We start from the raw sequence: 54368 nt of genomic DNA, 5'->3' as shown, positions 1-54368 counted from the left end.
GGGAATATTGCTCGGTGAAAATCTCCTGTATTGAGCATATACACATTTTTAGTCGTTGCTATCAAAACAAGACAAAGAACGGACAGGAACCAAACGTCCACCCTGACATTCAATATTTTCTTCATTTAATATCCTTGCGACCCTTAATTATGAAACGCGGCCTTTGCTTAGTTTCCACGTAAATCCTTCCGATATATTCACCCAGCACTCCTATCCCAATGAGCTGCACGCCACCGAGGAACAGGATAGACACCAGGATAGATGGGTATCCCCTGACTGGATTGCCAAATACGAGCGTGTCGAAGATCATCCACGCACCGTAAAGGAACGAGGCTGCAGCGACGAACAAGCCGATATAAGTCCACATGCGCAGTGGAAAGGTAGAGAAGCTGGTAATGCCCTCCAGAGCCAGATTCCACAGCTTCCAGCCATTAAACTTTGATGTGCCGGCCACACGTTCCGCACGTGTGTACTCAACCACATCTACACGGCCGCCTACCCAGGACAGAACACCCTTCATGAACAGATTGCGTTCCGGGAGAAGCTTGATGTGCTCTACTGTTTCTTGGGACATGAGACGGAAGTCGCCAACATTCTCTTCAATCGTTGGTGAGCTGATTTTGTTATGCAGACGATAGAACCATTCAGCTGTTTTGCGTTTTAGGTGGCCATCAGTACTCCGATCTGCACGCTTCGCCAGGACAACATCAGCACCGGCTTGCCAGCGCTCAATCATCTGTGGAATTACATCGATTGGGTCCTGCAGGTCAACATCGATTGGGACCACTGCATCACCGATCGCGTGCTCAAGCCCTGCGAAAAGCGCTGGCTCTTTGCCAAAGTTGCGTGTGAAGGACAGCGCTTTAACCAATGGGTCTGACACTGACAGAGCATTGATTATCTCTTCAGTGGCATCCTTGCTACCGTCGTTGACGAATACAATTTCAACCTCGTACGCGGTAAGCTCCCGGCGTACTTCCTGATAGAAAATTGGTATCGCGTCCTCTTCATTGAAGACGGGTACCACGAGGGATATCTTCATTTTGCTTGCCTGAAAACGATGTACCGTGAATAGATAAAGCCACAGAAAAGGCTTATTGCGGAGAATGCTACAAGAGTAACCAGCGGTGCTAATCCGGATTTATCAGCCGCCCAGCCAACAGCTGAAGCCAGAGAACCCATAAAGGCCACATAAATCATGTAGCGAAGAGTGGTTGTCTCAGAGTTAAATGTCCAGCGTGCGTTTGCAAAGAATGAAAACGTCACTGCAACGCAAAATGCGCCGAAGTTTGCCAGTGACTGAGTTGCATCAGATGTGCACAGAATTAGGTAAAAAACAGCCCAGTGGATAGCAGTGTTCAGCATGCCAACACTGACGTATCGAGAAAATAGTTTGAGCATAGCGTTTAACTTAAGTTAAGAATTTCCCGATCTTATACATCGTGAAACAGACTGCAACCTTTTAAGAACAATCGCATAAAAAAGACCCGGCGATGGGGCAAAATCCTGTACCGCGCCGATCTGAGCAGGCTACGGTGTGGGAGCTTAAACAGTAACCATTCACGCTTTCCGCAGCAAATAAATACCCATACCAGCCAACAGGTTTGCAAAAGATACGCCTGGCGCATCTTGATCAGATCCACCGATTGATACTACTGTATCTATATACAGTTATTGTCAGAGGAGGATTTGACCATGCCACGCGAGTACCAGATCAAAGAAGCATTCATTAGTTCCATCAAGCGCGAGCCTTCAGGCCGCAGCACCGTTACCAATGCCGATTTTGTAGAGGAGCTGAAGCGCGTTAACTAGCACTTCACGCTCAAGGCAGCCAATGACTGGATACGGATCCACACGACCACCTTTCGCGACGCCTCTACGCAGGAGGGAGAGAACATGACGTGGTTCCGGTTCAACCCTAACGGTGGCCTCTGATAGGATTCCCTTCACCGGCACAGGATTACATACAGCCGCGACTCAGCCTTAACTCAGTATTCATCCCCAATCTGGCCACAACGTTCCGTGTCGATATCCCGGACGGCTTCCTGCTGGTTGACTCAGCTGCAAAGGTAAAACCCGGCAACAGGATTGCGTATCAGTGGAACGGCTATTCAGGACTGGGAAAGATGTACCGCAACAGCTTGGTGACAGAAGAGAGTGAAGTGATAGAGGGTGAGCCGCTGAATGATGTCATCGTGCTGGGGAAGGTGACGTGTGAGGTAAGGCTCGTTTACGAAGAGAAATGACATTTCCCATGGGACACCTATGGGACAAAAAATTGCCGCAATGCTCTGTTTGTGCGGAATCTCGGCCTGCACTTCCCACGCTCTGACTTTTCTACCATTGCATTATGAACATGCAGATTTAGCGGTTTAAGTGGCTGAATATAAATACAAATACTACATTGCAGCTTTAGCGGAGCACGTATGTAGCACAAGATCGTTCATTTTCGTGTTGATGAGGGATAGCTGATCCGAATTGTTCTCTGACATCCAGGTGCCATAAACCCGGTAGACTATCTGCGCATCTGAATGGCCCATTTGCGCGGCGACGTAGTTTGGGTTTGCGACTGCAGACAAAGCCCAGCATGCGAAGGTATGCCTGGACTTATATGCTTTGCGGTGGCGAAGGCCCGCACGCTTACCGGAGCACCTCAATACATTCTAATTGCAGCAGTGGCTGGCACCCATGCAGCCGGGCCTTTATCTGCTCGCAGGCTTCAATGGTTGGATAGATGCACTCAGACACTGGAGCGGGAAAGACAGAGACTATTACAATGACGAGGCCGATGAGCATGGCTATATCTCTGGTTTGCGATACAGCGGCACCTCAACAGCTTCATTAAACGGTCCAGCCCAAATATCGCCTATCTTCAGTTCGTTCTCAAAGTAAAGATGCGCATTAGTGGTATATGCAACAGGCTTTGCCGTCAGGGTTGCCAGCGCAATAGTCTTTTTCCCTATTCAATTCCAAAATGGCTGTTTTTTAGTTACGCTAACTGAATAAATCACCCCGTCAGGATCTGCTCCATATACAGGCGTCAACTGTTAGGGGTTGAGTTCGCTTAATAGTTCTGGATTTTTAGCAGGTTGTGCGTTTACCCGAATAATACAGTTGCCGTTGCAGAAGCAATCCGATATTTAGCTATAGGATTTTAAAATGATGGCTTTTTCTAATCTCCAAATTCCAATATGTTTTTTGATGGTAATATGGTTAATGTATGCAAATTAGCCGGTTCATGGCCCACGGGTGCAAAAAAATTTAAAGGATTCTTCCTTTACAGAGGATGTGGTAGATTTGGATGTAGCTATCGATTCAGAGGTGAAAGAACTGGCAGGATTGAAAAAGTACAGAGTGCCCCTCAACCGGATTAATAACAAGATACTACTGATGTTCAGTGACCAGAAGTGCCATTTTAACCATTTATTATATCAATGAATCAATTGCGCTTGTGGGCCGCAGGTTGCATAATCAGTGATTCAGGAATATAAAAATGGCTTATGTGTGAGGATAAATTGGCAAAAGGTAGATTGGACAGCATACAGGTGCTCAGGGGTATAGCCGCAATGCTTGTGGTTCTTTTCCATTTCAGGCATTACATTAACAATGTATACCCGTTAAAGGATCTTGGGGACAGGCTTTTTCTTTTCGGCGAAGCTGGCGTTGATATCTTTTTCGTGATTAGCGGTTTCATAATCGTTTACGCATCACGTAATAAAGAAAATAACACTTTTGCAGAGTTCGCCATAAAGAGATTCTTTCGTCTCTACCCTTTGTATTTTGTAGTTCTGACAATTTACCTTCTTTCTTACCGTGAAGAGTCTTTTACTGTTGTCAATATAATAAAAAGCTATCTTCTTATACCTATAGACTACAACGGCAAAGCTCCATGGTTTGGATTAAGTACCATATATTCCGCATGGACCCTGACCTATGAATCATATTTCTATGTGGTTTTTTCACTAGCAATACTTATAAGCCATAAATATAGAGCTGTGATATGTTCTGTGTTTATTCTCACAATTATGCTTTCTTTGCAGAAGCATATGAATGGTGTTTTCACCTTTGAAGCGCTATCCGGGGGAAACAGCTTTCATGGATTGCATTATAATTTCCTTTTCGTATCCAACCCTTTAATTATAGATTTTATGCTAGGCATGCTTGTAGCATATATCTATCTTTTCTATGTTGAAAAATTCAATGGCAGCATCCATTTCACATTTCTATCAATATTAGCCTTCACAATTTCTTTAATATTCATGCTGTCCAGAGTTACTGGCCTCGTCGGACCTTTATATTGGGGGTGGTGTTCAGCTGTCATAGTGCTATCTATACTTATTATTTCGAAAGAGTTAAAAGTTTTTTATCCGCGATTCCTCGTTTATATTGGTGAGATGTCTTACTCAATCTATATCAATCACGTTGTAGTAAAAAAAGTGGCATTTTCATATATTGGTCCGCTTGGTCTCTTTGGCGGCGGTGATGGCTTTGTTATTTTATTCTCATTAGTGATAGCAACGTTATGCATTTCATATGCAACGTATAACTACATTGAGAAGCCAACAATAAAAATGGGGCATAAACTATCTGATAGGATCAAGCGCAATAAATTGGTTAAAATGAAAGAAAAACAAACCACATAGTCATTAAAAAAGCCCCGATGACGGGGCAATCCTAGGCTGTTTTGATAAAAGTAGGCGGCGAAGCTGTACCGTAAATAACAAACACCTTCAACGACCTGATTAAATCAAATTTTATAGTCCTTCACTGATGCATTTGTAAAGGCATTGATTCAATGTATATTTTTTCAGTATATGCTTAAATAAAATTTAATCCGGCATTATATTTTTTATAGTTTACTGCCTGATTGTTATTTTTTCTATTAGAATGCATTGCACTTTCTTTGAGAATTTCACGCTAAAAGCGTCGACATATTTATGTGTTGGAATCGATACCAGGTAGCAAATTATTAGTGTTAACAATGATGCTAATGCTGCGGCCTGGCTGTAAGTTAGATCAATGTTTCTCATTATTGTATAAATGCTTGGGCAGGTAAAGTGCATGATAGGTTGATGCAGGGCATACACAGAAAAAGAAAGTGTACCCATATATACTAATGGCTTCAAAGACATAATCTTATTAAGAAAATTATTTTTAATGATAGATAAGACAACAAGGAAGCCACCCAGGTTGTTATATAACCCGTAATTATCGATTGTCCTTCCGTCTACCTTTAAGTTAGTTAAATCATTAAGCCATTGATAAAAAGAAGAGGTTGTATGAAAACCGCAAAGATAGATTCCTATTAAAAACATAGAAAAAGATATATGCCTGTTAATATCGGATTTTATGTTATAGATTAGCATGCCGGACATAAAAGAAGCGTAATATATATCATCTCCTTTCTTTATATTCATAAGGAAAGGAATGATCATGCAAATTAATATAATAATTTTCCTGTATCTTACTTGAGTTATAAAGCAGCAAAGAAAACATATTATGGCTGAGCCAAAAAATTCTATTTTCATAGTCCATAAGGACCAGTTATAAGGTGCAAAGCCGGAAAAAAATGGTGTAACTGAACCATAATAAATTGAATCTATAATAGACGGGTTTTTTATATCATAGCTTTTAGCCCATTGAGCAAGATCGGATGTATCAACCGATGTGTATTTAAATATTAAAAATGCAATGACAGAAGAAAATAGTGCAACTGGCATAAGGCGAAAATATCTTTTCAAAAACATTGCAGAAGAATTCTCGATGATATTTCCTTTTTTGGATATAGCATAGGAAAGTATAAACCCGCTGAGAACGAAGAAAATACCAACAGCTGCTGCTCCAGAATATATGAAAGCAAAAGGAGAGTTATGCAATAAAAGATCGATGCTTGTTTTTACCCCGCCAATGCTACCGGTATGCATCGAGGGAGCAAAAGTAGATGAAAGGTGAGACAGAAAAACCATAAGGCAGGCTATACCTCGAATGCCTTCTATGGCTTCAATCTTGGATTTGTTATTGGCTATCATTCAGTAATTCCGTATGAAGTTTATCTGGTTTGCAACATAATAGAACAGACTGTGAGCTATAAGAAAGGTATCTTAAAAAAGCTTCTGCGGAGAGACAACTACAACTTACACAAATGTGATTAAAGCATGGGGGATGTGTATGCTTTTTACTCGGTAACTTACTCAAAAAAGCTACCTACAGAAGGGCCTGTCGAGAAAATGTCTGTTAACTGCCCGTACTATCAGTGTGAATTGACAACGACGTGCAAAATTTACTATCAATGAATTTTTCATCCTTTCAACAACTTCATCCAGATTTGTAGCGATTTTGTCTGGAGGTTTTGATGGGAATGTGAATTATGTGATTATCCTTTTCATTAAGACTTTATGAAAATCGCGCTCACAATGTTACGGCTATAATTCCTACCTTCTTTTGCTATTATTACGTTCGCCGAGCCCGTAGTTAACAAGCAGAAAAAATGGAGCAGCAAATAGCTAAAAGAGCAATATCTGAACATTTCAGTGCTAAGCCAATAGTACTTGATAAAGGGTAAATATTTGGAGTTGACGGACATTGATTTTCTGATTGTGCGATAGAAAAAGATAACCACTTTGGCTTTCCCATCAGAGAGGCGGAAAACTACAGAAACAGCTTAAAAGAAGCAAGCTCATCATATCCGGAAACCTGAAAATTCCCGAGGAGCTAACATTTTATAACCATAAACACTGCGACGGCGATTTTCCCGATGATTGTGCAGCTTTATGTGATATTTTGCCTGCGTCAGAGTACAGAGATAAGAACACCGCCTGCGCGCCCAAAACCCGCCGGTAAGCGGGTTTTCAGGCTTCGCGATTATGCGGCCATCTGGCGGCACAGTTCTGCGCAGTGATGGCAGGCTTTCGCGCATGCCTGGCAGTGATCGTGCTGGTGCTGACCACACTCATCGCCACATTTCTGGCAAATCTCTGCACAAAGCTGGCAGAGCGCGGGCGCAAACTCACTCTTCAGCGTCATAAATTGTGCCGCGAGACGACAGATATTCGCGCACTCCATATCCATGCGGATGCACTCGCGCATCATCTCCAGGTGTTCCTCTTCAAGGCATGAAGCGGCACAGTTATCACAGGCGGCTGCACACAGGTAGCAGGCTTCGATGCACTGTTTGTATTGATCCGGCATATCTTCTCCTTAGTCATCAGGGTTACCTGTTAAGCTTGGAAAAAATATTCGATTATGCAAATTGTGAATACGTTAATAATTTTTTCAGCACTACGCTTATTTTATGATTCTGCTCGCGCGCCAGATAGCCAGCTGCGTGAACATTCATCGATTAACGCCTGTAATTCACTCAATTTGTCTTATCCGCTCAGGCTTTACAAAAACATCAGGCGTATTTGCTTGATCGTTTACGGGATCTGCTATTACTGTATTTATATACAGTAATCATTTTGAGACCATGGATATGGAGCTTTTACACCCGGCGGACATCCGCGCCATCCTTGAATTACCGCTTTACGTCAGCCGCGTTCCGTGCGGTTTTCCTTCACCGGCTCAGGATTACGTTGAGCAGCGAATCGACCTGAACCGGCTGCTGGTGCAGCATCCCAGCGCGACATATTTCATTAAGGTCAGCGGTGACTCAATGATTGAAGGGGGCATCAACGACGGCGATATGCTGGTAGTAGACAGCTCAATCAAAGCCGGACACGGTGATGTGGTAGTCGCTTCGGTCTGTGGTGAATTTACGGTTAAGCAGCTTATGCTGCGCCCGTTCCTGCATCTCAGGCCCATGAATGCGGCGCACGCGATCATTGTGATTGAGGACGCCGATCAGTTTGAGATTTTTGGTGTGGTCAGACACGCCATCAAGACGATAGGCCCGTAAATGTTTGCGCTGGTGGACGTTAACGCGTTCTATGCGTCGTGTGAAAAGATATTCCGGCCAGATTTGAAAGGCGAGCCGGTTGTGGTGCTGAGTAACAACGATGGTTGCGTGATCGCCCGGTCGGCTGAGGCCAGAAAGCTGGGCATCAAAATGGGCGCGCCCTATTTTAAAATGAAAGATGAACTGACGCGGCACAATGTGCGGGTGTTCAGCTCGAACTATGCGCTCTATGCCGATATGAGTGACCGGGTCATGACCACGCTTGAGGAGATGGCAACCGCTGTTGAAATCTACTCAATCGATGAAGCGTTCATGGACCTGACCGGTTTTGGACGTTATAAGTCGCTGGAAGCGTATGGCAGAGAGATCCAGCAGCGGATATACCGGGAAATGCATCTGCTGACCGGGGTGGGTATTGCCCAGACTAAAACGCTGGCAAAACTGGCTAACTATGCGGCCAAAAAGTGGACCAAAACCGGCGGGGTGGTGGATCTTTCAGATGCAGAGCGACAGCGCAAGCTTATGGCGCTGGTGCCGGTAGAGGAGGTGTGGGGCGTAGGCGGCCGGCTCAGTAAAAAGCTGAACGCCATGGGCGTGATGACGGCTAAAGATCTGGCTGACCAGAGTCCCTGGGTTATCCGCAGGCACTTCAGCGTGGTTCTGGAGCGCACGGTCAGGGAGCTGCGCGGTGAATCTTGTCTGGAGCTGGAAGCGTTAGCGCCTGGCAAACAGCAAATAGTGTGCTCGCGCTCTTTCGGCTCACGCATCACTGATTATCGCGATATGCGCGAGGCTGTCTGCAACTTTGCGGTGCGGGCCGCAGAGAAGCTGAGAACAGAGCGCCAGTACTGCCGGCAGATAGCGGTGTTTATCCGTACCAGTCCGCACGCCAGCGATGAGATATTTTACGGCAATCAGGCGCTCGGCAGGCTGGCGATCCCGACCAGCGACAGCCGGGATATTATCCGTGTCGCGACAGACGCCCTGGATCGTATCTGGCTGGATGGCCGGAGATATATGAAAGCGGGCGTGATGCTGGGCGATTTTTTCAGTCAGGGCGTGGCGCAGCTCAACCTGTTTGATGAGTTTCAGCCGCGTGCAAATAGCGCAGCCCTGATGCAGGTGATGGATAAGGTAAACCAGGAAGGCAGGGGGCAGCTGTGGTTTGCAGGGCAGGGGATCGCGAAACCCTGGGCGATGAAGCGGGAAATGCTGTCTCCGTTTTACACGACGCGCTATGGCGATCTGCCGGTCGCGAAATAACGTCCCTGTTCATCTATCCTGCGCTGGCTTTCAGTTGCCCATATCTTCGGGCGTACGCTGGATCACAATCTCCAGCGCGTTGCGGTAGATATCCTGCTTCACAATATCCTGTTCCGCCTCAAGCCGCATGATCAGTGCCAGAATGATATCTTTGTTAGTCACGCGGATTTTGCGCGTGGTCAGCTCAAGTCGGATTTCAGAGATGATGACGCGTTCACTCAGATACTGTTCACCGGTAGTTTTAAAATAGTCGCTGAGCTGAGACTCCGGGGTAGCAAGCTGTTTCATATTAAGCCTCACAAAAAAGGGGAAATCGCCTGTGTTATTGTCTGACAGTGGCAGCCATGCATGACCGCCGCGTTGCAATAAAGTTATACAAGATTTCTGTAGTTGTACAACTATCTCGCCGCTCTTTTGTGTGGTCGTACGTGTAGATGATATGCATCAAAACAGTTGCGCTATTTTTTAGAACGATCATTTCCTTTATAAGCAGCAGGTTAGCCGGGGGCGAAGCAAAACGCGCAGCCTTAAAGCGAGCCGGGCTGAAAGAAAAATTTTACGAGCTGGTCACCAGGCAGGAGCAGGCAACGATTATGCGCCCATTTTATTTTGCTAAACGCAGCGCGAAATCTGCAAGTCAGGCTACTTTTAATGCTCAGACCAATAATCAACAGAGGTGCGCATGCACTCACAACAGGTCAGTATCAACGTGTACGCTTTGGCAATCCGTAAACTTGCTGCCGCTCACCAGACAGGGGAAGATCTTAGCGACGTAAAACATCAGGTCGATGCAGTTATTCAGGCGATGAAAGAGGAGATGGCCGTTGATAAAATGGTGCAAATCGAAATGTGGGGTGAGCTGCTGACGATCCTCGATAGCTGCAGCCGCAATACGGCTCATCCTTCGTGGATCACGGTTATCAACCACGCGCGTTACCGGGTCAAGAGCAGAAAAAACACCGCAGTACAGTATTACCGGCAAATCAGCGCCTGATAAAACACTGCCGATCGCGACGATCGGCAGTTACTTTTCAGCCTGGTATCAGGGTTCATCAATGCGGGCGACTTTCAGGTGCGCGCTGTCGCCTTTGCCATAAACTTTACCGCTGACGCGGATTTTGTCCGTGGCGTCATAGGTTTTACCTTTGAAGGTTTCAGCAGGAGCATCGATACGTACGGTGCCTGAGCTGTCGCGGAACTGATAGCTGTGATCGCCCACTTTTTTGATAATGTAACCTTCAAGCGTTACATACCCGCCCTGACGGAAATCGCGGATCAGCGACACGCGCGTCTGACCGGTATCTTCCGATCCTTTATAGCCTGCATCTTCTTTATGCTGCGGCGGTGGCGTTTCACCCGCTTCAAATCCCCCTTTTTCAGCGTAAGCGCCAAAGCTCAGACACAGCATTACAGCAGCCCATGTAGTTTTGTTCATGTCACTCTCCTTGAAGTCAATCGACCCGTTAAGCCTGGCACAGGTTTCGCCAGGGAGCAGGGGCGCAGTGAAATTAATAGAGCAGCAGAACAAAAGGTATACAGCAGAGGGGGAAGCGTTATAGGGCTGCTTTTGCGCGGCCATAAAAAAGCCAGACCGGGTGCTGGCTTTTTTATGGCGCTGAGCAGCCGTCTGGTTATGCTCAGAGCGTTCAGGTCAGCGAGAGCCGGTTACTGATAACCCGATAACCTGAACTGGCAAATGCATCAGCATCGAGCGGCTCATTTTTGCCTGGCCCAAACCATTGCCGTTTATGCTCTCCCGCGTAATACCACACTTCCGGTTCCGTTGTGGCTGACTCCACCCAGTAATAGCCTTCCTGCATCGTCTTATCCTCCTGCGAGGAATATAGTCCAGCTGCGCTGCGCTTAACAGCATTGCGCGCCGTTCTGCACAGAAAAATGTGCCGTCAGCGCTCTTCAGGAGGCGTCAGTTTCTCGCTGAGAAGAACAAAGCCCGCGGATTTAAAGCGCGCCAGAGAGAGAGGTATCGGCTCCATCGGCCGGTAAAAGCCGCGCCCCGCATCCCAGAACCATACTTCTGGCTCAGTTGTTCTGCTACCCACCCAGTAAAAACCCGTTTCCATTAGTGCTCTCCAGAAATGAATGAAGGCACGCCTTCTTAAATTTCCGCAAAATGATGTATCAGGTAAAGTCGATAATCAATCTTGTTTACCGCTTCGCTTATTTTACAACTTACCTTTTGAGGCGCCGAATATCCTCTGCCTCTGCGCAACATACGTATCTGCATTAATCGAAACCGGGCTCCTGTTCATTATGAATCTGAATTTCATTTATCAGGCACGGCACAGCAGAAACCTGTCATCCGGCTTTTATGGCCACTTGCATAGGCTGCCCGATTAACGGCAACGCAGCACCAGAACAGCGCGAACGTTATCTGGCAGACCTGAATTTAACGGCCGAAATCGATTTCACACTTTACACAAAGTCAGGCTAAGTTGTACAGTTTTTCAAAGTTGTACAGGTTTGCACTGGCTGTATAGAAGCGTCTGGCATCCTGCTTCTCTCAGCAAAAATGTATTGCCTTTCGTCTTATTTTTATACAAAAGAGAATGCTCTGCGCAGAGTAAGCTCATGACGGGCAGAACAAATTCGGGCTTTTTGAAAACAGATGGGTTTAAAATAAAAATACAGGGTCTCATCCGACCACATAAAATGTCAAAATATAACTTATACAGATAGAAGATGACTGTATAAGTTAGAGGGTCAGGCGTGACGCTATCTCAGACGCCTTGTTATCGTGCGGGCTCAGCCTGAGCAGGGCGCTGAACCAGTAAATAAGCGATGAAGATAAATAATTAACAGCGTAATAATTTACGAAGAGCTGCAGGAATAAAACGTTGCAGAGTTGAAGGTAATTTATAACAGCCTATTACCGCAGCAGATTATCCTCTGCGCTTTAAAATTAAATCTATTTTGCAGATAGCTGGCAGGACGACGAGCAGAGTATCAATATATCCCGTCCGTAGTGACAGCTGCTACACTTAACGATGTCGCGAACGGCGGCAGTGAATGTCAGTTCTGCAACAGAGGCGAGCAGGCTTATGAAAGATGGATATTACTGGGTGAAAGATGGCGAGCGCTATCCGGAGGTATGGTTCTATCAGCGGCAGTTTGGCTGGTTTCGTCCCTGCAGCGCGGTGCCGATGACGCAGCGCACCTTTGAAATGATGAAATATGTCATTCTGAGCGAGCCGCTTGATGCGCCTGCAAAGCAGCTGCAGGCGCAGTGAATTGTTGCCAGAGATGCATTTCAGACTGAGGCTATCTGATTTCAGGCCACGCAATTGACGGGAATCCATTCAGCGCCGGTCGCGCAAACAGGTAGCCCTGGAACTGATTAATACCGGCTGCCTCAAGCCACATCCACTCTTCCGCTTTTTCCACGCCCTCGGCAACCACGGCAATTTCCAGTGAGGCGCAGCATTTAATAATCGCGTGGACGATTGCCTGTTTTGGTCCGCTTTTATGGACGTCGCAGATAATTTCACGATCGATTTTTATTTTATCAGGCTGAAACTTTGCCAGCAGGGAGAGGCCGGCAAAGCCGGCACCGAAATCATCCAGTGCCAGACTGATACCGGCAGCTTTTAACTTCCGCACTTCTGCCGTGAACGCATCAGCGCGCGAAATAATTTCATTCTCCGTGACTTCAACCACGATCTGTTCAGGAATAAGGCCGCTGGCGTGGATCTCTGCGAGCAGAAAATCTACGGCATCAGGCACGGTGACCAGCGACATCGGCAGCAGATTGATGGTGAGCGTATGCTGCCCCAGGCCGAGTTTGCTGGCGAGATTGAAGGCCAGGCTTTTTGACTGAATATCTGCCCGGTAAATAGCATCACCGCCGAAAGCAGCAAAATACTCTTCCGGCGCACCGCCGGTAGGCGTGCGGATCAGCGCTTCATAGGCAGCAATACGGCGTGAAAAGGGATCAACAATAGGCTGGAAAGCAAAGCGGCAATCCTGAATCGAGTGCTGAAAATCGTTCAGCTCACACAGCGTCGACTCATCCGCGACAAACTCCCACGTATTCGCCGGTGGAATTTCAAAATAGTTCTCTTTTTCACGCGCCTCAACAAAGGTGCGTAAAAACTGCAGCGCACGATCGTCGTAAGTCAGCTGGTGACGCGAGGTGCCTTTATCGAGTACGGCCTGCAGCACGCGGCTTCTCTCATGCTGACGCAGATCGAACAGCTCCATACCGGTATTACCAAAGCGGCGCGCCGGCGCGAAATCATGCATCAGCTCGACCAGATTATGATGACGGGCATCCTGGCGAATACGATCGTAGATATGCCTGACAGCGCGATCGGGTCCTTCCAGAAGCTGAAAGAAATGCCGGCCGTCGAATAACAGAATGCCGGTAATGTCCGACAGCGCATTTTTGGTGTTTGCGCGGGCCACGATATCTTCAAGAACTCTGACGGGAACGTGTTCATCGAGATGGCTGCGGTAAAGAATAGTGGTCAGCATGCAATTGTCCTGCCGGAACGTTATTTAAGCTCTTACATTAACCGTCGAACGGGCCGGGATGTCCAGCGCACAGAGGCTAAATCAGCATAATATTTACCGATTTATCTGATAAGCGTAGCGGCAAAACAGGGGGTCAATTCAATTTATCAATCGGTCGAAATGAATCTGCATCAACGATAAATTTTTTCGATTGAATGGATTAACAAAAAGCGTATCTTAAGCCGCTTTAGCCGGAGGAATAAAATGTTACGTGATTACCTGAAACTGGAAGCAGAAGATCGTCTTATTGAGCAGGATGAACAGGCATCCCGGGGCGATCGGGAAGCCATTACCCGCTGGCAGATCACAGACAGCCAGGGCAGGGCAAAAGGGAGCGTCGTGCTGAGCGACAAATTCAACACCCGCCGCTCATGGAACATGAACTACCGTATTACCCAGATGGATGCATCCGGCCGCATCGTTATCGATCGCCTGACCGATACGCTATAGCGGGCCGGTGCGGGGTTTTACTGGCCGCCAGCGTGATAGTGCCGGCGCATTTCAGCCAGTACACCGATAATCTGTACCTCATGTTTGTCCGTACTGAGTACGGGATAATCTTCATTCACCGGGCGCAATAAAAAATGCTCTTCATTCTGTGAAGGGGAACGCACGCGCAGCGTTCTGACCAGCGCCTGCCCGGCATACAGCGCCAGCACCACCTCACCGGGCGCTGCAGAGCGTTGTGGTTCGAATATCAGCAGATCGCCGGGCAGAAAAGCTGGCTGCATGGAACGATCGTCCAGCTGAACGGCGACGGCGCTGTCGCTTACCGCACTGTCACAGTAGAGAAAGCGATCGGCTTCCCGCTGCAGCTGCAGGCGGGTTTCATCCAGCCAGCCGGTAACCTGCTGCAGTGTCAGCAGCGGCACAGCCCGCACGCTGCTGTGGCTGCTGACAACCGCAAAGGGTTCCCCCTCACCATCAAACAGCCATGCCGCCGGGCACTGCAGCAGCTCTGCCAGCCGGAGCAGATGCTCGCCACGCGGCAGCGTCTCATTTTTTTCCCATTGTGAAATAGCCACGTGCGAGACGCCGACGTCTGCCGCCAGCTGCTGCTGGGTCAGTTTCAGCATTTTACGGCGTTCACGAATGCGCTGGCCTGGCGTTTCCTGATTTTTCATCTTGACAACTCCTGAAAGGTTTACTTAAGTATACTTAAATTAAATGATTAAAGTAAACTTAAAATACACTGATCGTATGACTGGCAAGGGGAGGTCAGTGTATTCCGGGCGGAGCCCTTGCCAGTACTGAGAGGTAAGGCATGGAGAGTAGTCTCATCACCAGCGTTGGCGCACTGCTTCTCGGCGGTGGTGCAGCAGCGGTGTTCTGGAAACCATTACTGGCCGGGATTGCAACCATCGTAACCAGCAATCGTGCAGGCGGGGAGATTATCACCAGTTACAAAGAGCAGGTGATGTTACTGAAAGAGAGTCATGCGCTAATGCGGCAGGAGAATGATGAGTTGCGCATTCGTCACGATCGCAATTTGCGCCGCATCTCTTCGCTGGAGACCGATCTGCGCCTGATAAAAAATGCGCTGGGCATTTTGCTGGCAACGACTGAGACCGATCACAGCGATAAATTTCGCAGTCAGATCAATCAACTGATTACCACGCTTGAGGAGAACCGTGATGGTGCAGATAAACAGTGAATTCACGATCAGAAATCACCGGCGTCAGCTGCTGCTGGGGGGAATGATGCTGCTGTTATCGCTGATATGCATTGCCATGACCGCGATGTTTATCTACGTCAGCAATGAAGCCAACCAGCGCGTCGAAAATATCCGGGAAGAGTACCGGCAAATCTCTGACCGCCGCGAAGCGCGGGTGGCCGAACTGACAGAACAGCTGGCAGACCTGCAGCTAAAAATTGACGGAATAGTGGTGCGTGAAAAGGCCAGACCGGCTAAACGCAGCAGCTAGCAGCAGGGAGGCAGTGATGAGTATTACCCGTCAGATCGCGGTATGGCTACGGCAGCGGCGATCGTTAACCCGAAAGAAGGAGAGTACCATGAGCGAACAACAGAGCGTTAACCCGGCAGCAGCAGCGGATCCACACGATGTTTCTCCGCTGGAGAACTTTGCTAACGAGACGGCACCGGCCAGCCCGGCGGTAACGGAAGATGTGGCGACGAGCGCAGAGGCGGCCGCGACACCAGAGGAGAGCGTACCGGCTGATGCAACACCACAGCCTGTGGCAGACGATCCCCTGACAACGGCATCCGCCAGCGCTGATGCTGCACCGGCAGAGGTGGCAGCACCTGCTCAGACAGCGGGTGCGTCACCGGCCGCGGCGGCGCTGGATGCCGGGGTGAAAGATTTTGTCCAGGCGTTTACGTTTGTTGAACACGGCGTGAGCCAGCTGGGGGAGGCAGCCAAAGCGGAACTGATGACGCTGGCGCGCAAATACCTCTGATGCGCAGCCATCTGTATTGACAGGGATGTCAGCCCCGGCCTGAAACCCACTTCCGACTATTCTTAATGCGGCTTCGCTATTATCGACTATCTTTAATCACTCAGACGTTATTTTAACGGGCAAAACAAGCAAAAAGGAAAATAGCATGAGCGATTCAGAAGCGATTAAAACCAAACCTGAGTACCTGCGCGATGTTACCTCACAGCTTAAAGAGATGCGTCACTACGCGCAGACCAACACTGAAACGCTCTCTGCACACTGGCTGGCGTTTGATGCCGGCGAGTACAAAGATAAAGAGTATGCAGGGCGATTTGAGCAGCTGATCAATGAGCAGAGTAAACTGCTGGAGAATATTGACCAGACTATTCAGGATTTAGAGATTGCGGTTAACCATATTGAGCAGGAGAGCTAACCGCACACGGCAGGGTGGCCTAGTCGGCCACCAGCCACATATCCGCCTCATCAAACATCTCTTCGACAATGCGCGCAACGGTCGCTTTATCGTTTTTGCTTAAATCGGTATCGATTCCGTTGCGCTCCATCGGTTTTACCCGCACTTCAGCCTCCGGAAACACGCGCTGTACCCGCTTTTCGAGCTCAGCCTGAATCATCTCGCGCGCGCCGGGCAGGCCAGCGACGTTGCGCTTGTCATAAATCAGCTCTACAAACATCAGAACCATCCATCAAATAAGGTCAGGGCATCATATTACTGTAAATAAAAACAGTAGCAAGGGGCGCAGGCGGTACAGAAGGGAAAAAAGTGTACGCACCGGTGAATCAGGAAGAGGTGCCGGAAAAAGCAGGGGAAAAAATGAACCTCTGGAAGTGGAAAACCAGCACCACTTCCAGAGGTGGCGCACACGCACCATTCGTTAAGGGACAATCCTTGACGGTTGTCATGCTGCGTAACTTATACAAAAAAAATCCTTTGTACAACTATTTTCTGTATGTTGTACAACTTTGCGCGCTGCCGTGCAGCGCTATAGCTCATTCTTTATACAAAACTCTTCCCACGTCATACCCAGCGCCTCAGCGTGCGTCTTCAGATAGGCTTCAATCGCCTCTGCGGCAACCGCTTTATCCGGCTCGGCGAGCTGAATAGAGAACAGAATACCATCCAGTTTTTTCTGCCGGATAAAGGCCGCGTAAATCCGTTCGGCATGCCAGTCGCGCAGTTCACGCAGTGACATATTCGCCGCGCGGGCGTCGCTTTCGCTCAGCTCATCCAGCGCGGCCTGAAAGGTGGGGTGGGCGGTGAAAAACAGGCTGCGTGCCAGGCTATAGTACTCTTCAGGGGTTTTCATGCTCTATTCCGGGTCATTAACTCGGCGCATAGTGTAACGGTAACCTGGCGCGTTGTCAGGCGCGCCGGGTTTTGCTGCAGATTGCTTGCCTTACGCCTGAGAAAAATTATACCGTAGCCGCCATTAACGCGAGGACAGGGAATCAAAATGAAAAAGTGGATCGTGCTGGCCGCCGTCGCACTCAGCGGATGTGCGCAGATTAACAGCTACAGTGATGCGGTAAAAACCCCGGCGCCGGCCGCGCTGCAGGGCAACTGGCAGACCGCCGGGCCGCAGAGCAAGCTGATCAGCGGCCAGGCGCTGGGCAGTCTGATTATCACCGCCGACGGCGATACGCTCGATTGCCGCCAGTGGCAGCGCGTCATTGCCAAACCGGGCAAGCTGACCCGCCTGAGCGACAACTGGGTCAACGTCAATCGCCAGTCGCGCGTGATGCCGCTGGTGCTGGAAAACGGTGAATTGCAGTATGATGGCCTGCGCCTGCGCAAAGTGGAACAGCCTACCGTGGAGTGCCAGCAGGCGCTGGAAGAGGTAGCGAAGCGGCCCGATGAGGCGGTGATTCAGGATATTGAGCCAGAGCTGATGAAACCGGTTGCGGCACATACCGCGCAGTAATGCAGTAAGAGACCCTCTCCCGGCGGGAGAGGGCAGGTATTCAGGCCTGCGGCAGCCAGACGTCACCCTGCTGACCGTAAGCGCGCATCACCGACTTCTGTACTGAGGACTGGCTGACCAGCCGCGTCAGCTCATCCATCCGCGCCTGCAGCAGGCGTTTAACTTCGCTCTCATTATCCAGAATATGACGCAGGACCGGACGCAGCTGCTCCTGCAGCTGGCCTGACGGCGGCGTGGTTTCCGTACTCTGCGCCAGACGCTCCACCGCACTGACGTAATCCATTTCGTGAGTAATTAAATCGTCCCACTCGCCGCGGCTGGCGTGGCGCAGCATGCCGTGGCTGAGGGTGAGGATCTGCTGATAAGCCAGCATCAGGTGCGGTGCAGTATTCATAACATAGCGTCCTAAGAATTAAGATTAAGCGACTTCTTTCCAGGCATCAGCGATATTGCGCAGCAGCGTTTCAACCTCTTCCAGCGCTGGCACGTCGTTGCGAATGTTTGCCTCAACCAGACGGCGGACCATATAAGAATAGAGGCCGATAAGGTTCAGCGTCAGCTCATCGCCTGAAGCTTCATCCAGACCCTGTTTCAGGCCCGCTTCGATAATATTGATCGCTTTCGAGATGGCGCTGCCTTTGCCCGCAATGTTGCCCTCCTGCATAAACAGACGCGCGCGCACCACGGCGCTGATGGCGCCATCAAACAGCAGCGTCAGCAGCTGCGGCTGAGTGGCGCTCATTACGGCGCTCTCAACGCCAATTTTTGCATAGGCCTGCGTGCCATTTGCCCCGTACATGGTCACTCCTTATTTGTTCGAACTGCTGGTCATGCTCTCAAACTGCTGCGTCAGATAGTCGCTGGTGCTGTTGAGCTTGCTGACGGCGAGATCCAGCTGGGTAAACTGGGTTTTATAACGCGCAATCTGATCATTGATGCGCGTATTCATGTCGTTATATTTCTGCGTCAGCTCATTCAGCGTTTTGCTGACGCCATCTTTGGCGGTCTGGATCGGACCTTTCGTGGCGAGCCAGCTGGTAAGATTTTCAGCGAGGCGCGTGGTGATGCCGGTTTTTTTGCCGTCACCAATAATCATCTCTTTAATGCCGTCCGGATCTTTCGCCAGCTCGGTTTTCAGCTTGCTGTCATCCAGCGTGAGCTTGCCGGAGGTGGGATCGGAGGTAATACCAATCTGCGCCAGCGTTTTATAGGCGGAGCTGCTGGCGGAGTTGGTCAGCAGCCCCTTAATCTGCGTCTGAATGCTGCGCAGGGTGCTGTCGCCGACCAGCGCGCCGTTGCTGGCGTCCTGCGCGTCAGCGCCTTTTTCCACCGCGGTATATTTGGTCAGCGTACTGAACTGATCGAGCAGCGTGTTATAAGCGTTAACAAAGTTGGTTACCGCAGTGGTGGCTTTTGATGTGTCCTGCGCCACGGTAAGCGTCTGGTTGCCGCTGGTGGTCGCGGTCAGATTCAGGGTGATCCCTTCCAGCGCGTCGCTGATGCTGTTGCTGCTATTGGTAATCGGAATATTGTTCACGGTGAGCTGCGCATTCTGCGCCGCGACGCTGACGCTGAGCTTGTTGTTCGCTGCGATATCATTTTCATCAAAGCCGACCACTGCCTGCAGCGTGTCGTCGCCGCTGACGCTGACCGCCGAGACGGCGTTCGCCTCACCGGTTTTGGTCGCGGTCAGCGACAGGCGGTACTCGCCTTCGTTGCTCTTAATAATGCTGGCAGAGACGCCGGCGTTCGCTTTATTGATCGCATCGCGCATGCCGGTAAGCGAGGTCTGGTCGCTGGTGAGCGCAATATCTTTGCTGCTGCCGTCGGCAAGCTTAATGGTCAGGGTGCGGCTGGCGGCGCTGTCGCCGAGCGCGCTGCTGTTGCTGCTCTGCGCCGCGGAGGTCAGCGTCTGCGCCTGCGCCAGCTGCGTCACGTTAATACTGTATTTACCTGCCACCACGCTGCCCGACGTCGTGGCGCTGAACGCCGTGCTGCTGCTGGTTGCGGTGGTGGCGCTGAAGACATCGGCGCTGTTAAGCGCGCTGTTGGCGGTCTGGAACGCGGTCAGCGCGCTCGAGAGCGTGCCGTAGGCGCTGAGCTTTGCGGTATAGGCGCTCTGCTGGGTGGTAATCGGCTTTAAGCTCGCTTTTTCTGCACTAGTTAAGCTATCGAGAATATCGCCAAGCTGCAGGCCTGAGCCGACGCCGAGGGAAGAGATGCTGGCCATATAGTTTCCTTTTCCTGTCGCTGCAAAGAGTGAATAGCGCAATTATCGGCGTCAACGCGGCAAAGTTTAGAATTAATGACCGGTGAGTGATAAACGGAATAGAGGGGCGTAACGGAGGTAATTCGGGCGCTAAAAAAAAGGTAAGCGGGGCTAAAGAAGCGCAAACGGCTGGCGATAACCAGAAGCATGGCAGGTGAAGCGAAAAAAATTCACCCGGTCCTAAAAAAAATCTAAAGGTTGTTCAGGGGCAGACGATAACAACTTTGACGGCGATGAAGCCGACGGGTTGAAGCCCACACCTTAACCGAAAGACTTGATTAAACAGGAAACTTTATCATGGCCCAGGTCATTAACACTAACAGCCTCTCGCTGATCACTCAGAACAACATCAACAAAAACCAGTCTGCTCTCTCTACTTCAATGGAGCGTCTGTCATCTGGTCTGCGTATCAACAGCGCGAAAGATGACGCAGCAGGCCAGGCTATCGCTAACCGTTTCACGTCTAACATCAAAGGCCTGACTCAGGCAGCCCGTAACGCCAACGACGGTATCTCAGCCGCGCAGACCACTGAAGGCGCGCTGTCTGAAATCAACAACAACTTACAGCGTATCCGTGAGCTGACCGTGCAGGCGCAGAACGGCACCAACTCCGATTCTGATAAATCATCTATCCAGGACGAAATCAAATCGCGTCTGGACGAAATTGACCGTGTATCTGGCCAGACCCAGTTCAACGGCGTAAACGTGCTGGCAAAAGATGGCAGCATGAAAATCCAGGTTGGCGCGAACGATGGCGAAACTATCTCTATCGACCTGAAAAAAATTGACTCTTCAACTTTAGGTCTGAAAGGCTTTTCAGTAGATGGTAACTCGCTGAAAGTTGGTGAAGCATTAACTACCGTACCTTCTGATACTGCTGGTAACGCGCCTTCTACTGTTAACTATGATGCAACTGTAAAAACTGCTCTGGGTGTAACTGATACTTCCAGTCTGAGCCTGCATAACGTGAAAAATGCAGATGGTACTGCTAGTGGCGATTATGTTGTCCAGTCTGGTGACAACTTCTACGCCGCATCAGTTAACTCTGCAGATGGCAAAGTAACCATTAACACCACTGATGTCACTTATACAACTGCTGACGGTGCAACAGCGACTAAGAGTGGTGTTGCTGTCCAGGTAGCAAACGACGCTGCTGGTAAAGCAACAGGTTTTGTGACTGTTGACGGTAAAAACTATGCAGCAGGTGCAACCTCTACAGACAACGGCGGCGCTACAGCTAACACCGGTAACACAACAACAGTAACTGTAGGCACTACTCCAGAATTTGCTGGCGCATCTTCAGCAGATCCGCTGGCGCTGCTGGACAAAGCTATCGCCTCTGTCGATACCTTCCGTTCAAGCCTGGGTGCGGTGCAGAACCGTCTGAACTCTGCTATCACCAACCTGAACAACACTACTACTAACCTGACCTCAGCTCAGTCTCGTATCCAGGATGCGGACTACGCAACTGAAGTGTCAAACATGTCTAAAGCGCAGATCGTTCAGCAGGCGGGTAACTCCGTGCTGGGCAAAGCGAACCAGGTTCCACAGCAGGTTCTCTCTCTGCTGCAGGGCTAATCGCTCACCGCGTAAGCATCAAAACCCCGCTCTGGCGGGGTTTTTTTTTGCGTATAAAAGCGGCATCACCCGCTACAGCCTGCCGCCGCGCAGCCGATAATCTGTTACAGAACCATTCCGCTATAGGTCACGTTTTCCACTCAGGGAGGGGCGATGCGCTTCAACTACGATCTGTTACCGGGTGAGCTGCTCTCGTTTGATGAGATTGCGCTGCGCTATGCGCAGCAGCATCCTGGCGAAAAAGCGCTTACCGCACGCGGCCTGCTGAGCCCCTCGGCGAGCTATCGCCATCTGGTGATCCGCGCGCTGTTTGCGCAGCAGGCGCTGAACAGCCCGCTTGAGGAGCTGCTGTTTATCAGCGATGACAACGAGCACAAAAACTATCTGCGCCGCTTTGAGCACTACCTGAAAACGCAGCAGGCGTTTCTCTATTTTCGCCGCAGCGATGACGTGAGCCAGGCGGGACGCTGGAAAGTGATGGGCGAGAGCCGGGTCTATGCGATGCTCGATCCGCACTCGGCGGCGGCGCAGAACCTGCTCACCAGCCGGGGCTACCGGCTGGTGCTGATACGTCAGCAGGAGGAGGAGGCGTACTGGCAGCTGTTTGACGCGCAGGCGCACCCCTGTTTTCCGCTGTCGCGCGCGGTGCAGTTTATCGTGGTGCTGAGCACGCAGCAGCAGCCGGCACCCGCCGCGGTGATGCCCGGCACCGAAGTCGGGCGGCGGGTAAAAACTCGCGTGCTGCAGCACGCCAGCCAGGCGGCGTTTCTGGCGGCGGTGAAAGCGCGCTACGGCGCCTGCGTCATCACCGGCACGCCGCTCACTGAACCACACGGCTGGCCGTGGGTGGAGGCGTGCCATATCAACACCGACGAGAGCGAGGCGGGGCTGCTGGCGGATAACAGCGTCGATAACGGCCTGTTTTTACGCAGCGATCTGCAGCGCCTGTTCCGCAATAAACTGATTAGCATTGATGGTGAAACCGGGCAGGTGATGCTCAGCGCGGCGCTGGAGAGTGAAGCGGCGGACGGTTTCGCTTATCAGCCGCTGGCGGGCAAAATCTGCGCGCTGTGGCCCGCGGTGCCGCCTGCCACAAGGCAGCGGTTGCAGCAGCGCAACAGATAACGTTCTCAACGGCGGTGTCCGCCACCGCCATCCATCACTAATTTGAAATAACCTCGCTTTTGCCCGCCTATTCTGCCAATCGAAACCGCTACAGAATTGGATAATCATGCCGATAACTTAATTAACGCAGGGTAGTCAACGTGAACGATCTCTATACCGCCGGCGGCGTGATGGATAAACATTCGCTCTGGCAGCGCTACGTTCCCCTCGTGCGGCATGAAGCGCTGCGTCTGCAGGTGCGCCTGCCGGCCAGCGTGGAGCTTGACGATCTGCTGCAGGCTGGGGGCATCGGACTGCTGAATGCCGTGGAGCGCTACGACGCGCTGCAGGGCACCGCCTTTACCACCTACGCCGTGCAGCGTATTCGCGGCGCCATGCTGGACGAACTGCGCAGCCGCGACTGGGCACCGCGCAGCGTGCGGCGCAACGCGCGCGAAGTAGCCGGTGCCATGCACCAGGTGGAGCAGGCGCTCGGCCGCTCAGCCTCGGAGCAGGAGGTGGCGCAGCAGCTGAACGTGTCGCTGGAGGAGTACCGGCAGATCCTGCTGGATACCAACAATAGCCAGCTCTTCTCCTATGACGAGTATCGGGAAGAGCACGGTGACAGCGCAGAGCTGGTGACAGAGGGCCATGAAGAGGCGAATCCGCTGCATCAGCTGATGGAAGGGAATCTGCGTGAACGCGTGATTGACGCAATCGAGGCGCTGCCCGAACGCGAAAAGCTCGTGCTCACACTGTACTACCAGGAAGAACTGAACCTGAAAGAGATTGGCGCGGTGCTGGAGGTGGGAGAATCCCGCGTCAGTCAGCTGCACAGTCAGGCGATTAAACGCCTGCGTGCCCGGTTAGCGGGAGCGCGCTGACAGACTCAGTCCTGGGGAAACAAAAATAAAAAAACCGGGGACTCAGCGATGGGAGCCAAAATTAAAGTCAGGCCATTAAGTCGTTATCTTAAAGACTATAAACATAGCCAAAGCAACTGTTCACACTGTGGCAAAGTATTAGATCGTATGGCGCTGGTGTTTCGTGGCCAGATCATCAATAAAGAGGCGATAGCCCGCATGGACCAGATGATTGACGATCAGGTCTGGACGAAGCTGCAGCCCGAACTGACAGCGCTATGCCGTTTCTGCAGCGATATTTTTTGTAATACCCATCCGAACTACTTCGACATCATGGCGTTTAAACAGTATCTGTTTGAACAGACCGAGATGAACCACAGTACGATTCGGGAGTATGTGGTGCGCCTGCGTCGACTTGATGACATGCTGAAAGCGAGAAATTTCCCGGCAGAAAATCTATCCGGCAACAGCTGGCATGAGTGTCTGCAGCACGATCTGCCCGATGCCGGTAATAACAACTACCGTATTGCGCTGCGTAAATACGATCAGTTCCTCGGCTGGCAGCGCGGCTGATCAATGATTAATGTCCGCTGCGGCGATCTGTGCCGCAGCGGGCTGCTGCTACCCCGCAATTCCGGATGCGCCTCAGCGCATCTTCTGCAACACTACAGGGATATCTTCACACTGCCCTGGAGGCCTGCATTGTCCCTACATCTTCTGCACCAGTTTCCGCGTCTTGAGCTGCTTGGCGCACCTACGCCGCTGGAGCATCTGCCGCGTCTGTCCGATTACCTTGGCCGCGATATTTTTATTAAACGCGATGACGTTACGCCGGTCGCGCTGGGCGGCAACAAGCTGCGCAAGCTGGAGTTTCTGGCCGCGGACGCGCTCCGCCAGGGCGCGGATATGCTGCTGACCGCCGGTGCGATCCAGTCCAATCATGTACGCCAGACGGCCGCAGTGGCGGCGCGACTCGGCCTGAAGTGCGTGGCGCTGCTGGAAAACCCGATTGGCACCACGGCAGAAAATTATCTCTCCAACGGCAACCGCCTGCTGCTTGATCTGATGGACGTGGAGACGGAGATGGTGGCGGCGCTGGATAATCCGCCGCAGCAGCTCAGCGACTATGCAGAGCGTCTCGAAGCGCAGGGGTATCGCCCCTATATCGTGCCGGTCGGCGGCTCGAATGCGCTGGGCGCGCTGGGATACGTAGAGTGCGCCCAGGAGATCGCCCATCAGAGCGAGGGCGTAGTGGATTTCGCGGCGGTGGTGGTGGCATCCGGCAGCGCCGGTACCCATGCCGGTCTGGCGGTAGGGCTGGAGCAGCTGCTGCCGGAAAGCGAGCTGGTTGGCGTGACAGTGTCACGTAGCGTGGCCGCGCAGCTGCCGGTGGTAGAGCGGCTGCGCAGCGCGCTGGCAGAGCAGCTTGAGCTGAAGCCGCAGGCGGCGATCACGCTCTGGGATGAGTACTACGCGCCGCGCTATGGCGAACCCAGCGAAGAGGGCATGGAGGCAGTGCGCCTGCTGGCACGGCTGGAAGGTATCATGCTGGATCCGGTCTATACCGGCAAAGCGATGGCCGGTCTGATTGACGGTATCAGCCAGAAGCGCTTCCGGCGCGAAGGGCCGCTGCTGTTTGTACATACCGGCGGCGCACCGGCGTTATTTGCTTATCATCCTTCGGTATGAGACAGGCTGACGAAACGCTCTATAATCGCTGCCACAGACAGGCGTAACGTCACCACGGAGATGCAATTTCTGTGGCGTTCATAATAAGACTACGCTATCTGTTACAGGGTGCGTCACGCGACGCACCTGCACTGACACACACAACAGATAATAACGGGGTAAACATGGCTTTCTCTATGATTCGTCGCCCGCTGGCGATGGGAATGATGGCGGTGGCGCTGCTCGCAGGCATCAACGCAAAAACCTTTGCCGCTGAAGATTTGCTGGCACAGATTAAAAATAAAGGCGAGCTGCGCGTGGGCCTTGAAGGCACCTATCCGCCGTTCAGTTTCCAGGATGAGCGCGGCAAACTGACCGGCTTTGAGGTGGAGTTTGCGCAGGAGCTGGCACAGCATCTCGGCGTAAAAGCGGCGCTGAAGCCGACCAAATGGGACGGTATGCTGGCGTCTCTGGATTCAAAACGTATCGACGTGGTGATAAATCAGGTCACTATCTCCGATGAGCGTAAAAAGAAGTATGACTTCTCCACGCCGTACACCATCTCGGGCGTGCAGGCGCTGACGCTGAAGAAAAACGCCGGCACCATCACCAAACCTGAGGACCTGGCAGGGAAAAAAGTGGGCGTGGGCCTCGGCTCCAACTATGAGCAGTGGCTGCGTGATAACGTCAAAGGCGTCGATATCCGCACCTATGATGATGACCCGACAAAATATCAGGATCTGCGCTCCGGCCGCCTGAACGCCATTCTGGTCGATCGCCTGGCCGCGCTCGATCTGGTGAAGAAAACCGGTGACACCATGGCCGTAGCGGGCCCGGCGTTCTCGCGCCTGGAGGCTGGCGTGGCGGTGCGTAAGGGTAACGACGATCTGCTGAAAGCGATCGATCAGGCGATGGCAGAGATGCAGAAAGATGGCTCGCTGAAAAAACTCTCTGATAAATGGTTTGGCACGGACGTGACGAAATAATGCTGGAGAGCGTACATCTGGTGCTGGATTCAGCACCTTTTTTACTTAAAGGGGCACTGTTTACGCTGCAGCTCAGCATCGGCGGGATGTTCTTTGGCCTGCTGCTGGGCTTTATTCTTGCCCTGATGCGCCTGTCGCGCTTCTGGCCGGTGAACTGGCTGGCGCGCATCTATGTCTCAGTGTTCCGCGGCACGCCGCTGATCGCCCAGCTGTTTATGATCTACTACGGCCTGCCGCAGTTTGGCATTGAACTCGATCCCATTCCCTCCGCGATGATTGGCCTGTCGCTGAACACGGCGGCCTATGCGTCAGAGTCGCTGCGCGGTGCTATCGCCTCTATCGAGCGCGGGCAGTGGGAAGCGGCGGCCAGCATTGGTATGACCCCGTGGCAGACGCTGCGCCGGGTGATCCTGCCGCAGGCGGCGCGGACTGCGCTGCCGCCGCTCGGTAACAGCTTTATCAGCCTGGTCAAGGATACCTCGCTGGCGGCCACTATCCAGGTGCCGGAGCTGTTTCGTCAGGCGCAGTTAATCACCTCACGCACGCTTGAGGTGTTTACCATGTATCTGGCCGCCTCGCTGATCTACTGGATCATGGCGACCGTGCTCTCCGCGCTGCAGAACCGTCTTGAAGCGCACGTTAATCGTCAGGATCGGGAGGATAAATGAGTGCAATTGAAGTCCGCCAGCTGGTGAAAAAATTTCACGGGCAGACGGTGCTGCACGGCATCGATCTCGACGTGGCTGCCGGAGAGGTAGTGGCGATTATCGGCCCCAGCGGCTCGGGAAAAACCACGCTGCTGCGCAGTATCAATCTGCTGGAGGTGCCGGATCAGGGTAGCGTGACGGTAGGCGGCATCACCATTGACGCCAGCCTGAGTCTTAACAAACAGAAAGAGAAGGTGCGTCAGCTGCGCCAGCAGGTCGGGTTTGTGTTTCAGAACTTCAATCTGTTCCCGCATCGTTCGGTGCTGGAAAACATTATTGAAGGGCCGGTAATCGTTAAAGGTGAGCCGAAAGCAGAAGCGCAGGCGCGGGCACGTCAGCTGCTGGAGAAGGTCGGGCTGACGGGTAAAGAGGCGAGCTTTCCGCGCCGGCTTTCCGGCGGGCAGCAGCAGCGGGTGGCAATTGCCCGCGCGCTGGCAATGCGCCCGGAGGTGATTCTGTTTGATGAGCCGACGTCCGCGCTTGACCCGGAGCTGGTCGGCGAGGTGCTGAACACCATTCGCGCCCTGGCGCAGGAGAAACGGACGATGGTGATCGTCACGCATGAGATGAGTTTTGCGCGTGATGTGGCTGACCGCGCTATCTTCATGGACCAGGGGCGCATTGTGGAGCAGGGGGAGGCCAGAACCCTGTTCAGTAATCCGCAGCAGGCTCGTACCCGACAATTCCTGGATAAATTTCTTAATCAGTAATATTCAGGGCCGGTTCGCTGGCCCTTATTTATTTCGCTGCTATCATATCCCTTCGCGTTTCTCTTATCCTTTTGGTGCATAGTCATATAATTGTCTTATTGCTAAATTATTAACTGGCTTCTCTGTTTGCAGATTGCTCTTAATTAAACAGCAGCTTTTCTTACTGATTATTTTTCCTGAATCACAGTTTATAACTCTCTGTGCCGCTTCAGGCAGATGTAAATGCATTTTGATTAACGTAAAGTCTTGTTACATCAGGGCCAGCAAAGACAATTTAGGACTTTCGCCAGATACACTCCCCGCAGTGCTGTTGAATAATCGTTTAATAACCATAACTCACGAACTGATTATTAATGCGTTTACCTCTTACAGACCTACACAGCTTTAGGAGTCAACCTGATGAAAGATAACGGGAAAAATGATATAGGCTGGATAAATACACTGAAAGGTGCCTGTATTTTGCTGGTGGTGCTCTATCACACCGTATTACCGGGATTTGAAACAACGATAAAATATTTGAGTGCCGGATGGTTTCCGGCGGAAATATGGGTACAGTTTAATACGGTACTGTCGCCATTACGTATGCCGGCATTCTTTTTTGTTTCCGGCCTGCTGGCGACCAATGGCATTTTGAATCGTTCATGGAAACAGGTATTTACCAGCCGTATTACCAATCTGTTCTATCTCTATATTTTGTGGGGCTTTATTCAGTGGTGGTCAATTGTCGGGATTTCCACAGAAATCACCGGGCAACGCATTTCGCAAAATCTTAATGCGGCCTATGCCGGTTCACTGCTGGAGTTTCTCAAGCTGACGTTTATGGCGATGAGTACCTCCTGGTATCTGTATGGTCTGGCGATCTACTTCCTGTGTGCAAAAATTTTCCATCAGCAGAAAATCGCGCTGCTGGTTGTGGCGGTGGTACTGAATTATCTGGCGGTGGAAAAAATCATTCCCTACTGGGGGCCGCAGAGCGTCGCGCAATATTTCCTGTTCTTCCTGCTGGGCGCATTCTGGAGCCCGGTGATGCTGCGCCTGAGCGAGCTGCGCCGTGAAAACCTGCTGCCGTGGGCGGCACTGGCCGCGCTGACGGGACTTCACGTGATTATGGGCCTGGATAAAAGCCTGTTTATGTGCGTCATCGCCGTGCTGGTGAGCGTGGCGGCCTGCCGCTGGCTTAACCAGCGTTTCAGTATGCGTTTTTTCAACTGGGTAGGGCGCAATACGCTGCAAATCTACGTTATTCACCGCATCTTTATTGAGTTTTTCGGGATGTCGGCAATTCTGTTTGCCCAGCGCCATCACCTGTTTGAGCAGGCGTGGTTCTCCGTGCTGTGGGCCTGTTTCTATCCGCTGGCAATCGTCGGGATCTGTTCGCTCTGTTCAGTAGCGGTCTGGTCACTGACCAACCGCGGCCTGGGCCAGTCGCTGTTCCTGTTCCCGACGCTGATCGGCATGAAGCGTCGCAAAGCAGCGTAGGTAAATCCAGCGGCAACAATGCCAACCCCAGGGGACGCATTTATGCGTCCCTGGGTATTCATGCGCCGATGGTGATGTTCGGGCGCCATTAATGGCGCCCCTACGGGGATAACAATGCCAAACGTAGGGGACGCATTTATGCGTCACTGGGTATTTATGCGTCGATGGTGATGTTCGGGCGCCATTAATGGCGCCCCTGCGGGGATAACAATGCCAAACGTAGGGGACGCATTAATGCGTCCCTGGCAAACCCGCAATAAAAAAGGGCCCGCAGGGGGCCCTTTACTGTCATAACCTGACGTTTAACCGATGGTCATCAGGCTGGCGTTGCCGCCCGCTGCTGCGGTGTTGACGCTCAGCGAGCGTTCAATCAGCAACCGCTCCAGCAGCAGATTGGTTTCTCCGCGGGCAAAGCCCTGGACGGAAACAATTGCGCCCTCGCGTGCCGCGATATCTGCACACAGCGTACGCAGCTGATCGGCATCACCGTGGTAGATCACCGCATCAAACTCACCGGACAGGGCATCTTTGGCCAGCCGGATACGCTGCTGTACGGCCGGCGGCAGCGCTTTCAGCAGGGCGCGATGCAGCTCATCATCCTGCCACAGCGCCTGACTGCCCACGCTGGTAACCGCAGCCAGCTGGATCAGCGCATCCTGCTCATTATCGGCCAGGCAGAGCACGCGTTCACGCGGCAGCAGGCTGAAGGTGTTGCGTTCGCCCGTCGGACCCGGCAGCAGACGCACCGTGCCCGCCTGCGACAGCTCATCATAGCGCTGGCACAGCGCCTGCAATGCTGGCTTATCCTGCGCCCAGTTCTGCAGCGCCTGGTGTGCGCCCATCAGCGTTGTACGCACGCTGCTGTCAACCGGCTGCTCAGCATCCTGACGATCGAAGGTCAGGCGCAGCGCGCCATCCGGACGATGTGCCAGCAGGCGGTAGAGATAGAGCGGGCCACCCGCTTTCGGGCCGGTACCGGAGAGGCCTTCGCCGCCAAACGGCTGCACGCCAACTACGGCACCGACCATATTACGGTTCACATAGAGGTTGCCGACGTGCGCGTTTGCAGTAACCTGAGCGATGGTTTCATCAATACGCGTATGTACGCCAAGCGTCAGGCCATAGCCGGTGGCATTGATCTGCTCAATCAGCTGCGGCAGGCTGCTGCGTGAGAAGCGCACCACGTGCAGCACCGGTCCGAAGATCTCTTTATCGAGATCGCTGACCTGATCCAGCTCAATCAGCGTGGGTTTGATAAAGGTGCCGCTCTCCCACTCTTTACGGTCCTGCGCATTCTCCTGCACCGCCTGATAAACGGTGAAGCCTTTGTTGCGCATCGCCTGAATGTGACGCTCGATACCCGCTTTCGCTTCCTGGTCGATAACCGGACCGATATCAGTTGAAAGACGCTCCGGGTTGCCCATGCGGCACTCCGCCATCGCGCCGCGCAGCATCTTAATGGTGTGATCGGCGGCATCTTCCTGAATACAGAGCAGACGCAGCGCCGAGCAGCGCTGGCCGGCGCTGTCAAACGCGGAGGCAACGATATCCACCACCACCTGTTCGGTGAGGGCAGAGGAGTCAACGATCATGGCGTTCATGCCGCCGGTTTCTGCGATCAGCGGCGTCGGACGCCCCTGGGGATCGAGACGACCGGCAAGATTACGCTGCAGCAGCGTTGCCACGGCGGTTGAGCCAGTGAACATAACGCCGCGCACGCGCTCATCGCCGGTGAGCTGTGCGCCCACGGTTTCACCCTGGCCGGGCAGCAGCTGCAGCACGCCGGCGGGAACGCCTGCATCCAGCAGGATCTGCACCGCCTGCGCCGCGATAAGTGGCGTCTGCTCGGCCGGTTTTGCCAGCACGCTATTGCCGGCAGCCAGCGCGGCGGCAATCTGGCCGGTAAAGATCGCCAGCGGGAAGTTCCACGGGCTGATACAGACTACCGGACCCAGCGGACGATGCGTTTCGTTGTCAAAATCATCGCGTACCATACCGGCGTAGTAGTAGAGGAAGTCTACCGCTTCGCGCACTTCGGCGATGGCATTGTTGTACGTTTTGCCCGCTTCGCGCACCAGCAGACCAATCAGCTGCTGCATCTGCGCTTCCATCGCCTGACCGGCACGCTCAAGGATCGCCGCGCGCTCGGCTGGCGGAGTGGCAAACCAGATCGGTCCGGCGCCGACCGCCGCATCCAGCGCGGCAGAGACTTCGGTTTCGGTGGCTTCGCGCACGCTGCCGACCACGTCAGCCGGCGCCGCCGGGTTCAGTACCGGCTGGCTGACACCCGTTTCCAGGGTGCCCTCGATCATCGGCTGGGCCACCCATGGCTGGCTGGCGCTGTTCAGCAGGGCGCTGGAGAGTGAGGCGAGGCGATGTTCATTCGCGAGGTCGAGACCCGCGGAGTTCGGGCGCTTGTCGCCATAGAGATCGCGCGGCAGCGGGATCTTCGGATGTGGCAGACCCACGGCGCCTTCGGCTGCGCCCATTTTTTCTACCGCTACCACCGGGTCAGCAACCAGCTCATCTATCGGCAGGCTCTTATCGGCGATCCGGTTAACAAAGGAGGTGTTGGCACCGTTTTCCAGCAGGCGACGTACCAGGTAAGCCAGCAGCGTTTCGTGCGTGCCCACCGGCGCGTAAATACGGCAGGGACGGCTGAGTTTGCCATCGGCCACTTTGCCCACCACCTGTTCATAGAGCGGCTCGCCCATGCCGTGCAGGCACTGGAACTCATACTGGCCCGGATAGTAGTTATTACCCGCCAGATTATAGATAGCGGCCAGCGTGTGGGCGTTGTGCGTGGCAAACTGCGGGTAGATCTGACTCGGTACCGCCAGCAGTTTGCGGGCGCAGGCGAGATAGGAGATATCGGTATATACCTTACGCGTATAAACCGGATAGCCTTCAAGACCTTCCATCTGCGCGCGCTTGATTTCGCTGTCCCAGTAGGCGCCTTTCACCAGACGGATCATCAGGCGGCGACGGCTGCGCTGTGCCAGATCGACCAGCGAGTCGATCAGCATCGGGCAGCGTTTCTGGTAAGCCTGAATTACGAAGCCAATCCCGTTCCAGCCTTCCAGCTCAGGCTCAAAGCAGAGTTTTTCCAGCAGATCCAGCGACAGCTCAAGGCGATCGGCCTCTTCGGCATCGATATTGATGCCGATGTCATATGAACGCGCCAGCAGCGTCAGCGATTTCAGGATCGGATAGAGCTCTTCCATAACGCGATCGTACTGGGCGCGGCTGTAGCGCGGATGCAGCGCAGAGAGTTTGATCGAGATGCCCGGGCCTTCATAAATGCCGCGGCTGTTGGAGGCTTTACCAATCGCATGGATCGCCTGCTGATAAGAGAGCAGATAGGCTTTCGCATCGGCGGCGGTCAGGGCCGCTTCACCGAGCATATCGTAGGAGTAGCGGAAGCCTTTCTCTTCCAGCTTGCGGGCGTTGGCCAGCGCCTCAGCGATGGTCTCGCCGGTAACGAACTGCTCGCCCATCAGGCGCATGGCCATATCCACGCCTTTGCGCACCAGCGGCTCGCCGCTTTTACCGATAATACGGTTCAGCGAGCGGGACATGCTCGCTTCGTTATGGGTTGAGACCAGGCGTCCGGTAAACAGCAGGCCCCAGGTCGCGGCGTTAACAAACATGGATGAGCTGCGGCCCAGGTGCGACTGCCAGTTGCCGTTGCTGATTTTGTCGCGGATCAGCGCGTCGCGGGTGGGTTTATCCGGAATACGCAGCAGCGCTTCTGCCAGGCACATCAGCGCCACGCCCTCCTGCGAGGAGAGGGAGAACTCCTGCAGCAGGCTTTGCACCATTCCGGCGCGTCCGGTTGCACCTTTCTGGTGCCGCAGCTTGTCGGCAAGGCTATAGGCCAGCTGATGGGTTTTCTCTGCCAGCGGAGCGGGCAGGCGCGCCTGCTCCAGCAGCATCGGCACCGCTTCCGTCTCGGGCCGGCGCCATGCGGCGGTAATTGCGGAGCGGGTAACCGACTGCGGCAGAATGTGTTCAGCAAAGTCGAGGAACGGCTGCAGGCTCTCTTCGGGCAGGTTCTCTTCTGCCGTGGTTTCACTGGCCTGCAGGGGAATTTCCGGCAGGGTCTCGCCCGCTTCAAGCTGGGTTAAGTAATTGAAAATAGCCTGCTTAATCAGCCAGTGAGATGTGCGATCGACCTTCTGTGCTGCCAGCTTAATGCGTTCGCGGGTGGCTTCATCCAGCTTCACCCCCATGGTAGTTGTTCCCATGAATTCCTCGTCTTGAAAAATAAATCAACATCAGCGTGGGCTGCACTATCACTCATGTTGCAACTTTGTGCAACCGTGTTAAATGTGACCCAGGTTGCATGCCTGAAAGCCGTTTGTTTGTTAACTGTAAAGAAACGGCACGTTTCTTGCTGCAAAAATCTCGCCAGAGTTGCAACCGGGTTCACTAAACCGCAAAAAGCCGCGTTTCTGGTGCAACCAAAAGTTTGAACGGGCGCAACCTTTGAGCAAAGAAATGAGAAAGAGAGGTGAAACCCAGGTAACAGGTGTGTTAAATCCATTGTGCACATCGCACCTTTGCGGCAGGATACCGCGCCTTAAGAGAAATTCGCTTCTCTGGCGGCGGTAACGCGCAGTGGCCACCCCGTTCCGGTGCTGCCGCGCTGATTCGACTGCCGTGACAAAGAGGGTAAGTGATACGTCGCGCCAGGGAGACGCCCGGCTAATGCTGCTGAGGCAGGGCGGGCAAAGAATTTCTCTTAAGCAATTACATAATAAGTGGAGAGAGTATGAGTATAAGTACACCAATGCTGGTGACCTTTATTATCTATATCCTTGGGATGGTGTTGATAGGGTTTATCGCTTACCGGTCAACAAAAAACTTTGATGATTATATTCTGGGCGGCCGCAGCCTGGGCAGTTTTGTTACGGCGCTCTCAGCCGGTGCCTCCGATATGAGTGGCTGGCTGCTGATGGGCCTGCCTGGTGCCATCTTTCTGTCCGGCATCTCTGAAAGCTGGATCGCTATCGGCCTGACGATTGGCGCCTGGCTGAACTGGAAAATTGTGGCGGGTCGTCTGCGTGTACAGACCGAGCATCACGATAACGCCCTAACGCTGCCTGACTTCTTTACCAGCCGCTTTGAAGACAAAAGCAAGCTGCTGCGCGTGATCTCCGCGGTAGTTATCCTGATTTTCTTCACCATTTACTGCGCCTCGGGTGTGGTAGCCGGTGCGCGCCTGTTTGAAAGCACCTTTGGTATGGATTACCAGACTGCGCTCTGGGCGGGTGCTGCGGCCACCATTCTCTATACGCTGGTAGGCGGCTTCCTGGCCGTGAGCTGGACCGATACGGTGCAGGCGACGCTGATGATTTTTGCGCTGATCCTGACGCCGGTGATTGTCATTATCGCCGTAGGCGGCTTTGATGATTCACTGACGGTGATCCGCGAGAAGAGCATCGAGAACCTCGATATGCTCAAAGGGCTCAATTTTGTCGCGGTCATCTCGCTGCTAGGCTGGGGGCTGGGCTACTTCGGGCAGCCGCATATCCTGGCACGCTTTATGGCGGCAGACTCTCATCGCTCCATCCGTACTGCGCGTCGCATTGGCATGGCATGGATGATCTTCTGCCTGGCGGGCGCGGTTGCCGTAGGCTTCTTTGGTATCGCCTACTTCCAGAATAACCCGGCGCAGGCCGCAGGCGTCACGCAGAATGGAGAACGTATCTTTATTGAGCTGACGCGTATTCTGTTTAACCCGTGGATCGCCGGTATTCTGCTTTCGGCCATTCTTGCTGCGGTCATGTCCACTCTGAGCTGCCAGCTGCTGGTCTGTTCAAGTGCGCTGACGGAAGATCTCTATAAGGGCTTCCTGCGTAAAAATGCCAGCCAGCAGGAGCTGGTATGGGTCGGACGTGCCATGGTGCTGCTGATTGCACTGATTGCTATTGCCCTGGCATCCAATCCGGATAACCGGGTGCTGGGCCTGGTGAGCTATGCATGGGCTGGCTTTGGCGCGGCGTTTGGTCCGGTGGTGCTGTTTGGTGTCTGCTGGAAGCGCATGACGCGTAACGGCGCGCTGGCGGGAATGGTAATTGGTGCCGCGACGGTGCTGCTGTGGAAACAGTACGGTTACGCTGAGCTGTATGAAATCATTCCAGGCTTCATCTTTGCCAGCATCGCGATTGTGGTCTTCAGCCTGACGGGCAAAGCACCTTCCGCCGCCGCGCAGCAGCGTTTTGCCGCTGCGGAAGCGGAATACCAGGCAGATTAAGGTATTCGCGCGGTGCGTTGCGGCACCGCCATCAAAAAGGAGGCACAGTAATGTGCCTCCTTTTTACGTTGAGGCGTCAGGCAACGTGATCCTGCCGACCTTTCTGAACAGTCATCCCCTGACTTCTCCCCCCTGTGCAGCAAAATAATTTCCCGCAGTGACTTGTTTTTTCTGCAGCGATAATGATAATCGATATCGTTCGCGCTTTACGTTTTTTTACGACAGATTTACCCTGCTAAACACTTAAGAGGCAAACGATGTTTGTTCCGTTTCTCATTATGCTCCGTGAAGGTCTGGAAGCGGCGCTGATTGTCAGCCTGATCGCCAGCTATCTGAAGCGCACCGGACGCACCCGGTGGTTCCCGGCGATGTGGGGCGGGGTGATAGCGGCCATTGTGCTCTGCGCGGGACTGGGTATCGCCATCAATGCCACTACCGGTGAGTTTCCGCAGAAGCAGCAGGAGCTGTTTGAAGGCGTGGTAGCGCTGATTGCGGTCGTGATGCTGACCACCATGGTGTTCTGGATGCGCAAAGTTGCGCGCAGCATGCGCCTGACGCTGGAGAAGTCAGTGGATCAGGCGCTGGCAAAGCGGGGCGGCAGCGGCCTGCCGCTGGTGATTATGGTGTTTCTCGCCGTAGCGCGCGAAGGGCTGGAGTCGGTGTTCTTTCTGCTGGCGGCCTTTACGCAGGATGTGGGCTATGCCCCACCTGCGGGCGCGCTGCTCGGCCTGCTGACCGCAGCGCTGCTCGGTACGCTGATCTACTACGGCGGCGTCCGGCTTAATCTGGCCCATTTTTTCCGCTGGAGCAGCCTGTTCATTCTGTTTGTAGCCGCCGGGCTTGCGGCCGGCGCAATCCGCGCTTTCCATGAGGCGGGATTGTGGAACCACTTCCAGGCAACGGCGTTTGATATAAGCAGCGTGCTCTCTGTGCACTCTCTGGCCGGTACGCTGCTTGAAGGCCTGCTCGGCTATCAGGAAGCGCCCAGCGTCAGTGAGGTTGCAGCCTGGCTGCTCTATCTGGTGCCGGCGCTGCTGCTGTTTTTTTTCCCGGCGCCTTCTGCTCCGGCTGCCGCACGCAGCCTGCGCTAATCCCGATTGTTTTAACCTGACTCTTTAACACGGATACCATCATGAATACCACGTTACGCGCTACCGCCTCTGTCGTCGCGCTGCTGCTTTCCGGGGCTGCAGCCGCTGCAGAGATCCCGCAGTTCACCGTCACCGTTACGGATAAACAGTGTGAGCCCATGACGATGAACGTGCCGGCGGGTAAAAGCCAGTTCAATATCAAAAACCATAGCCAGAAAGCGCTGGAGTGGGAGATCCTGAAAGGGGTCATGGTGGTCGAGGAGCGGGAAAATATCGCGCCGGGCTTTACGCAGAAGCTGACGGCAAATCTGGAAGCGGGTGAGTATGAGATGACCTGCGGCCTGCTGAGTAATCCGAAAGGCAAACTGACGGTGGCCGGATCGGGGCAGTCATCAACGCCAGAGCAGAAAGAGCTGCTGCAGCTGGCTCAGCCTATCGCCGACTACAAAGCGTACGTCCTGAATGAAGTTAACGCGCTGGTAAGCAGCACCAAAGCGTTTACGGCAGCGATTAATGCAGGCGACGGTGACAAGGCGAGAGCGCTCTATGCGCCGACCCGCGCCCACTATGAGCGTATTGAGCCTGTTGCTGAACTCTTCTCCGATCTGGATGGCAGTATCGACGCACGCGAAGATGATTTTGAGCAGAAAGCGGCGGATCCTAAATTCACCGGTTTCCACCGCCTGGAGAAGCTGCTGTTTGCCGATCGCACAACGACCGGTGCCGCGCCTTTCGCCAGTCAGCTCAATGACGATGTTAAAGCGCTGCAGGCGCGCATCAGCGCGCTGGCATTTGCGCCGGTTAAAGTCGTGGGCGGCGCAGCGGGTCTGATCGAAGAGGTGGCTTCGAGCAAAATCTCCGGAGAGGAGGATCGTTACAGCCGCACTGACCTGTCTGATTTCCGGGCAAACGTCGACGGCGCGCAGAAAATTGTGTCGCTGCTGCGCCCGCTGTTGCAGCAGCGGAATCCGCAGCTTCTGGCAAAAATCGATACTAACTTCAGCAAAGTTGACGCAATACTGGATAAATACCGTACGGCTGAGGGTTACGCATCCTATGAGAAGCTGACCGCGGCCGATCGCAATGCGTTAAAAGCACCGATTACCGTGCTGGCTGAAGATCTCTCGCTGCTGCGCGGCACGCTGGGCCTCGATTAACCATGGCTAAACAGCATGATGCCATGCAGCCGGCACGTCGCCGGTTACTGCAGGGGCTGGGTGTGCTGGGCGGTGCGGCTGCGCTCGGGGGCAGCTGTCCGTTCCACGCTGGCGCAGCGGAGCATTTTTCTCCGGGCACGGTTGCACCTGATGCGCGTCAGCAGGTGCAACCATTTTACGGGGCGCACCAGGCAGGTATCCTGACGCCGCAGCAGGCCGCCATGATGCTGGTGGCCTTTGACGTGCTGGCCGACGGTAAAGCGGAGCTGACGCGTCTGTTGCAACTGCTGACGGAGAGGTTCGCATTTCTGACGCAGGGCGGACCCGCACCAGCGGTGACAAATGCGCAGCTGCCGCCGGCTGACTCCGGCATTCTCGGTGCCACTATTGCACCGGATAACCTGACGCTGACGCTCTCCGTGGGCAGTTCGCTGTTTGACGAACGCTTTGGGCTGGGCGCGCACAAGCCTGCACAGCTGCAGGCCATGACGCGCTTTCCCAATGATTCGCTTGACGCCAGCCAGTGCCACGGGGATTTACTGATTCAGATCTGCGCCAATAGTCAGGACACCGTGATCCACGCGCTGCGCGATATCATCAAACACGCTCCCGATCTGCTGGCGATACGCTGGCGGCGCGAAGGGTTTATTCCTGAGCACGCAGCGCGCAGTCACGGGCAGGAAACCCCGATTAATCTGCTGGGCTTTAAAGACGGTACGGCGAATCCGGATGCGCAAAACGGCGCGCTGATGAATAAAATGTTGTGGGTTACGGCCGATCAGCAGGAGCCCGCCTGGACATACGGCGGCAGCTATCAGGCGGTGCGGATTATTCGTTTCCGCGTTGAGCAGTGGGATCGCACGCCGCTGGGTGAGCAGCAGACTATTTTTGGCCGGGAAAAGCTCAGCGGAGCGCCGCTTGGCGGGCATCATGAGCATGATGAGCCGGATTATGCCAGCGATCCGGATGGGGAGGTGATAGCGCTGGATGCCCATATCCGGCTTGCTAACCCGCGTACGCCAGAGACGGCGGACAGCCTGATACTGCGGCGCGGCTACAGCTACTCCGCCGGGATCACCGGGGCAGGGCAGCTTGATATGGGGCTGCTGTTTATCTGCTATCAGCACGATCTCACCAAAGGCTTTATCACAGTGCAGCAGCGACTTAACGGCGAGGCGCTGGAAGAGTATGTCCGACCCACCGGCGGCGGCTACTTTTTTGCGCTGCCGGGCGTAGCCGATGCCACGCGCTATCTTGGTCAGTCGCTGATTGAAGCATGAACCCTGCTGCCGGCAATGCTTATTGCGGCAGATAAGCGTTCTGCTCTGCAAAAGGATCCGCAAAGGATCCTTTTTATATTTTATATACTGCACTGGTTTATCTGCATTTTTTATGGGCTGCGCCTGATACCATCGCCACAACAAATCTTAATTTGCATCTAAAAGTAAAAATAGTGTTGCAAATTTTCGGCGCTATGTTTCACTTTACTCATAAGCGTTGTCAGTTTTGTGGCATCAGCCACTGGAGTTCGCGCATGAGGCGTTCCATTCCGGAACCAGCAGGTGTAACACAGCAAGCGCAGTTCTCTGCGGGAGAGAGCCTCCTGTCAACGTTTTACTCATCTTTCATCCACTATCTTCATCATCCAGTTTGTTTTTATCCGGTGCGCTGCGGCGTTTCGGCGCTGTTGTACACCCCGTTTTGTGTATCAGTACGGCTAAAAGGAAGCCAACGTAACCTCTAAAGCGTTCAAGTCATCGCCGCGGGTGATCCGTCGCGATTCATGAAACCAACTGTAAGGTGCCACTATGGGAAGACAGAAAGCAGTGATCAAAGCGCGTCGTGAAGCTCGTCGTGTGCTTCGTAGTGACTCCCGGAGTCATCGTCAGCGCGAAGAAGAATCGGTCACTTCGCTGGTGCAGATGGGCGGGTTAGATGCTATTGGCATGGCGCGCGATGTACGCGACCGGGCACCAATTGCAGCCCGGAATGAAGCTCAGGCGCACTATCTTAACGCCATAGAAACGAAACAGCTGATATTTGCAACCGGTGAAGCTGGCTGCGGTAAAACCTGGATTAGCGCAGCAAAAGCAGCTGAGGCCCTGATCAATAAGGATATCGAAAGGATTATCGTGACGCGCCCGGTACTGCAGGCGGATGAAGATCTCGGTTTCCTGCCCGGAGACATTTCCGAGAAATTCGCCCCCTATTTCCGTCCGGTTTATGACGTTCTGGTTAAACGTCTCGGCGCTTCCTTTATGCAGTACTGCCTGCGGCCTGAAATCGCCAAGGTAGAGATTGCGCCCTTCGCCTATATGCGTGGACGTACTTTTGAGAACGCAGTGGTTATCCTCGACGAGGCACAAAACGTCACCGCTGCACAGATGAAGATGTTTCTGACCCGCCTGGGGGAAAACGTCACGGTTATCGTTAACGGTGATATTACTCAGTGCGATCTGCCCGCCAGCGTCCAGTCCGGTCTTGCCGATGCGCTGGCGCGCTTTGAAGAGGATGAGATGGTGGGCGTGGTGCGCTTTGCGAAAGAGGACTGCGTTCGCTCAGCACTCTGCCAGCGCACGCTGCACGCCTACGGCTGATAGCATCCCATCCCGTTGATAAACCCGGCCCCGGCCGGGTTTTTTTCTGTCCCTAATTTCACCGGCAAAGCATGACGACCTTTCAGAGTGATGAGAGTTGCAGCGGTTCGCTAACGCGGTAAGATTGATCTTTTTTCAGGGAGCACAACCAATGAAAAACGTCGTCCTGAGTATGCTGGCAAAAATATCGCACATCGATGCGGACATGAAACAGCTGACCGCCCGGGTTGAAGCACAGTCGCTGCTGATTAGCGCGCTGGTACTGGCCGTCAGCAGGCAGGGTGGAGTGACGGAGATGATCGATGCGGCTAATAAAGCGATCAATACGGTTATCGACTCCGCTGAAAGCGATGAGGTGCTGAGGTCCGATGCCGCTATTCTGCTAAGCGAATTGCAGAATCTGCTGACTATCTCTCAGGCCGTGGATAAAGCCGATGGTGAAATTAACCATGCAGGACTGAGCGAGCTGACCGGCGTTGCGGCTGCTGAACCCGCTTTACCCGCTAAAAAGTAAGCTGACCAGACACAGCAGATAATCAAGCCTGAACGCGCGTTCAGGCTTTTTTCAGGCATAAATTCATGCCGCGGCTGGCTTATTCGCCGTTAATACGCTGTTTCATTTCACGCTGGTGCTTGTGATAGTCCTCTCCGCACTCTGCAGAGCAAAATGCAGTATCGGCGACAACGCGTTCATCTCTGCACCAGATACAGTTGCCCGTTGCGCTCACCAGACGTGGTTTACGCGCAAACAGGGCGCTCTCCAGATGAGCGGCTTCTCGTTCCTGTGCCAGATCTACATCATCCATAACTTTTTCCTTAATAAAACATATGTTTCTTCAGGCCCCACGGCCCTGACCACGTTGATGACAATCCAGGAGGTGTCTGCAACATGGCGTCTCCTTCAGCAGGTTTGAGCGAAAGAGGTAGCTGATACCCGCATCCGGTTTATGCCTGCTGAATGTTGCTGCCGGGTCAGTTTAGCAGAGGTGGAGCAGAGCTGCGGTCTGAGTTTGCTGATGATGGCGCATTGCGGTCAGGAGTGGGCACCTGAATCCGATAATATGCATTGCACAAATTGGCAGGGGACGCAACCTTACAGGGGCGCCATTTATTGCGCCCTGGCATTATGCGTAAAACGCATAGCATGGCACAAAACAGCTTCAGGTAAACCAAACCAGGCTAATGTTTTCACATTAGATTTTATGAAAATAATGCGGCAGGTACAAAAAAGCCCGCATAACGCGGGCCTGGTTGAAAAGAGGGCGGTTATCCGTGACGTCGGAACTGCTGGGACTGACTGAGCATTACCCTGCCAGCAACATGGAGCATAGAGAGTTCTTCTTCTGAGATAGACCATTCACGATAACGGGGATTGTCAGAGATAACGATAATTTCGCGCTTAACTTTTTGCAGGCGCTTAACAAACATATCGCCGTTGAAGTCAAAGACGTAAATTCCATCCCCATCAAACGTGCTGACAGCTACGTCTACAAAGATGAGATCACCGGGCTCAATGGTTCCCTCCATGCTGTCACCGCGGACGTTGATCAGCTTAACAGAGGTTTCCGGCCGGTTGCCGAATATCACGCGCGCCTGATCCGGAACATATTCAATAGACCTTATGACTTCAACCACATCTTTAGACGGCGACCCGTCTCCGGCACTTGCAGAAACGTCAAGAACATCAATCCTGTACACATCTTTTCTCCCCTTTTTTATAATGGAACTTACACTGTATGAATCTACAGTATCATTAGCCTCATTAGAAGAGAATAGCTCAGAAACAGGAACTGACAGGGCTGCTGCAATTTTGTGTAGCAGACCATTACTGTATCCCTGTATGCCGCGTTCCAGGCGTGACAGATTGCCCACATCGCTATCTGTACGCAGGGCAAGTTCACTCAGGGTCATCTTATTCGCTTTACGAATCTGTCTGATTTTATCGCCTATTTTCATAGCGGATAGTTAACCTTTTTTATGCGTCACACGCAAAGCGCCTTGCGCATATTTGATTATACTCATAATATGCGTGATACGCATTATTTAAATGCATTGCCACAATGCCATCGCGGAAAGTGCGTGTATAGAAAAAAGTGAAAATTTATGACGCTAATCAGGCCCGGACTGCGGGCCGTGGAGACAAGTATGGCAGATACCGAAGAGGGATTTACACGTCTGGCAAACGCGCTGTATGAGGAGCTGATAGGGGCCAGCCTGACGCGAAATCAGGCCAAAGTCGCACACGCCGTTTGCCGGAAAACCTGCGGCTTTAATAAAAGCATGGACCGTATTGCTGACAGCCAGATAAGCCAGTTAACCGGGCTGCCAAGACAGAAGGTTAACAAGGCAAAAAATGAGCTGATTCAGATGGGTGTGCTTATCCGGGAAGGGACGATGATCGGCCCAAATAAACACCTTTCACAGTGGCAAATACCGGGGTGTCACCGGGAGGGTATCACTGTCACCAAATCCGCGACAGCGCTGTCACCAAAACAGAGGCATACAAAAGACACTGTGACAAAAGACAATAATTCTGCGTCAGAGAATCCTGGTGATTCCCCTGACACATCCTCTGCAACGCTTTCTGCATCGCGTCCTGAAGCCGCGGTCCGGACTCCCAGGGGGGACAAGTGGGGAACCGAAGAGGATCTCAAAACAGCCAGGTGGATGTTCAGCAGGGTGCAGATTGTCGCTCCGCATGCCCGGCAGCCCGCCTGGCCCGCCTGGTCAAACGACATCAGACTGCTGCGCTCGGCCCTGCAGGTTACGCACCGCGATATCTGTGAGGTATTTCTCTGGGCCAGCCGCGATCGCTTCTGGCAGTCAAACGTGCTCAGCCCTGCGAAGCTGCGGGAAAAGTGGGACACACTGAAAATTCAGATGAACCAGCCAGACCGTAACCGGGCGGCACCAGCGGGGCAGCAGCCTGCCGTCCACTGGAACAGCCGGGAAGCATGGGAGAACTTCATATGAGAGATCTCGTCACGGCAGTTAATCATCGTGACAGCAGCGCGCTGGCGCGCATGGCCGGTGACGTCCCGCAGCCGGCGGATCGACGCCTGCATCAGGCGATCGAAAAAGTGATAGATGAGTTCTTCAGCGGGCTGAAGCAGGTTTTCCCCGCCTCAGTCAGCACGGTCTGGCGGGATCCGGCAGACGAAGCCGCCGCTAAACGTCAGTGGATAGCCGCCTTAGCGGAGAACGGCGTGACCAGCAAACAGCAGCTTTCAGCCGGCATGCGCCAGGCGCGCGCCAGCGGCTCGCCGTTTCTTCCATCACCGGGCCAGTTCATCAGCTGGTGTAAACAGGATGCTTTCGCCGCTGCGGGCCTGCCGGATGAAGAGACGCTCTATAGCAGGGTGATGACCTACTGCGCGCAGCGTGGCGACTATGCCTCTCCGGAGCACTATCCGTGGAAGAGCAATGCCGATTACTGGATGGTTACCAGCCTCTGCAGCCTGATGCGCGCGAACAACCTGAGCGAGTCTGAGCTGCGCATTACGTGCCGCTCTGAGCTGCGCAAAATGTCTGCACGGATCGAGGCCGGTGAAACAATTCCGGAGCCGCGCAGGCAGCTGCTGAAGGCTGCAATGCCCTCCACCACGGAAAAGGCGAGGGAGGGCGTGGCCCTGCTGCGCGCTACGCTGAAAGCAAAACGCACTACAGCATGATGCAAAGGATTCAGCACGACATCGATATCCCGCTGTGGCGGCAGATGTACCGCCGGGATAAAACAGGCGAACTGATTAAGCAAAGAGAGGCAGTATGAGCTTAGAAGCAACGGTTAAGTATCATTTTCCGAAGGGGCAGAACTTTAGCGGAACAGCACCGCAGACGTCGCCTGATACGCTTACCGGCATCGACTATATCGCCGCCATAGGTATGACGCAGAGCCGCGTTCAGCTCGGTTACAGCGCTTTCATGGGGAAGATGGGCGTCAGTGAAATCGACGCAGCACGGGCCGTCTCCCTGCTAACTGATTTTGCACTGCAGAGCTGCGATAAGGTTGCCGCCTTTCGCAAGCTTGATGCCGGTGTCAGAACGGCAGTTATGCAAACGCTCGCCGCTTATGCCTGGCTCGATTACTGCCGCAGCGCCGCCAGCGTGAAGCCGTGCGAATGCTGTCAGGCCACCGGATTCATCGAGGCAGAGGTGTTTTCAATGAAATCGCCTCTGCACGGCGGCCTCACCAGAAACGTCAAAGAGGCCGTACGCGTGCTCTGCAGGGCGTGCAAAGGCAAGGGCGTCGTATCAACTGCATGCCGCGACTGTAACGGACGCGGACAGGCAGTGCTAAAAGCGGCAACGGAAAAGCAGGGGGTGCCGGTGAAGGGTGAGTGCAGGCGCTGCTGCGGGCGCGGCTACGAGCGCATACCCTCAACCGGGGCGTATAAGGCAATTTCAGAATTCACCGGCGCTATCAGCCTGGACACATGGAAGAAGAGCGGTAAGCCATTTTACGATCGGCTTATTACTAAGCTGGAAGCTGAGGAAACCCGCGCAGATGCCGCGCTGAAAAGCGCAACTGCATAGCACCCTAAAAAATAGTGTATTAAATTATCGCAGGCTATTTACTTTTCCCGAACCCGGGGGTATACTTTTCAACAGTTGAAGTTGCGTGATGATGTTCAGCCCGCAAACTAAATCAGCTTTCATCACTCTGTGATAATAAAAGAGCCCTGCAGATTCACACGCTGCGAGGGCTTTTTTTATGGGCATCTGAAATATATGACGCCGGTTTCAGGGAGGAATAATGAGAATTCTGTGCGCCCTTTTAATCGTGCTGTGCGCGCCATCTTTTGCTGTGATATCGGATGCGCAACGCGCAGCTAACGATCTGTGCGAAATGGAATGGCGTATAACTGACCGATCAATGTCGACCCATCTCAGCACCAGGCAAATAGTGTCAGAAGAAGTTCAGGCGTTTGAAGCGGATGGGCACGCTCTTTCCGACTACGCTATTGAAAAAGATGACTTCATAAGCGTCTCTGTAAAAGGCGCAGAAACCTACAGAAAGATGGCTAAGGGTGTCAGCTATCCCTATGCAGATACAAGAGATTTTTTGCGGGGAAGAATGATGCCGCTGTGTATCAAAAACGTTCTGGAAACGCTTAAAAAATAATCCTGAATAGTTTATTTCCTTTTCTAAAGGCACTGCTTCGGCGGTGCCTTTTTCGTTTCCGCCCCCGCCACTCAATGCGACATCAATGCTATCCGTTGTGGCGGAGGGCCTCTTTTCTTCTGTTGATCAACAGCACCTGTCCGATCGGACGGCGTCTGCGAGCACTCAAACTATGAGCAAACTTGTTACTGGTGTTGCCCTGGGCACGTCCGGGGGCACCATTCTTAACGGTGTACTCACCAGCCTGAGTCCTGATGAGTGGTCTGCCATCGGCGTACTGGCAGGTATTGCCGGCATCATCATTACAGGGCTCATCAACTGGTACTTCAAACGCAAGGTCGCCAACGCTCAGGTAAAAGCACTTGAGAAATATGGTCCGGCCGTAAAAGTGGAGGAGGATTGATATGACTATGTCCGGCAGCGTGCGCAGAAAACTGATCGCCGCCGCAGGTGGCGGCTCCATGCTGATTGCCACCCTGTTTCTTGGCGGAAAGGAGGGAGCGGAAGGGCGTACTTATAAAGCTTATCAGGATGTGGCCGGCGTCCGGACCGTCTGTGACGGGCATACCGGCAGCGATATCATCAGCGGCAGGCAGTATAGCGATAGCGACTGCGATCGGCTGCTGCAAAACGATCTCCGGTCCGTTAAAAAGGTGGTCGATGGCGTAGTAAAGGTTCCCCTGAGTGAATACCAGCGCGCATCGCTATACAGCTTTGCTTATAACATCGGCCCGTCTGCTTTCACCCGCTCCACTCTGCTCAAAAAACTCAACGCTGGCGATCGGGCTCAGGCCTGCGAAGAGCTGCGCCGCTGGGTCTATGCCGGCGGCATAAAATGGCGCGGGCTGATGCATCGTCGCGACATGGAACGCGCTTTGTGCCTGGCGGAGAGTAGTGATGATTTGGCTGATAAATAACGGGCATCTGGTACTCAGGCTCTTCCTTATGGCGACGGTTGTGATATCTGCCGCCGTTGCCAGTCACTATCACTCGCGAATGTTGCAGGCGCAGGAGGAGATCTCCCGGGCAGTCCAGGCCCGGAAAAAGGCGGAGTCAGTAACTAGCAACCTCATTACCGCAGTAATGCTCTTTAACGATATCGCAAAGGCTGCTCATCATGATCGATATCAAAACGACGCTGAAAGCGAGAGGCGCGTTGTCTACATCAGGCAGGCGATTAAAGAGGATGCGTGTTCCGCTCACTCTGTTCCTGCTGATGTGGCTGACAGCCTGCGCAGACACAGAGAAAGAATACGTTCAGCTTCCGGCAATGCCCGTTCCGGCAGAGCTGCTGGCTGACTGCGAAATCCCCCCCGTACCCGATCCTATGACCTGGGGCGACAGCCTCGAACTTAACGAAAGGCTTATGACGTCGGTTGAAAACTGCAACCGGGATAAGCGCGCCATAAGGAAAATTGAATCGCTCCGGTAACTCATCAGGCGATTTTTTCACTATCTGCATTTTGCAGGTTATTTACCTTAACCGAAAAATAAAGCTTCTCCACGAGCAAACAGGCTCAATAAACCCTAAAAGGAAATATCATGATCGAAGTAAATTCATTTGCTGAACTCCGCACCACCAAACCTTCTGCATCAGGTGAAATTGCATTTCTTAAGCGCTATTACGACAGGGACTCAACCTTTAATGGTGGTGGCCGCTTTGTAGGCTTTGTCGACACAAAGGGTAAAGCCCCTGCGGATGACAGTGGCACCGTTGCGGTCTCTTCTGCCGGCGATTATTACTGGCAGCGTATTATTGATGATGTATCCGCTATTAATATTTTCCATTTTGGCGGCAAGCGCTTACGCGGCTCGGTTTCATTTGATGCCGATAACGGCGCAGTTAACCACGATGCCTGTATCAACATGTACCGCTGGGCCAGAGGCTTTGTATCACCGGTTGATGATCCGAACAAAAACCCTATCCGCGATATCGGAATACGTTTTCCTGCCGGTAAGTTTATTATTAATCCTGTCGATTTAACCGGTGAAGGCGAGCTGCCATTCTTCAATCTCTATGGCGACGACTGCGAATATGGTGTTGCACCCAGAACGATTATTACCTCGGATAAGTCAGCTAACACCGTTTTCAAAATTAAAGCGCGCCGGACGGCTATTCGCGGTATTTTCTGGGATGGTCAGGCGACCGCCGATACCACGGCAAACACCGGCGCGATTACCACTGCAATGGTAAGTAACCAGCAGCCATTTTTTGAAAATATTACCATTGAAGGCCAGTACATCAACGTCACCTGTTTTCGTGTGGAAAACAATGGTAACTCGGTGTTCAGGTTTATCGATACGCTTGATACGCGACTGGATCAGATTTACTCCAGCAATACCTATGGTCGGGTATTTGATATTACCTGGTCCGATTCACCCCAGGGTAACTGGGACCACTCAACGGCCGTGGAGCTAACCAACTCCAATTTCCAGCACGGTTATGGTGATGCCACGCTGTTTATGCCGCGCGTGGGGCAGGGCCTGATCCGTAATGTATGGATTGAACATACGCGCTTCCCTGGCGATCTGAGTAATGGTCAGTGGATCATTGATGCGCTGAGCATCGAATCCTCCATTAACCCGCTGAAGCTTAACTACTCACGTGTTCTGATGCGCCAGCTAAGCCTGCAGTCCGGTTCCAGCATTGATACCGAGCGCACCGGCTTTGCGCTGCTTTCAAACTATGAACAGGGCTGGCGCCGTGATGAGAACTTTGGCACCCAGATGACGGGTTCGATGAAGGCGGGCTGGTACTCGGGATATCGCGTCTCCAATACCAGCACGGAAGATAAGTGGTTCCGCCTTGGCAAGTTCTTTTTCCCTCGTGCTAATCAGCACTGGAACATCGACATGTTGGGCAAAGCGCTGCGTGATACTCAGACACAGCCAGCTACCGCACCACTGCTTACCAACGTCTGCGGTAAAACATTGCTCAATATTTATCGCGGAGAAAGTTCGGTCGGCGGCAATCTGCATTATGAAGGTGATTCCGGTGTCATCGACTGCATTGTTCGCACCACTGATGATAAAGGAAAATATGCTGAAGTCTGGATCAAGCTTAAAGCACAGTGTGGTGATGTAGTCATCAACCTTACCACTGATGGCCCGTCGCGGTTCGATGGCGGTGAATGTTCACTGTTTAATCCTGATTTGTCTGAAGTGACCAATCTGAATACGGATAACCGCGTTAACCTGTCAACGGTGATGAACTATCACAACGGCACCGCCGGCGTGGGTTATGACGGCAAAGTGGTTACGCTGACGTCCGATCCGGCATCGGCACCGGCCGCATCAGCCACGGCGGCGGGTTACATTACCGTCAGGATTAACGGCGTTAACCGCAAGCTCGCCTATTTTTAACCGCCTGAGAGAGTATTGCGGCAGGTAAAAAAGAGCCTGAACGAGAGTTCAGGCTCTTTTCACTCTCTGTTTTGATCCCAGGTCTCGACAGGTGCCCATCGTATCAGTGTGGGCAGCACGGCGGCGTTCTTGTGCGTTTATAGTTATTCTCCTGTCAGTAAGCTTTGATTGAGCGTTGCCGCGCACCAAAGCTTACTGCTTTGTATGTTTGCGCTTTTTCAGCGCCTGATGTTAAGGCGCGGCGGGACTCAGTTCCGTGCCCCTGCGTTGCTTCAGCGTGCTGGTGATGAGATTAAATGCATACGATAGGCGATTTTATTTTTTTCAGATGTAAAAAAACCCGCGTTACACGGGCGTAAATTCGTTCAATAAGGGCAAATCATTTGTCAGCGTTAGCTGACGACAGTAAGGATATGCGTTCAGTGTTACTTAAGGAAACAACCATTCGACAAATTACTCTGCGTGGCACGCATTGCATAAAAAAGCCCGCTTAGCGCCGGCTTTAAGAGGAAGCATAGTAGCTAAATAGAAGAAAAAGCCCGATAAACCGACATCCCGACCCCGCAAGTGTTAATGTGGTTAGCAGTTACAGATGGGGGATTATGGAAAATGACAATGACAGAGTGGAATTGATAGCTAATGCCATTTTGAAAGCAGCACTCGAACTCGCTGACACCGGGGCTGAAACCACAATCGAAGAGTTGCTGGGCAGGCTTGAGGCCTACCGGCGAGCAACCAATGATGTCTTCATGGCAGATGTATACCGCGATGCCATAGTGATCATTAAGAACGGCAAGTTATAAGCATAAAAAGCCCGCTGAGTGGCAGGCTTGTAGGTGAGAGTGCATGAAAACCCAGGGTATGATCCGGATATTTTTTACAGTTCAGGCTTCATTTTTCCAAATACTTTCTCAATATCAGCTTCATATTCTTCTTTGTTATCACTCATGGCCGCCACGCCCGGGAGCTTAACGATGTGCTGCCTGAAAGATTTGACGCCGATTTCGGAAAGAAACAAGTGTAAATTATTGATCGCTAAGCTGTATCGATGTAAATGCCTTAGCGTGTGCAATGCCGCATTTCTGCGGCCTTATCTTATCTAAACGCTCTTTCCGGCTACTAACCCGTAGTAAACGCTATCACGACATTCACAAAGCCAGCAGCTAACAGAACAAAGCCCGGAACGAGGTAATTTTTGTCCCGCTTATTGCGCGCCAAATAGAACATTGCGAACGCAATGCAAAACATCGGAATTGATATCTTCGCAAAAACTGACATGCCATCTCCTTAGCTAAAATTTTCTTCCTGCTATCAAACAGTAAACCAGACGCATTTTCGTACCGATCGCCAGGCCCGGCACCTTACATTTTAGTTACCGTTAACCGGCACCACAGCTTATTGGTTATCTTGGCGGTACAGTGCCCACTCCTCGATACGCTTCCCACCCGGAAGGGTGCAGTAACCTGAATCACCATCAGGATCTTTAACTATGTCCGGTTTACCCCCCATTTTTTCACAATAAACTGAGGCAGGGTTAGACATGCCTGTTTGCTGAGGCTTGTCTGTCATTCATCAGCTTCATCATGCGCGAGCCATCAGGCCGCAGCACCGTTGCCACTTCTGACTTCGTAGAGGAGCTGGAGCGCGTTAACTGGCACTTTACGCTCAAGGCAGCCAATGACTGGATCCGGAGCCATACAACCACCTTCCGCGACGCTTCAACGCAGGAGGGCGAGAACATGACGTGGTTCCGGTTCAACCTTAACGGTGGCCTCTGAGGGGTTCCCTTCACCGGCGCAGGACTACACAGAGCCGCGGCTTAACTTTGCCAGGCTATCGATAACCGCGAGGCTATAACCTTCCGTTAACGCGCTGGTTATCTCTCAGAACATCAATAGCGGTCTGCATTGCTATTTTATTATCGCGTAACTTCTGTTTGTTTTGCTGTATCTGGAGGTATTCAAGAAGTGTGCGTGTATTGACTGGCCGTCCGGTTCTGCCGACTTCGATCACAGCATCACCGAGTATGGTTTTTACAGGAGGAAGCTGGGCAGGGTACCAGTCCAGCGTGTCTTCAGATTTCATATCAAATTTCTCAGGGACGGGCAGTATATCACATGACAGGGGATATAGCGCCCGACTATAAAAACAACCATTCCTGTTATGGTTCCTTCTCATCATTATTGTTAGAAACCTGTGAGGCAATCTTAACCAGCGCGACGCTACCTGCGCCGGCGAATGCAATCATTAGAATGATAGCGATCCAGCATGGAAAATTCATTTTGTACTGTCGCTTATGGCCTCCTGTATGAAGGTGCCATTAAGCCTGACATTGCCTGAGCAAATAGTAATCACATCAATTAGCCGTACCATGTGTTAGCGCAGGCAGTCACGAAGCATGAAGATATAGGGAAAATGATCACGGAAGGGCTGAGTTGGTCGCTTGCGCCATCTCAAAAGCTGTATGTGAGCTCATGTCTGAAGGTCATGATGTCACTGTCGAACCCGGTCGGAGGTTCTCATACCCCTCTCACTGTGCAATATGCAAAAAAAAAGCCTGAACGTGAGTTCAGGCTCTTCTTCAAATTTGTGGCGGTGAGAGGGGGATTGATTCGCTTCGCTCACCCTGCGGGCAGCGTCGCAGGCTCCGCTGTCCGGTGAACAGAGTTCACCGTCGAACCCGGTCGGAGGTTCTCATACCCCTCTCACTGTGCAATATGCAAAAAAAAAGCCTGAACGTAAGTTCAGGCTCTTCTTCAAATTTGTGGCGGTGAGAGGGGGATTCGAACCCCCGATACGTTGCCGTATACACACTTTCCAGGCGTGCTCCTTCAGCCACTCGGACACCTCACCACATATTTTTTTGCTAACCGCACTGGGTCAACGGGGCGCTACTATAGGGAGTTAGCTGAAAAGGGTCAAGCGCTATTTTCTCCTTTTTTTCTATCTGCTTAAGCTCTGCGCAGATTGTATTAACCCTGTTCGCTTCGCGGCGATTGTCATAGAAACGTTGCGCGTCTGACACAAAAATGTCATCCCGCTGACGCAGACTTGGCAGCGAAAATAACCGGGTTGTCTCACTGATAAGGATGCTGAAGAATGAAACACTTACCTCTGCTGACGGTTTCACTGCTGGCTTCGCTGATTGCCACCTCCGCGGTGGCAGATGTTACAACATACAATAGAGCAGCAACTGGCGATTTGACGCAGCATGGTGGCGCGCGTCGGCTGAGCAGCGATCAGACTGAGGCGCTGAAAGCCTCGCTGAGTAATCAGACAGCGAAAAATGTCATTTTACTGATCGGCGACGGCATGGGTGACTCTGAGATCACCGCGGCACGTAACCTTGCAGTGGGAGCAGGCGGCTTTTTTGCCGGTATTGATGCGCTTCCGCTTACCGGGCAGTACACGCACTATTCGCTGGATAAAAAAACGCATAAACCCTCTTACGTCACTGACTCTGCCGCGTCCGCCACCGCGTGGGCTACAGGCACCAAATCCTATAACGGGGCGATTGGCGTCGACGTCAATGGCAAGGATCAAATCACGCTGCTTGAGCTGGCTAAAGCGGCCGGCAAAGCAACGGGTAATGTCTCTACTGCCGAACTGCAGGATGCTACGCCAGCGGCACTGATGGCGCATGTTACCTCACGCAAATGCTACGGCCCGGAGAAAACCAGCGAACTCTGCCCGGGCAACGCCTTAGAGCAGGGCGGCCGCGGCTCAATTACCGAGCAAATGCTGCTGACCCGGCCGGATGTGGTCCTGGGCGGCGGTGCAAAGAGCTTTAACGAGGTGGCTAAAGCAGGCGACTATAAAGGCAAAACGTTGTATGAGCAGGCGCAGGCGCGCGGCTATCAGCTGGTAGAAAACCTGGACGCAATGAACGCGGTACAGCAGGCCACCCAGCAGCAGCCTCTGCTGGGGCTGTTTGCGCCGGGCAATATGCCGGTGCGCTGGCAGGGTCCCAAAGCCAGTTATCATGGCAACATCGATAAACCGGTGGTGACCTGTGAGGTTAATCAGGATCGTCCGGCATCGGTGCCGACGCTGGCGCAGATGACAACAAAAGCGATCGACCTGCTGAGCAAAAATGAGAAAGGGTTCTTCCTGCAGGTCGAGGGCGCTTCAATCGATAAACAGGATCACGCGGCTAATCCGTGCGGCCAGATTGGCGAAACGGTCGATCTCGACGAAGCGGTCCAGGTGGCGCTGGCCTATGCCCGCGAACATGGCGATACGCTGGTGGTGGTCACCGCCGACCACGCGCACAGCAGTCAGATTGTTGAGAACGGCACCAAAGCGCCGGGCCTGACCCAGGCGCTGAACACAAAAGATGGTGCGGTAATGACCATCAGCTACGGCAACTCGGAAGAGGATTCGCAGGAGCATACCGGTGCTCAGCTGCGCATTGCTGCTTACGGACCGCACGCGGCAAACGTGGTGGGGCTGACCGATCAGACCGATCTGTTCTTCACACTAAAAAATGCGCTGGCGCTTAAATAAGCGGATAGCAGACAGAAAAAATCCACGCTGCGGCGTGGATTTTTGTTATTACCGGAGCAGTATCACCCCAGCACTTTGCTGAGAAACGCCTGAGTACGCGGATTTTGCGGCCGGGTGAACAGCACATCCGGCGTGTCCAGCTCCTGAATGATCCCCTGATCCATAAACATCACGCGATCTGCCACTTCGCGCGCAAACCCCATTTCATGCGTGACAATCACCATGGTCATGCCTTCCTGCGCCAGCATTTTCATGACGCTCAGCACCTCGCCGACCAGCTCAGGGTCGAGCGCGGAGGTCGGCTCATCGAACAGCATGATCTCCGGCTCCATCGCCAGCGCCCGTGCAATAGCAACGCGCTGCTGCTGGCCGCCGGATAAGCTGTTTGGCCAGGCGTGCATCTTATCGGTTAAGCCCACCTTCTCCAGCAGCGCTTTAGCCTGCTCTGTGGCCTGCTGGCGCGACAGTTTGCGCACATCCATCGGCGCCATAATCAGGTTTTCCAGCACGGTCATGTGCGGGAACAGATTGAAGCGCTGAAACACCATACCCACGTGTTGACGCAGCGTATTGATGCGGGTTTTGGGATCCTGTACCTCAAATCCGTTCACCACCACGCGACCGCCGTCAATGCTTTCAAGCCCGTTCAGGCAGCGCAGGAAGGTGCTTTTACCGGAGCCGGACGGACCGATAACGCACAATACTTCCTGCGCCGGAATGTCACAGCTGATGCCGTTCAGCACCTGGTTTTCACCAAAGTTTTTCTGCAAGTTTTCAACGTGGATCACTTTTGCCAAACCTCTTTTCCATGTAACGAACCAGCAGCGACAGCAGGAAGGTGAATACCCAGTACACCAGCGAAATCACCAGATAGGGCTCCCAGTA

Annotated in this window: 60 protein-coding genes, 1 tRNA gene, 1 other RNA gene and 1 pseudogene (2 of these 63 cut by a window edge); 37 read left to right on the top strand and 26 right to left on the bottom strand. The window is 52.9% G+C overall.

Translation table 11 applies throughout. The annotated features are described in order from the left end of the window. The 4 genes and pseudogenes from C1Y41_RS06980 to C1Y41_RS20180 form a co-directional block, all read right to left on the bottom strand. A protein-coding gene (locus tag C1Y41_RS06980; protein WP_104085138.1) for a hypothetical protein crosses the window boundary here: on the bottom strand, positions 1–125 show its 5' end (the start). Its footprint begins 1210 nt before the window's first position; only the first 125 of its 1335 coding nucleotides appear in the window; its start codon is at positions 123–125; the stop codon falls past the left edge of the window. Next, on the bottom strand, positions 122–1042 hold the full coding sequence (locus tag C1Y41_RS06975) for a glycosyltransferase family 2 protein (protein ID WP_104085137.1): 921 nt from the start codon (positions 1040–1042) through the stop codon (positions 122–124). The genes C1Y41_RS06980 and C1Y41_RS06975 overlap by 4 nt, the downstream gene beginning before the upstream one ends. Beyond that, complete coding sequence (locus tag C1Y41_RS06970) at positions 1039–1401, bottom strand: GtrA family protein (RefSeq protein ID WP_104085136.1); 363 nt, start codon at positions 1399–1401, stop codon at positions 1039–1041. Before C1Y41_RS06970 ends, C1Y41_RS06975 begins: the two co-directional genes overlap by 4 nt. Positions 1402–2399: 998 nt before the next feature. Beyond that, positions 2400–2642 (bottom strand): annotated as a pseudogene (locus tag C1Y41_RS20180) (integrase); the annotation flags it as partial. An 858-nt stretch (positions 2643–3500) separates the two neighbouring features. Here C1Y41_RS20180 and C1Y41_RS06950 point away from each other — a divergent pair. Beyond that, entirely contained in the window at positions 3501–4643 is a 1143-nt protein-coding gene (locus C1Y41_RS06950; RefSeq protein WP_104085134.1) for an acyltransferase, read from the top strand. A gap of 213 nt (positions 4644–4856) precedes the next feature. On the opposite strand, the gene C1Y41_RS06945 is transcribed toward C1Y41_RS06950, so the two are convergent. Both C1Y41_RS06945 and C1Y41_RS06940 read right to left on the bottom strand, forming a co-directional pair. Then, a complete protein-coding gene (locus C1Y41_RS06945) occupies positions 4857–6029 on the bottom strand; it encodes an acyltransferase (protein WP_104085133.1) in 1173 nt (390 codons plus the stop codon). Between the two features lie 832 nt (positions 6030–6861). After that, positions 6862–7188, bottom strand: coding sequence for a four-helix bundle copper-binding protein (locus C1Y41_RS06940; RefSeq protein WP_104085132.1), 327 nt, complete (start codon positions 7186–7188; stop codon positions 6862–6864). Positions 7189–7471: 283 nt separating this feature from the next. Between C1Y41_RS06940 and umuD the strand changes: the two genes are divergently transcribed. After that, on the top strand, positions 7472–7894 hold the full coding sequence (gene umuD / locus C1Y41_RS06935; RefSeq protein ID WP_071668089.1) for a translesion error-prone DNA polymerase V autoproteolytic subunit: 423 nt from the start codon (positions 7472–7474) through the stop codon (positions 7892–7894). After that, the gene (gene umuC, locus C1Y41_RS06930; RefSeq protein ID WP_104085131.1) at positions 7895–9157 is read left to right on the top strand and encodes a translesion error-prone DNA polymerase V subunit UmuC; all 1263 of its coding nucleotides are present in this window, start codon (positions 7895–7897) and stop codon (positions 9155–9157) included. Between the two features lie 30 nt (positions 9158–9187). Here the strand turns inward: umuC and C1Y41_RS06925 are convergent, their stop codons facing one another. After that, the gene (locus C1Y41_RS06925; RefSeq protein WP_065649031.1) at positions 9188–9445 is read right to left on the bottom strand and encodes a biofilm development regulator YmgB/AriR family protein; all 258 of its coding nucleotides are present in this window, start codon (positions 9443–9445) and stop codon (positions 9188–9190) included. A 394-nt stretch (positions 9446–9839) separates the two neighbouring features. On the opposite strand from C1Y41_RS06925, the gene C1Y41_RS06920 reads away from it, so the two are divergent. Continuing rightward, a complete protein-coding gene (locus tag C1Y41_RS06920; RefSeq protein WP_039385086.1) occupies positions 9840–10151 on the top strand; it encodes a hypothetical protein in 312 nt (103 codons plus the stop codon). A gap of 48 nt (positions 10152–10199) precedes the next feature. On the opposite strand, the gene C1Y41_RS06915 is transcribed toward C1Y41_RS06920, so the two are convergent. From C1Y41_RS06915 to C1Y41_RS20025, 3 genes are all read right to left on the bottom strand, one after another. Continuing rightward, positions 10200–10592: a YgiW/YdeI family stress tolerance OB fold protein gene (locus C1Y41_RS06915; RefSeq protein WP_094111339.1), complete on the bottom strand. Its 393-nt coding sequence runs from the start codon at positions 10590–10592 to the stop codon at positions 10200–10202. A 211-nt stretch (positions 10593–10803) separates the two neighbouring features. Further along, entirely contained in the window at positions 10804–10977 is a 174-nt protein-coding gene (locus C1Y41_RS20030; protein WP_158086435.1) for a hypothetical protein, read from the bottom strand. An 84-nt stretch (positions 10978–11061) separates the two neighbouring features. After that, entirely contained in the window at positions 11062–11238 is a 177-nt protein-coding gene (locus tag C1Y41_RS20025; protein WP_158086436.1) for a hypothetical protein, read from the bottom strand. Between the two features lie 978 nt (positions 11239–12216). Here C1Y41_RS20025 and C1Y41_RS06910 point away from each other — a divergent pair. Then, entirely contained in the window at positions 12217–12405 is a 189-nt protein-coding gene (locus C1Y41_RS06910; RefSeq protein WP_039385080.1) for a hypothetical protein, read from the top strand. A 31-nt stretch (positions 12406–12436) separates the two neighbouring features. Here C1Y41_RS06910 and C1Y41_RS06905 read toward each other — a convergent pair whose 3' ends face one another. Continuing rightward, positions 12437–13648, bottom strand: coding sequence for a diguanylate phosphodiesterase (locus tag C1Y41_RS06905; protein ID WP_071667952.1), 1212 nt, complete (start codon positions 13646–13648; stop codon positions 12437–12439). 243 nt (positions 13649–13891) lie between these two features. On the opposite strand from C1Y41_RS06905, the gene C1Y41_RS06900 reads away from it, so the two are divergent. Next, positions 13892–14137, top strand: coding sequence for a hypothetical protein (locus C1Y41_RS06900; RefSeq protein ID WP_104085130.1), 246 nt, complete (start codon positions 13892–13894; stop codon positions 14135–14137). A 17-nt stretch (positions 14138–14154) separates the two neighbouring features. Here the strand turns inward: C1Y41_RS06900 and C1Y41_RS06895 are convergent, their stop codons facing one another. Continuing rightward, complete coding sequence (locus C1Y41_RS06895; protein WP_104085129.1) at positions 14155–14811, bottom strand: helix-turn-helix domain-containing protein; 657 nt, start codon at positions 14809–14811, stop codon at positions 14155–14157. Between the two features lie 140 nt (positions 14812–14951). On the opposite strand from C1Y41_RS06895, the gene C1Y41_RS06890 reads away from it, so the two are divergent. From C1Y41_RS06890 to C1Y41_RS06875, 4 genes are all read left to right on the top strand, one after another. Then, the gene (locus C1Y41_RS06890) at positions 14952–15341 is read left to right on the top strand and encodes a hypothetical protein (RefSeq protein WP_039385067.1); all 390 of its coding nucleotides are present in this window, start codon (positions 14952–14954) and stop codon (positions 15339–15341) included. Continuing rightward, positions 15322–15612 carry a hypothetical protein gene (locus tag C1Y41_RS06885; protein ID WP_052246503.1) on the top strand — a complete coding sequence of 97 codons (291 nt, stop codon included), beginning with the start codon at positions 15322–15324 and terminating at the stop codon, positions 15610–15612. Before C1Y41_RS06890 ends, C1Y41_RS06885 begins: the two co-directional genes overlap by 20 nt. Before the next feature lie 88 nt (positions 15613–15700). Continuing rightward, the gene (locus C1Y41_RS06880; RefSeq protein WP_104085128.1) at positions 15701–16105 is read left to right on the top strand and encodes a hypothetical protein; all 405 of its coding nucleotides are present in this window, start codon (positions 15701–15703) and stop codon (positions 16103–16105) included. A gap of 145 nt (positions 16106–16250) precedes the next feature. Beyond that, complete coding sequence (locus C1Y41_RS06875; RefSeq protein WP_039385065.1) at positions 16251–16517, top strand: hypothetical protein; 267 nt, start codon at positions 16251–16253, stop codon at positions 16515–16517. 19 nt (positions 16518–16536) lie between these two features. On the opposite strand, the gene C1Y41_RS06870 is transcribed toward C1Y41_RS06875, so the two are convergent. Together C1Y41_RS06870 and C1Y41_RS06865 are read right to left on the bottom strand one after the other, a co-directional pair. Beyond that, positions 16537–16776: a DinI-like family protein gene (locus C1Y41_RS06870; RefSeq protein ID WP_039385064.1), complete on the bottom strand. Its 240-nt coding sequence runs from the start codon at positions 16774–16776 to the stop codon at positions 16537–16539. Between the two features lie 309 nt (positions 16777–17085). Beyond that, positions 17086–17409, bottom strand: a complete 324-nt coding sequence (locus C1Y41_RS06865) for a DUF6388 family protein (RefSeq protein WP_039385062.1) — start codon at positions 17407–17409, stop codon at positions 17086–17088. Positions 17410–17556: 147 nt separating this feature from the next. Between C1Y41_RS06865 and yedD the strand changes: the two genes are divergently transcribed. Further along, a complete protein-coding gene (gene yedD, locus C1Y41_RS06860; RefSeq protein ID WP_065649043.1) occupies positions 17557–18024 on the top strand; it encodes a lipoprotein YedD in 468 nt (155 codons plus the stop codon). Between the two features lie 40 nt (positions 18025–18064). On the opposite strand, the gene fliT is transcribed toward yedD, so the two are convergent. From fliT to fliD, 3 genes are read right to left on the bottom strand one after another with little or no spacing between them, the layout of a single operon-like run. Beyond that, on the bottom strand, positions 18065–18418 hold the full coding sequence (fliT, locus tag C1Y41_RS06855) for a flagella biosynthesis regulatory protein FliT (protein ID WP_071667947.1): 354 nt from the start codon (positions 18416–18418) through the stop codon (positions 18065–18067). A 24-nt stretch (positions 18419–18442) separates the two neighbouring features. After that, entirely contained in the window at positions 18443–18823 is a 381-nt protein-coding gene (gene fliS, locus C1Y41_RS06850) for a flagellar export chaperone FliS (protein ID WP_104085127.1), read from the bottom strand. A 9-nt stretch (positions 18824–18832) separates the two neighbouring features. Beyond that, positions 18833–20254, bottom strand: a complete 1422-nt coding sequence (fliD, locus tag C1Y41_RS06845) for a flagellar filament capping protein FliD (RefSeq protein WP_104085126.1) — start codon at positions 20252–20254, stop codon at positions 18833–18835. A 336-nt stretch (positions 20255–20590) separates the two neighbouring features. Here fliD and C1Y41_RS06835 point away from each other — a divergent pair, with 336 nt between their 5' ends. From C1Y41_RS06835 to C1Y41_RS06795, 9 genes are all read left to right on the top strand, one after another. Beyond that, positions 20591–21871 (top strand): FliC/FljB family flagellin, encoded by a 1281-nt coding sequence (locus tag C1Y41_RS06835; RefSeq protein ID WP_104085125.1) that lies wholly within the window; start codon positions 20591–20593, stop codon positions 21869–21871. A 153-nt stretch (positions 21872–22024) separates the two neighbouring features. Beyond that, the gene (locus C1Y41_RS06830; RefSeq protein ID WP_104085124.1) at positions 22025–22996 is read left to right on the top strand and encodes an HNH endonuclease signature motif containing protein; all 972 of its coding nucleotides are present in this window, start codon (positions 22025–22027) and stop codon (positions 22994–22996) included. A gap of 140 nt (positions 22997–23136) precedes the next feature. After that, on the top strand, positions 23137–23859 hold the full coding sequence (locus C1Y41_RS06825; protein WP_039385048.1) for an RNA polymerase sigma factor FliA: 723 nt from the start codon (positions 23137–23139) through the stop codon (positions 23857–23859). Positions 23860–23907: 48 nt separating this feature from the next. Continuing rightward, complete coding sequence (gene fliZ, locus C1Y41_RS06820) at positions 23908–24411, top strand: flagella biosynthesis regulatory protein FliZ (protein ID WP_039385047.1); 504 nt, start codon at positions 23908–23910, stop codon at positions 24409–24411. A 129-nt stretch (positions 24412–24540) separates the two neighbouring features. Continuing rightward, on the top strand, positions 24541–25527 hold the full coding sequence (locus C1Y41_RS06815; RefSeq protein ID WP_104085123.1) for a D-cysteine desulfhydrase: 987 nt from the start codon (positions 24541–24543) through the stop codon (positions 25525–25527). A 164-nt stretch (positions 25528–25691) separates the two neighbouring features. After that, entirely contained in the window at positions 25692–26492 is an 801-nt protein-coding gene (tcyJ, locus tag C1Y41_RS06810) for a cystine ABC transporter substrate-binding protein (RefSeq protein WP_104085122.1), read from the top strand. Continuing rightward, positions 26492–27160 (top strand): cystine ABC transporter permease, encoded by a 669-nt coding sequence (tcyL, locus tag C1Y41_RS06805; protein WP_071667941.1) that lies wholly within the window; start codon positions 26492–26494, stop codon positions 27158–27160. The genes tcyJ and tcyL overlap by 1 nt, the downstream gene beginning before the upstream one ends. Beyond that, positions 27157–27909, top strand: coding sequence for an L-cystine ABC transporter ATP-binding protein TcyN (gene tcyN / locus C1Y41_RS06800; protein WP_071667940.1), 753 nt, complete (start codon positions 27157–27159; stop codon positions 27907–27909). Before tcyL ends, tcyN begins: the two co-directional genes overlap by 4 nt. 399 nt (positions 27910–28308) lie before the next feature. Next, positions 28309–29388, top strand: coding sequence for an acyltransferase family protein (locus tag C1Y41_RS06795; RefSeq protein WP_104085121.1), 1080 nt, complete (start codon positions 28309–28311; stop codon positions 29386–29388). A 302-nt stretch (positions 29389–29690) separates the two neighbouring features. Here C1Y41_RS06795 and putA read toward each other — a convergent pair whose 3' ends face one another. Continuing rightward, complete coding sequence (putA, locus tag C1Y41_RS06790) at positions 29691–33635, bottom strand: trifunctional transcriptional regulator/proline dehydrogenase/L-glutamate gamma-semialdehyde dehydrogenase (protein WP_104085120.1); 3945 nt, start codon at positions 33633–33635, stop codon at positions 29691–29693. Between the two features lie 527 nt (positions 33636–34162). Between putA and putP the strand changes: the two genes are divergently transcribed. The 6 genes from putP (at position 34163) to iraP (ending at position 41006) form a co-directional block, all read left to right on the top strand. Further along, complete coding sequence (putP, locus tag C1Y41_RS06785; RefSeq protein ID WP_094111037.1) at positions 34163–35647, top strand: sodium/proline symporter PutP; 1485 nt, start codon at positions 34163–34165, stop codon at positions 35645–35647. A gap of 257 nt (positions 35648–35904) precedes the next feature. Beyond that, positions 35905–36738 (top strand): iron uptake transporter permease EfeU, encoded by an 834-nt coding sequence (gene efeU / locus C1Y41_RS06780; protein ID WP_039385029.1) that lies wholly within the window; start codon positions 35905–35907, stop codon positions 36736–36738. 41 nt (positions 36739–36779) lie between these two features. After that, entirely contained in the window at positions 36780–37895 is a 1116-nt protein-coding gene (gene efeO / locus C1Y41_RS06775) for an iron uptake system protein EfeO (protein ID WP_104085119.1), read from the top strand. A 2-nt stretch (positions 37896–37897) separates the two neighbouring features. Then, positions 37898–39175, top strand: a complete 1278-nt coding sequence (gene efeB / locus C1Y41_RS06770; RefSeq protein ID WP_104085118.1) for an iron uptake transporter deferrochelatase/peroxidase subunit — start codon at positions 37898–37900, stop codon at positions 39173–39175. Positions 39176–39703: 528 nt separating this feature from the next. After that, positions 39704–40492, top strand: coding sequence for a phosphate starvation-inducible protein PhoH (phoH, locus tag C1Y41_RS06765; RefSeq protein WP_039385023.1), 789 nt, complete (start codon positions 39704–39706; stop codon positions 40490–40492). Between the two features lie 151 nt (positions 40493–40643). Then, positions 40644–41006 carry an anti-adapter protein IraP gene (gene iraP, locus C1Y41_RS06760; protein ID WP_071667935.1) on the top strand — a complete coding sequence of 121 codons (363 nt, stop codon included), beginning with the start codon at positions 40644–40646 and terminating at the stop codon, positions 41004–41006. 79 nt (positions 41007–41085) lie between these two features. On the opposite strand, the gene C1Y41_RS06755 is transcribed toward iraP, so the two are convergent. Together C1Y41_RS06755 and C1Y41_RS06750 are read right to left on the bottom strand one after the other, a co-directional pair. Next, a complete protein-coding gene (locus C1Y41_RS06755) occupies positions 41086–41298 on the bottom strand; it encodes a hypothetical protein (protein ID WP_039385019.1) in 213 nt (70 codons plus the stop codon). A 460-nt stretch (positions 41299–41758) separates the two neighbouring features. Continuing rightward, positions 41759–42448, bottom strand: coding sequence for a helix-turn-helix transcriptional regulator (locus C1Y41_RS06750; RefSeq protein ID WP_104085117.1), 690 nt, complete (start codon positions 42446–42448; stop codon positions 41759–41761). 189 nt (positions 42449–42637) lie between these two features. Between C1Y41_RS06750 and C1Y41_RS06745 the strand changes: the two genes are divergently transcribed. The 9 genes from C1Y41_RS06745 (at position 42638) to C1Y41_RS06705 (ending at position 49780) form a co-directional block, all read left to right on the top strand. Then, on the top strand, positions 42638–43465 hold the full coding sequence (locus C1Y41_RS06745) for a replication protein (RefSeq protein WP_158249866.1): 828 nt from the start codon (positions 42638–42640) through the stop codon (positions 43463–43465). Further along, on the top strand, positions 43462–44163 hold the full coding sequence (locus C1Y41_RS06740) for a replication protein P (protein ID WP_104085115.1): 702 nt from the start codon (positions 43462–43464) through the stop codon (positions 44161–44163). The genes C1Y41_RS06745 and C1Y41_RS06740 overlap by 4 nt, the downstream gene beginning before the upstream one ends. Before the next feature lie 94 nt (positions 44164–44257). Further along, positions 44258–45025 (top strand): antitermination protein, encoded by a 768-nt coding sequence (locus C1Y41_RS06735; protein ID WP_104085114.1) that lies wholly within the window; start codon positions 44258–44260, stop codon positions 45023–45025. Between the two features lie 220 nt (positions 45026–45245). Beyond that, positions 45246–45614, top strand: coding sequence for a hypothetical protein (locus tag C1Y41_RS06730; RefSeq protein WP_039385009.1), 369 nt, complete (start codon positions 45246–45248; stop codon positions 45612–45614). A 172-nt stretch (positions 45615–45786) separates the two neighbouring features. Beyond that, positions 45787–46017: a class II holin family protein gene (locus C1Y41_RS06725; protein WP_039385006.1), complete on the top strand. Its 231-nt coding sequence runs from the start codon at positions 45787–45789 to the stop codon at positions 46015–46017. Position 46018: 1 nt separating this feature from the next. Then, positions 46019–46531, top strand: a complete 513-nt coding sequence (locus C1Y41_RS06720; protein WP_039385005.1) for a lysozyme — start codon at positions 46019–46021, stop codon at positions 46529–46531. Positions 46532–46731: 200 nt separating this feature from the next. Next, entirely contained in the window at positions 46732–47046 is a 315-nt protein-coding gene (locus C1Y41_RS06715; RefSeq protein WP_071667929.1) for a hypothetical protein, read from the top strand. A gap of 110 nt (positions 47047–47156) precedes the next feature. Beyond that, positions 47157–48977 (top strand): amylovoran biosynthesis protein AmsF, encoded by a 1821-nt coding sequence (locus C1Y41_RS06710; protein WP_039385003.1) that lies wholly within the window; start codon positions 47157–47159, stop codon positions 48975–48977. 602 nt (positions 48978–49579) lie between these two features. Beyond that, complete coding sequence (locus tag C1Y41_RS06705; RefSeq protein WP_071667927.1) at positions 49580–49780, top strand: hypothetical protein; 201 nt, start codon at positions 49580–49582, stop codon at positions 49778–49780. A 592-nt stretch (positions 49781–50372) separates the two neighbouring features. Here C1Y41_RS06705 and C1Y41_RS06695 read toward each other — a convergent pair. Continuing rightward, a complete protein-coding gene (locus C1Y41_RS06695) occupies positions 50373–50519 on the bottom strand; it encodes a DUF333 domain-containing protein (protein ID WP_304485923.1) in 147 nt (48 codons plus the stop codon). Positions 50520–50560: 41 nt separating this feature from the next. On the opposite strand from C1Y41_RS06695, the gene C1Y41_RS06690 reads away from it, so the two are divergent. After that, on the top strand, positions 50561–50755 hold the full coding sequence (locus C1Y41_RS06690; RefSeq protein WP_052246500.1) for a hypothetical protein: 195 nt from the start codon (positions 50561–50563) through the stop codon (positions 50753–50755). A gap of 73 nt (positions 50756–50828) precedes the next feature. On the opposite strand, the gene C1Y41_RS06685 is transcribed toward C1Y41_RS06690, so the two are convergent. From C1Y41_RS06685 to C1Y41_RS06675, 3 genes are all read right to left on the bottom strand, one after another. Beyond that, entirely contained in the window at positions 50829–51062 is a 234-nt protein-coding gene (locus tag C1Y41_RS06685; RefSeq protein ID WP_039384996.1) for a hypothetical protein, read from the bottom strand. Between the two features lie 505 nt (positions 51063–51567). Then, positions 51568–51696, bottom strand: a non-coding RNA gene (locus tag C1Y41_RS06680) — RtT sRNA. Between the two features lie 46 nt (positions 51697–51742). Next, positions 51743–51830: transfer RNA gene (locus C1Y41_RS06675), tRNA-Ser, on the bottom strand. A gap of 246 nt (positions 51831–52076) precedes the next feature. Here C1Y41_RS06675 and phoA point away from each other — a divergent pair. Next, a complete protein-coding gene (gene phoA / locus C1Y41_RS06670; protein WP_094111049.1) occupies positions 52077–53483 on the top strand; it encodes an alkaline phosphatase in 1407 nt (468 codons plus the stop codon). 62 nt (positions 53484–53545) lie between these two features. Here the strand turns inward: phoA and C1Y41_RS06665 are convergent, their stop codons facing one another. Both C1Y41_RS06665 and C1Y41_RS06660 read right to left on the bottom strand, forming a co-directional pair. Continuing rightward, positions 53546–54271, bottom strand: coding sequence for an amino acid ABC transporter ATP-binding protein (locus C1Y41_RS06665; RefSeq protein ID WP_094111097.1), 726 nt, complete (start codon positions 54269–54271; stop codon positions 53546–53548). Beyond that, a protein-coding gene (locus C1Y41_RS06660; protein WP_039384993.1) for an amino acid ABC transporter permease crosses the window boundary here: on the bottom strand, positions 54258–54368 show its end. It continues 654 nt past the right edge of the window; 111 of the gene's 765 nt are visible here — the last part of the coding sequence; the start codon falls outside the window, past its right edge; the stop codon is at positions 54258–54260. Before C1Y41_RS06660 ends, C1Y41_RS06665 begins: the two co-directional genes overlap by 14 nt.

It is taken from the genome of Pantoea sp. ICBG 1758, assembly GCF_002928325.1.
Lineage (GTDB): Bacteria > Pseudomonadota > Gammaproteobacteria > Enterobacterales > Enterobacteriaceae > Pantoea > Pantoea eucrina.
The sequence above is the reverse complement of the archived record's forward strand: the minus strand, read 5'-3'. Positions and strand labels throughout refer to the sequence as shown.

What these genes read in the sequence shown, in the direction of transcription:
- C1Y41_RS06975 (WP_104085137.1), bottom strand. Translation starts at nt 1,042, where the DNA reads ATGAAGATATCCCTCGTGGTACCCGTCTTCAATGAAGAGGACGCGATA.
- C1Y41_RS06970 (WP_104085136.1), bottom strand. Translation starts at nt 1,401, where the DNA reads ATGCTCAAACTATTTTCTCGATACGTCAGTGTTGGCATGCTGAACACT.
- C1Y41_RS06950 (WP_104085134.1), top strand. Translation starts at nt 3,501, where the DNA reads ATGTGTGAGGATAAATTGGCAAAAGGTAGATTGGACAGCATACAGGTG.
- C1Y41_RS06945 (WP_104085133.1), bottom strand. Translation starts at nt 6,029, where the DNA reads ATGATAGCCAATAACAAATCCAAGATTGAAGCCATAGAAGGCATTCGA.
- C1Y41_RS06940 (WP_104085132.1), bottom strand. Translation starts at nt 7,188, where the DNA reads ATGCCGGATCAATACAAACAGTGCATCGAAGCCTGCTACCTGTGTGCA.
- umuD (WP_071668089.1), top strand. Translation starts at nt 7,472, where the DNA reads ATGGAGCTTTTACACCCGGCGGACATCCGCGCCATCCTTGAATTACCG.
- umuC (WP_104085131.1), top strand. Translation starts at nt 7,895, where the DNA reads ATGTTTGCGCTGGTGGACGTTAACGCGTTCTATGCGTCGTGTGAAAAG.
- C1Y41_RS06925 (WP_065649031.1), bottom strand. Translation starts at nt 9,445, where the DNA reads ATGAAACAGCTTGCTACCCCGGAGTCTCAGCTCAGCGACTATTTTAAA.
- C1Y41_RS06920 (WP_039385086.1), top strand. Translation starts at nt 9,840, where the DNA reads ATGCACTCACAACAGGTCAGTATCAACGTGTACGCTTTGGCAATCCGT.
- C1Y41_RS06915 (WP_094111339.1), bottom strand. Translation starts at nt 10,592, where the DNA reads ATGAACAAAACTACATGGGCTGCTGTAATGCTGTGTCTGAGCTTTGGC.
- C1Y41_RS20030 (WP_158086435.1), bottom strand. Translation starts at nt 10,977, where the DNA reads ATGCAGGAAGGCTATTACTGGGTGGAGTCAGCCACAACGGAACCGGAA.
- C1Y41_RS20025 (WP_158086436.1), bottom strand. Translation starts at nt 11,238, where the DNA reads ATGGAAACGGGTTTTTACTGGGTGGGTAGCAGAACAACTGAGCCAGAA.
- C1Y41_RS06910 (WP_039385080.1), top strand. Translation starts at nt 12,217, where the DNA reads ATGAAAGATGGATATTACTGGGTGAAAGATGGCGAGCGCTATCCGGAG.
- C1Y41_RS06905 (WP_071667952.1), bottom strand. Translation starts at nt 13,648, where the DNA reads ATGCTGACCACTATTCTTTACCGCAGCCATCTCGATGAACACGTTCCC.
- C1Y41_RS06900 (WP_104085130.1), top strand. Translation starts at nt 13,892, where the DNA reads ATGTTACGTGATTACCTGAAACTGGAAGCAGAAGATCGTCTTATTGAG.
- C1Y41_RS06895 (WP_104085129.1), bottom strand. Translation starts at nt 14,811, where the DNA reads ATGAAAAATCAGGAAACGCCAGGCCAGCGCATTCGTGAACGCCGTAAA.
- C1Y41_RS06890 (WP_039385067.1), top strand. Translation starts at nt 14,952, where the DNA reads ATGGAGAGTAGTCTCATCACCAGCGTTGGCGCACTGCTTCTCGGCGGT.
- C1Y41_RS06885 (WP_052246503.1), top strand. Translation starts at nt 15,322, where the DNA reads ATGGTGCAGATAAACAGTGAATTCACGATCAGAAATCACCGGCGTCAG.
- C1Y41_RS06880 (WP_104085128.1), top strand. Translation starts at nt 15,701, where the DNA reads ATGAGCGAACAACAGAGCGTTAACCCGGCAGCAGCAGCGGATCCACAC.
- C1Y41_RS06875 (WP_039385065.1), top strand. Translation starts at nt 16,251, where the DNA reads ATGAGCGATTCAGAAGCGATTAAAACCAAACCTGAGTACCTGCGCGAT.
- C1Y41_RS06870 (WP_039385064.1), bottom strand. Translation starts at nt 16,776, where the DNA reads ATGTTTGTAGAGCTGATTTATGACAAGCGCAACGTCGCTGGCCTGCCC.
- C1Y41_RS06865 (WP_039385062.1), bottom strand. Translation starts at nt 17,409, where the DNA reads ATGAAAACCCCTGAAGAGTACTATAGCCTGGCACGCAGCCTGTTTTTC.
- yedD (WP_065649043.1), top strand. Translation starts at nt 17,557, where the DNA reads ATGAAAAAGTGGATCGTGCTGGCCGCCGTCGCACTCAGCGGATGTGCG.
- fliT (WP_071667947.1), bottom strand. Translation starts at nt 18,418, where the DNA reads ATGAATACTGCACCGCACCTGATGCTGGCTTATCAGCAGATCCTCACC.
- fliS (WP_104085127.1), bottom strand. Translation starts at nt 18,823, where the DNA reads ATGTACGGGGCAAATGGCACGCAGGCCTATGCAAAAATTGGCGTTGAG.
- fliD (WP_104085126.1), bottom strand. Translation starts at nt 20,254, where the DNA reads ATGGCCAGCATCTCTTCCCTCGGCGTCGGCTCAGGCCTGCAGCTTGGC.
- C1Y41_RS06835 (WP_104085125.1), top strand. Translation starts at nt 20,591, where the DNA reads ATGGCCCAGGTCATTAACACTAACAGCCTCTCGCTGATCACTCAGAAC.
- C1Y41_RS06830 (WP_104085124.1), top strand. Translation starts at nt 22,025, where the DNA reads ATGCGCTTCAACTACGATCTGTTACCGGGTGAGCTGCTCTCGTTTGAT.
- fliZ (WP_039385047.1), top strand. Translation starts at nt 23,908, where the DNA reads ATGGGAGCCAAAATTAAAGTCAGGCCATTAAGTCGTTATCTTAAAGAC.
- tcyJ (WP_104085122.1), top strand. Translation starts at nt 25,692, where the DNA reads ATGGCTTTCTCTATGATTCGTCGCCCGCTGGCGATGGGAATGATGGCG.
- tcyL (WP_071667941.1), top strand. Translation starts at nt 26,492, where the DNA reads ATGCTGGAGAGCGTACATCTGGTGCTGGATTCAGCACCTTTTTTACTT.
- tcyN (WP_071667940.1), top strand. Translation starts at nt 27,157, where the DNA reads ATGAGTGCAATTGAAGTCCGCCAGCTGGTGAAAAAATTTCACGGGCAG.
- C1Y41_RS06795 (WP_104085121.1), top strand. Translation starts at nt 28,309, where the DNA reads ATGAAAGATAACGGGAAAAATGATATAGGCTGGATAAATACACTGAAA.
- putA (WP_104085120.1), bottom strand. Translation starts at nt 33,635, where the DNA reads ATGGGAACAACTACCATGGGGGTGAAGCTGGATGAAGCCACCCGCGAA.
- putP (WP_094111037.1), top strand. Translation starts at nt 34,163, where the DNA reads ATGAGTATAAGTACACCAATGCTGGTGACCTTTATTATCTATATCCTT.
- efeU (WP_039385029.1), top strand. Translation starts at nt 35,905, where the DNA reads ATGTTTGTTCCGTTTCTCATTATGCTCCGTGAAGGTCTGGAAGCGGCG.
- efeO (WP_104085119.1), top strand. Translation starts at nt 36,780, where the DNA reads ATGAATACCACGTTACGCGCTACCGCCTCTGTCGTCGCGCTGCTGCTT.
- efeB (WP_104085118.1), top strand. Translation starts at nt 37,898, where the DNA reads ATGGCTAAACAGCATGATGCCATGCAGCCGGCACGTCGCCGGTTACTG.
- phoH (WP_039385023.1), top strand. Translation starts at nt 39,704, where the DNA reads ATGGGAAGACAGAAAGCAGTGATCAAAGCGCGTCGTGAAGCTCGTCGT.
- iraP (WP_071667935.1), top strand. Translation starts at nt 40,644, where the DNA reads ATGAAAAACGTCGTCCTGAGTATGCTGGCAAAAATATCGCACATCGAT.
- C1Y41_RS06755 (WP_039385019.1), bottom strand. Translation starts at nt 41,298, where the DNA reads ATGGATGATGTAGATCTGGCACAGGAACGAGAAGCCGCTCATCTGGAG.
- C1Y41_RS06750 (WP_104085117.1), bottom strand. Translation starts at nt 42,448, where the DNA reads ATGAAAATAGGCGATAAAATCAGACAGATTCGTAAAGCGAATAAGATG.
- C1Y41_RS06745 (WP_158249866.1), top strand. Translation starts at nt 42,638, where the DNA reads ATGGCAGATACCGAAGAGGGATTTACACGTCTGGCAAACGCGCTGTAT.
- C1Y41_RS06740 (WP_104085115.1), top strand. Translation starts at nt 43,462, where the DNA reads ATGAGAGATCTCGTCACGGCAGTTAATCATCGTGACAGCAGCGCGCTG.
- C1Y41_RS06735 (WP_104085114.1), top strand. Translation starts at nt 44,258, where the DNA reads ATGAGCTTAGAAGCAACGGTTAAGTATCATTTTCCGAAGGGGCAGAAC.
- C1Y41_RS06730 (WP_039385009.1), top strand. Translation starts at nt 45,246, where the DNA reads ATGAGAATTCTGTGCGCCCTTTTAATCGTGCTGTGCGCGCCATCTTTT.
- C1Y41_RS06725 (WP_039385006.1), top strand. Translation starts at nt 45,787, where the DNA reads ATGAGCAAACTTGTTACTGGTGTTGCCCTGGGCACGTCCGGGGGCACC.
- C1Y41_RS06720 (WP_039385005.1), top strand. Translation starts at nt 46,019, where the DNA reads ATGACTATGTCCGGCAGCGTGCGCAGAAAACTGATCGCCGCCGCAGGT.
- C1Y41_RS06715 (WP_071667929.1), top strand. Translation starts at nt 46,732, where the DNA reads ATGATCGATATCAAAACGACGCTGAAAGCGAGAGGCGCGTTGTCTACA.
- C1Y41_RS06710 (WP_039385003.1), top strand. Translation starts at nt 47,157, where the DNA reads ATGATCGAAGTAAATTCATTTGCTGAACTCCGCACCACCAAACCTTCT.
- C1Y41_RS06705 (WP_071667927.1), top strand. Translation starts at nt 49,580, where the DNA reads ATGGAAAATGACAATGACAGAGTGGAATTGATAGCTAATGCCATTTTG.
- C1Y41_RS06695 (WP_304485923.1), bottom strand. Translation starts at nt 50,519, where the DNA reads ATGTCTAACCCTGCCTCAGTTTATTGTGAAAAAATGGGGGGTAAACCG.
- C1Y41_RS06690 (WP_052246500.1), top strand. Translation starts at nt 50,561, where the DNA reads ATGCGCGAGCCATCAGGCCGCAGCACCGTTGCCACTTCTGACTTCGTA.
- C1Y41_RS06685 (WP_039384996.1), bottom strand. Translation starts at nt 51,062, where the DNA reads ATGAAATCTGAAGACACGCTGGACTGGTACCCTGCCCAGCTTCCTCCT.
- phoA (WP_094111049.1), top strand. Translation starts at nt 52,077, where the DNA reads ATGAAACACTTACCTCTGCTGACGGTTTCACTGCTGGCTTCGCTGATT.